This is a genomic window from Leisingera sp. ABM4_060 (genome assembly GCF_056158765.1).
The window spans coordinates 3,855,269-3,910,364 of the sequence record NZ_JBSWTX010000001.1 but is presented as its reverse complement, the minus strand read 5'-3'; the positions used below and the strand labels follow the sequence as shown (position 1 = coordinate 3,910,364).

The 55,096-nt window shown below is 63.3% G+C and carries 53 protein-coding genes, 1 tRNA gene and 1 pseudogene (2 of these 55 cut by a window edge); 34 read left to right on the top strand and 21 right to left on the bottom strand.

Going from position 1 to position 55,096, the window contains the following annotated elements:
- Positions 1-1,700: the 5' portion of an adenylate/guanylate cyclase domain-containing protein gene (locus ACXAEH_RS18865; RefSeq protein ID WP_475034945.1), read on the bottom strand. 118 nt of this gene lie to the left of the window's left edge; the window shows 1,700 of its 1,818 coding nt (coding positions 1-1,700); it begins with the start codon at positions 1,698-1,700; its stop codon lies off the left edge, out of view.
- 86 nt (positions 1,701-1,786) lie between these two features.
- Entirely contained in the window at positions 1,787-2,473 is a 687-nt protein-coding gene (locus tag ACXAEH_RS18860) for a M48 family metallopeptidase (RefSeq protein WP_475034943.1), read from the bottom strand.
- A gap of 101 nt (positions 2,474-2,574) precedes the next feature.
- On the opposite strand from ACXAEH_RS18860, the gene ACXAEH_RS18855 reads away from it, so the two are divergent.
- Positions 2,575-2,901 carry a TIGR02300 family protein gene (locus ACXAEH_RS18855; protein ID WP_475034941.1) on the top strand — a complete coding sequence of 109 codons (327 nt, stop codon included), beginning with the start codon at positions 2,575-2,577 and terminating at the stop codon, positions 2,899-2,901.
- 185 nt (positions 2,902-3,086) lie between these two features.
- Positions 3,087-3,162, top strand: a tRNA-Ala gene (locus ACXAEH_RS18850).
- Positions 3,163-3,335: 173 nt separating this feature from the next.
- Here ACXAEH_RS18850 and ACXAEH_RS18845 read toward each other — a convergent pair.
- From ACXAEH_RS18845 to ACXAEH_RS18825, 5 genes are all read right to left on the bottom strand, one after another.
- Positions 3,336-4,763, bottom strand: coding sequence for an amidase (locus tag ACXAEH_RS18845; protein ID WP_475034938.1), 1,428 nt, complete (start codon positions 4,761-4,763; stop codon positions 3,336-3,338).
- A 10-nt stretch (positions 4,764-4,773) separates the two neighbouring features.
- Positions 4,774-6,483, bottom strand: a complete 1,710-nt coding sequence (locus ACXAEH_RS18840; RefSeq protein ID WP_475034936.1) for a dipeptide ABC transporter ATP-binding protein — start codon at positions 6,481-6,483, stop codon at positions 4,774-4,776.
- 3 nt (positions 6,484-6,486) lie between these two features.
- On the bottom strand, positions 6,487-7,362 hold the full coding sequence (locus ACXAEH_RS18835) for an ABC transporter permease (protein ID WP_475034934.1): 876 nt from the start codon (positions 7,360-7,362) through the stop codon (positions 6,487-6,489).
- A complete protein-coding gene (locus ACXAEH_RS18830) occupies positions 7,359-8,306 on the bottom strand; it encodes an ABC transporter permease (protein ID WP_475034931.1) in 948 nt (315 codons plus the stop codon). Before ACXAEH_RS18830 ends, ACXAEH_RS18835 begins: the two co-directional genes overlap by 4 nt.
- Before the next feature lie 64 nt (positions 8,307-8,370).
- Positions 8,371-9,906, bottom strand: a complete 1,536-nt coding sequence (locus ACXAEH_RS18825) for an ABC transporter substrate-binding protein (RefSeq protein WP_475034930.1) — start codon at positions 9,904-9,906, stop codon at positions 8,371-8,373.
- 124 nt (positions 9,907-10,030) lie between these two features.
- Here ACXAEH_RS18825 and ACXAEH_RS18820 point away from each other — a divergent pair, with 124 nt between their 5' ends.
- Positions 10,031-10,849 (top strand): helix-turn-helix domain-containing protein, encoded by an 819-nt coding sequence (locus tag ACXAEH_RS18820; protein WP_475034929.1) that lies wholly within the window; start codon positions 10,031-10,033, stop codon positions 10,847-10,849.
- Between the two features lie 25 nt (positions 10,850-10,874).
- Here the strand turns inward: ACXAEH_RS18820 and ACXAEH_RS18815 are convergent, their stop codons facing one another.
- Positions 10,875-12,266, bottom strand: a complete 1,392-nt coding sequence (locus ACXAEH_RS18815; RefSeq protein ID WP_475034927.1) for an aminotransferase — start codon at positions 12,264-12,266, stop codon at positions 10,875-10,877.
- Between the two features lie 133 nt (positions 12,267-12,399).
- Here ACXAEH_RS18815 and ACXAEH_RS18810 point away from each other — a divergent pair, with 133 nt between their 5' ends.
- Together ACXAEH_RS18810 and ACXAEH_RS18805 are read left to right on the top strand one after the other, a co-directional pair.
- The gene (locus tag ACXAEH_RS18810) at positions 12,400-13,062 is read left to right on the top strand and encodes a TetR family transcriptional regulator C-terminal domain-containing protein (protein ID WP_475034925.1); all 663 of its coding nucleotides are present in this window, start codon (positions 12,400-12,402) and stop codon (positions 13,060-13,062) included.
- Between the two features lie 97 nt (positions 13,063-13,159).
- Positions 13,160-14,065, top strand: a complete 906-nt coding sequence (locus ACXAEH_RS18805) for a TauD/TfdA dioxygenase family protein (protein ID WP_475034924.1) — start codon at positions 13,160-13,162, stop codon at positions 14,063-14,065.
- 79 nt (positions 14,066-14,144) lie between these two features.
- Here the strand turns inward: ACXAEH_RS18805 and ACXAEH_RS18800 are convergent, their stop codons facing one another.
- Genes ACXAEH_RS18800 through ACXAEH_RS18785 form a run of 4 tightly spaced genes read right to left on the bottom strand, consistent with a single transcriptional unit; the run spans position 14,145 to position 15,499 of the window.
- Positions 14,145-14,570 (bottom strand): aromatic amino acid lyase, encoded by a 426-nt coding sequence (locus ACXAEH_RS18800; protein WP_475034922.1) that lies wholly within the window; start codon positions 14,568-14,570, stop codon positions 14,145-14,147.
- Between the two features lie 25 nt (positions 14,571-14,595).
- Positions 14,596-15,093 carry a hypothetical protein gene (locus tag ACXAEH_RS18795; RefSeq protein WP_475034920.1) on the bottom strand — a complete coding sequence of 166 codons (498 nt, stop codon included), beginning with the start codon at positions 15,091-15,093 and terminating at the stop codon, positions 14,596-14,598.
- On the bottom strand, positions 15,026-15,193 hold the full coding sequence (locus ACXAEH_RS18790; protein WP_475034918.1) for a hypothetical protein: 168 nt from the start codon (positions 15,191-15,193) through the stop codon (positions 15,026-15,028). The genes ACXAEH_RS18795 and ACXAEH_RS18790 overlap by 68 nt, the downstream gene beginning before the upstream one ends.
- A 51-nt stretch (positions 15,194-15,244) precedes the next feature.
- Positions 15,245-15,499 carry a hypothetical protein gene (locus ACXAEH_RS18785; protein ID WP_475034917.1) on the bottom strand — a complete coding sequence of 85 codons (255 nt, stop codon included), beginning with the start codon at positions 15,497-15,499 and terminating at the stop codon, positions 15,245-15,247.
- 170 nt (positions 15,500-15,669) lie between these two features.
- On the opposite strand from ACXAEH_RS18785, the pseudogene ACXAEH_RS18780 reads away from it, so the two are divergent.
- From ACXAEH_RS18780 to ACXAEH_RS18770, 3 genes and pseudogenes are all read left to right on the top strand, one after another.
- Positions 15,670-15,786 (top strand): annotated as a pseudogene (locus ACXAEH_RS18780) (LysR family transcriptional regulator); the annotation flags it as partial.
- Positions 15,787-15,828: 42 nt separating this feature from the next.
- Positions 15,829-16,533: a LysR substrate-binding domain-containing protein gene (locus ACXAEH_RS18775; RefSeq protein ID WP_475035629.1), complete on the top strand. Its 705-nt coding sequence runs from the start codon at positions 15,829-15,831 to the stop codon at positions 16,531-16,533.
- 362 nt (positions 16,534-16,895) lie between these two features.
- A complete protein-coding gene (locus tag ACXAEH_RS18770) occupies positions 16,896-17,936 on the top strand; it encodes a radical SAM protein (protein WP_475034916.1) in 1,041 nt (346 codons plus the stop codon).
- Between the two features lie 91 nt (positions 17,937-18,027).
- On the opposite strand, the gene ACXAEH_RS18765 is transcribed toward ACXAEH_RS18770, so the two are convergent.
- Positions 18,028-18,828 (bottom strand): phytanoyl-CoA dioxygenase family protein, encoded by an 801-nt coding sequence (locus ACXAEH_RS18765; RefSeq protein ID WP_475034914.1) that lies wholly within the window; start codon positions 18,826-18,828, stop codon positions 18,028-18,030.
- Between the two features lie 99 nt (positions 18,829-18,927).
- Between ACXAEH_RS18765 and ACXAEH_RS18760 the strand changes: the two genes are divergently transcribed.
- Positions 18,928-19,821 carry a LysR family transcriptional regulator gene (locus tag ACXAEH_RS18760; protein ID WP_475034913.1) on the top strand — a complete coding sequence of 298 codons (894 nt, stop codon included), beginning with the start codon at positions 18,928-18,930 and terminating at the stop codon, positions 19,819-19,821.
- Between the two features lie 3 nt (positions 19,822-19,824).
- Here the strand turns inward: ACXAEH_RS18760 and irrA are convergent, their stop codons facing one another.
- Entirely contained in the window at positions 19,825-20,241 is a 417-nt protein-coding gene (gene irrA, locus ACXAEH_RS18755) for an iron response transcriptional regulator IrrA (RefSeq protein WP_475034911.1), read from the bottom strand.
- A gap of 216 nt (positions 20,242-20,457) precedes the next feature.
- Here irrA and fabA point away from each other — a divergent pair, with 216 nt between their 5' ends.
- From fabA to ACXAEH_RS18735, 4 genes are all read left to right on the top strand, one after another.
- On the top strand, positions 20,458-20,967 hold the full coding sequence (gene fabA / locus ACXAEH_RS18750; protein ID WP_039127596.1) for a bifunctional 3-hydroxydecanoyl-ACP dehydratase/trans-2-decenoyl-ACP isomerase: 510 nt from the start codon (positions 20,458-20,460) through the stop codon (positions 20,965-20,967).
- Between the two features lie 83 nt (positions 20,968-21,050).
- Positions 21,051-21,572 (top strand): hypothetical protein, encoded by a 522-nt coding sequence (locus ACXAEH_RS18745; RefSeq protein ID WP_475034909.1) that lies wholly within the window; start codon positions 21,051-21,053, stop codon positions 21,570-21,572.
- 109 nt (positions 21,573-21,681) lie between these two features.
- Positions 21,682-22,911 carry a beta-ketoacyl-ACP synthase I gene (fabB, locus tag ACXAEH_RS18740; protein ID WP_475034907.1) on the top strand — a complete coding sequence of 410 codons (1,230 nt, stop codon included), beginning with the start codon at positions 21,682-21,684 and terminating at the stop codon, positions 22,909-22,911.
- Positions 22,912-22,917: 6 nt separating this feature from the next.
- The gene (locus ACXAEH_RS18735) at positions 22,918-23,709 is read left to right on the top strand and encodes an enoyl-ACP reductase FabI (RefSeq protein WP_475034906.1); all 792 of its coding nucleotides are present in this window, start codon (positions 22,918-22,920) and stop codon (positions 23,707-23,709) included.
- A gap of 102 nt (positions 23,710-23,811) precedes the next feature.
- Here ACXAEH_RS18735 and ACXAEH_RS18730 read toward each other — a convergent pair whose 3' ends face one another.
- On the bottom strand, positions 23,812-24,189 hold the full coding sequence (locus ACXAEH_RS18730; protein ID WP_475034905.1) for a VOC family protein: 378 nt from the start codon (positions 24,187-24,189) through the stop codon (positions 23,812-23,814).
- Positions 24,190-24,369: 180 nt separating this feature from the next.
- Here ACXAEH_RS18730 and ACXAEH_RS18725 point away from each other — a divergent pair, with 180 nt between their 5' ends.
- Positions 24,370-24,777 carry a winged helix-turn-helix transcriptional regulator gene (locus tag ACXAEH_RS18725; RefSeq protein WP_475034903.1) on the top strand — a complete coding sequence of 136 codons (408 nt, stop codon included), beginning with the start codon at positions 24,370-24,372 and terminating at the stop codon, positions 24,775-24,777.
- Between the two features lie 88 nt (positions 24,778-24,865).
- Here ACXAEH_RS18725 and ACXAEH_RS18720 read toward each other — a convergent pair whose 3' ends face one another.
- Positions 24,866-25,336, bottom strand: a complete 471-nt coding sequence (locus tag ACXAEH_RS18720) for an FKBP-type peptidyl-prolyl cis-trans isomerase (protein ID WP_475034901.1) — start codon at positions 25,334-25,336, stop codon at positions 24,866-24,868.
- A gap of 138 nt (positions 25,337-25,474) precedes the next feature.
- Between ACXAEH_RS18720 and ACXAEH_RS18715 the strand changes: the two genes are divergently transcribed.
- From ACXAEH_RS18715 to ACXAEH_RS18655, 13 genes are all read left to right on the top strand, one after another.
- Entirely contained in the window at positions 25,475-26,161 is a 687-nt protein-coding gene (locus tag ACXAEH_RS18715; RefSeq protein ID WP_475034899.1) for a haloacid dehalogenase type II, read from the top strand.
- Positions 26,162-26,169: 8 nt separating this feature from the next.
- Positions 26,170-27,000 carry an alpha/beta fold hydrolase gene (locus ACXAEH_RS18710; RefSeq protein WP_475034897.1) on the top strand — a complete coding sequence of 277 codons (831 nt, stop codon included), beginning with the start codon at positions 26,170-26,172 and terminating at the stop codon, positions 26,998-27,000.
- Positions 26,997-27,974, top strand: coding sequence for a threonine ammonia-lyase (locus ACXAEH_RS18705; protein WP_475034896.1), 978 nt, complete (start codon positions 26,997-26,999; stop codon positions 27,972-27,974). The genes ACXAEH_RS18710 and ACXAEH_RS18705 overlap by 4 nt, the downstream gene beginning before the upstream one ends.
- 45 nt (positions 27,975-28,019) lie before the next feature.
- Entirely contained in the window at positions 28,020-29,216 is a 1,197-nt protein-coding gene (locus tag ACXAEH_RS18700; RefSeq protein WP_475034895.1) for an endonuclease/exonuclease/phosphatase family protein, read from the top strand.
- A gap of 133 nt (positions 29,217-29,349) precedes the next feature.
- Complete coding sequence (pcaD, locus tag ACXAEH_RS18695; protein ID WP_475034893.1) at positions 29,350-30,141, top strand: 3-oxoadipate enol-lactonase; 792 nt, start codon at positions 29,350-29,352, stop codon at positions 30,139-30,141.
- On the top strand, positions 30,134-30,844 hold the full coding sequence (locus tag ACXAEH_RS18690; protein ID WP_475034892.1) for an alpha/beta fold hydrolase: 711 nt from the start codon (positions 30,134-30,136) through the stop codon (positions 30,842-30,844). The genes pcaD and ACXAEH_RS18690 overlap by 8 nt, the downstream gene beginning before the upstream one ends.
- Complete coding sequence (locus ACXAEH_RS18685; RefSeq protein ID WP_475034891.1) at positions 30,844-32,181, top strand: class-II fumarase/aspartase family protein; 1,338 nt, start codon at positions 30,844-30,846, stop codon at positions 32,179-32,181. The genes ACXAEH_RS18690 and ACXAEH_RS18685 overlap by 1 nt, the downstream gene beginning before the upstream one ends.
- Positions 32,182-32,289: 108 nt before the next feature.
- Positions 32,290-33,453, top strand: a complete 1,164-nt coding sequence (locus ACXAEH_RS18680) for a TCR/Tet family MFS transporter (protein WP_475035627.1) — start codon at positions 32,290-32,292, stop codon at positions 33,451-33,453.
- Positions 33,454-33,533: 80 nt separating this feature from the next.
- A complete protein-coding gene (locus ACXAEH_RS18675) occupies positions 33,534-34,622 on the top strand; it encodes a Zn-dependent alcohol dehydrogenase (protein ID WP_475034889.1) in 1,089 nt (362 codons plus the stop codon).
- A gap of 24 nt (positions 34,623-34,646) precedes the next feature.
- Complete coding sequence (locus ACXAEH_RS18670) at positions 34,647-35,015, top strand: hypothetical protein (RefSeq protein WP_475034888.1); 369 nt, start codon at positions 34,647-34,649, stop codon at positions 35,013-35,015.
- Positions 35,016-35,018: 3 nt separating this feature from the next.
- Positions 35,019-36,251, top strand: a complete 1,233-nt coding sequence (locus ACXAEH_RS18665; RefSeq protein WP_475034887.1) for a mandelate racemase/muconate lactonizing enzyme family protein — start codon at positions 35,019-35,021, stop codon at positions 36,249-36,251.
- A gap of 122 nt (positions 36,252-36,373) precedes the next feature.
- Entirely contained in the window at positions 36,374-36,655 is a 282-nt protein-coding gene (locus ACXAEH_RS18660) for an ArsR/SmtB family transcription factor (RefSeq protein WP_475035625.1), read from the top strand.
- A gap of 34 nt (positions 36,656-36,689) precedes the next feature.
- Positions 36,690-37,190 carry a GNAT family N-acetyltransferase gene (locus ACXAEH_RS18655; protein ID WP_475034886.1) on the top strand — a complete coding sequence of 167 codons (501 nt, stop codon included), beginning with the start codon at positions 36,690-36,692 and terminating at the stop codon, positions 37,188-37,190.
- Positions 37,191-37,279: 89 nt separating this feature from the next.
- On the opposite strand, the gene ACXAEH_RS18650 is transcribed toward ACXAEH_RS18655, so the two are convergent.
- Together ACXAEH_RS18650 and ACXAEH_RS18645 are read right to left on the bottom strand one after the other, a co-directional pair.
- Positions 37,280-38,128: a fumarylacetoacetate hydrolase family protein gene (locus tag ACXAEH_RS18650; protein ID WP_475034884.1), complete on the bottom strand. Its 849-nt coding sequence runs from the start codon at positions 38,126-38,128 to the stop codon at positions 37,280-37,282.
- 29 nt (positions 38,129-38,157) lie between these two features.
- Positions 38,158-41,154: an ABC transporter transmembrane domain-containing protein gene (locus ACXAEH_RS18645; protein ID WP_475034883.1), complete on the bottom strand. Its 2,997-nt coding sequence runs from the start codon at positions 41,152-41,154 to the stop codon at positions 38,158-38,160.
- Between the two features lie 216 nt (positions 41,155-41,370).
- Between ACXAEH_RS18645 and ACXAEH_RS18640 the strand changes: the two genes are divergently transcribed.
- Entirely contained in the window at positions 41,371-41,763 is a 393-nt protein-coding gene (locus ACXAEH_RS18640; protein WP_475034881.1) for a DUF3307 domain-containing protein, read from the top strand.
- 121 nt (positions 41,764-41,884) lie between these two features.
- Here the strand turns inward: ACXAEH_RS18640 and ACXAEH_RS18635 are convergent, their stop codons facing one another.
- On the bottom strand, positions 41,885-42,343 hold the full coding sequence (locus ACXAEH_RS18635) for an Lrp/AsnC family transcriptional regulator (protein ID WP_475034880.1): 459 nt from the start codon (positions 42,341-42,343) through the stop codon (positions 41,885-41,887).
- Positions 42,344-42,491: 148 nt separating this feature from the next.
- Here ACXAEH_RS18635 and ACXAEH_RS18630 point away from each other — a divergent pair, with 148 nt between their 5' ends.
- The gene (locus ACXAEH_RS18630) at positions 42,492-45,914 is read left to right on the top strand and encodes an indolepyruvate ferredoxin oxidoreductase family protein (protein WP_475034879.1); all 3,423 of its coding nucleotides are present in this window, start codon (positions 42,492-42,494) and stop codon (positions 45,912-45,914) included.
- Between the two features lie 2 nt (positions 45,915-45,916).
- Here ACXAEH_RS18630 and ACXAEH_RS18625 read toward each other — a convergent pair whose 3' ends face one another.
- Positions 45,917-46,582: a TetR/AcrR family transcriptional regulator gene (locus tag ACXAEH_RS18625; protein ID WP_475034877.1), complete on the bottom strand. Its 666-nt coding sequence runs from the start codon at positions 46,580-46,582 to the stop codon at positions 45,917-45,919.
- A gap of 450 nt (positions 46,583-47,032) precedes the next feature.
- Here ACXAEH_RS18625 and ACXAEH_RS18620 point away from each other — a divergent pair, with 450 nt between their 5' ends.
- The 5 genes from ACXAEH_RS18620 to ACXAEH_RS18600 are packed head-to-tail and all read left to right on the top strand — an operon-like array spanning position 47,033 to position 54,245.
- Entirely contained in the window at positions 47,033-48,814 is a 1,782-nt protein-coding gene (locus tag ACXAEH_RS18620; RefSeq protein WP_475034876.1) for an ABC transporter ATP-binding protein, read from the top strand.
- Positions 48,807-50,720, top strand: coding sequence for an ABC transporter substrate-binding protein (locus ACXAEH_RS18615; RefSeq protein ID WP_475034875.1), 1,914 nt, complete (start codon positions 48,807-48,809; stop codon positions 50,718-50,720). The genes ACXAEH_RS18620 and ACXAEH_RS18615 overlap by 8 nt, the downstream gene beginning before the upstream one ends.
- The gene (locus tag ACXAEH_RS18610) at positions 50,720-51,748 is read left to right on the top strand and encodes an ABC transporter permease (RefSeq protein WP_475034874.1); all 1,029 of its coding nucleotides are present in this window, start codon (positions 50,720-50,722) and stop codon (positions 51,746-51,748) included. Before ACXAEH_RS18615 ends, ACXAEH_RS18610 begins: the two co-directional genes overlap by 1 nt.
- On the top strand, positions 51,745-52,902 hold the full coding sequence (locus tag ACXAEH_RS18605; protein WP_475034872.1) for an ABC transporter permease: 1,158 nt from the start codon (positions 51,745-51,747) through the stop codon (positions 52,900-52,902). Before ACXAEH_RS18610 ends, ACXAEH_RS18605 begins: the two co-directional genes overlap by 4 nt.
- On the top strand, positions 52,899-54,245 hold the full coding sequence (locus ACXAEH_RS18600) for a CoA transferase (RefSeq protein WP_475034871.1): 1,347 nt from the start codon (positions 52,899-52,901) through the stop codon (positions 54,243-54,245). Before ACXAEH_RS18605 ends, ACXAEH_RS18600 begins: the two co-directional genes overlap by 4 nt.
- Before the next feature lie 241 nt (positions 54,246-54,486).
- Here ACXAEH_RS18600 and ACXAEH_RS18595 read toward each other — a convergent pair whose 3' ends face one another.
- A protein-coding gene (locus ACXAEH_RS18595; protein WP_475034870.1) for a mechanosensitive ion channel family protein crosses the window boundary here: on the bottom strand, positions 54,487-55,096 show its end. The gene runs 1,880 nt beyond the window's last position; the window shows 610 of its 2,490 coding nt (coding positions 1,881-2,490); the start codon falls outside the window, past its right edge; it ends in the stop codon at positions 54,487-54,489.

The following is a 55,096-nucleotide window of genomic DNA, read 5'->3' as shown; positions in this document are numbered from 1 at the left end:
AGCTGCGTGCAGGTGCTGCCGGCCTCATCAAAGCGGCCAAGGCCTGCAAGCCCCGCGCAGCGCACCGCCAAGGCGAGCTGCGCTTGCGGCTCGGCCTCCAGTGCCAGCGCCGCGGCCCCGGCAGCCGCTTCATCGTCGCCGGAGGCAAACAGCATCGCCGCCCGCAGGCTGAGGTAGCGTGCAGGCGGCACCGGGTTGAGCCGCAGAGCGGTGGCATAGGCCGCCTCGCCCGCCTGCTGCTGCCCGGCCAGATGCAGCAGCCAGGCACGCAGCAGGTGGCCGTCGGCGTCATTGGGGTATCTCGCCTGCAGCAGGCGGGCCTGATCCAGCGCCGCTTCCGGCCTGCCGCCGAACTGGGCTGCGAGGGCGCGCAGGCGTAAGCTGCCAGGCGTTTCCGGCAGGCCCTCCAGCTGCGCCGCCGCCCGGGCGGCACGCTGCGGCAGGCCGGCCAGCGGGCCGGTCAGAAAATCCAGTTCCAGTTCGGCCTGCAATGCTCTGGCCTCGGGCAGGTCCGGCGCCAGCAGCAGGGTTTGCTGCAAGGCCAGCCCGGCTTCTTCCGGGCGGCCGTCCGCCAGCTTGCTGCGCGCCACCAGCAATTGCAGCAGCGCCCGGTCCGGAGCCAGCCCCGCTTTGGCCGCTGCCGGCGGCTGGTTGAAATAGGTCAGGATATCCGCCGCTGCCGAAGCGGTCAGGGCAGGCAGATTCGGCTGCTGCCGCGCGGGCAGCCCGGCCTGGCCTGAGGCGCCATGGATGCGCAGCCGGATGCCCTGCAGCGGCGGGCCCGGCAAATGGCCGCTGACCAGGTACTGGGCACCCAAAAGCTCTGCCGCCCGCTCCGGCGGCAGGCCTGCTGCCGCCCGGCTGCTGTCCGCTGCTACCACCGCCAGCCCCGGCGCCGCAGCCAGGGCACGGATCACCTCGCCGGAGAGCGCCTGCGCCAGTTCCGGCGGCCCGGACGCCGCGGTGAAGGGCAGCACCGCAATCAGCGGCCGCAGCTGCGCGGGTTCCTGGACCGCGGGCTGCTCCTGCGGCAAGCCGGGCAGGCCCGCGCCCCACCAGCCGCCCGCAACCGCCGCCAGCGCAGCGCAGGCGGCGGCTGCCAGCACCGCCGGACGCCCTGCCCGGCTGCGCAGGGGCGCGGGTGCGGCGGCCTGCGCCGGCGCTGCGCCCCGGCTCAGGCTGGGCAGAGAGGTCAATTCCTCGCCCAGCGCATAGACCTGCACCGGCTGGGGAATATTGCGGACCTCATGCAGGCCCAGGTCTTCGAACTTGTAGGGAATGCGGCCCTGCAGCTGGCTGTGCGCCGCCGCCGACAGCGCCACCCCGCCCACCGGCGCCAGCGCCTCCAGCCGGGCCGCGATATTCACCTCGTCGCCAAAGACGTCTCCCTGGGCGATGATCACCTCGCCCAGGTTGATGCCGATCCTGAGTTTCAGATGGCGGCCGCGGGTGGCGCCGGCCTGGATTTCGGCAGCCGCTTCCACGGCGGAGATCACACTGGGAAAAACTGCCAGCACCCCGTCGCCCATCAGCTTGACGATGCGGCCCTGATGGGCGCGGATCGCCGGGGCGATCAGGCTTTGCTGCTGCGCCAGCACCTGGTTCAGCGTGCCCGCTTCGTCCTCGGCCATCATGCGGCTGAAACCGGAGACATCCAGCACGAAGATGGCGGCAAGGCGGCGTTGCGGTTTGTCTGGCACGGGCGGGCCTCTGGCAACCGGGGAAACTGATAACGGAAACTTGCAAAAAGCTTAGCCCGCCCAGGCCGCTCCGCAAAGCATTGGTTTCAATCGCCGAAGCGGTAGCGGTGCAGGCTGGCGCCGTTTTCGCGCAGCCAGGCGCGCTGGGTCTGACAGCGGCCATGAATCCGCTCCACCGTGTCCCAGAAGGCCTGGGAATGGTTCATCTCCTGCAGGTGCGCGACCTCATGGGCGGCCACATAGCGCAGCACCGCGGGCGGCGCCAGGATCAGCCGCCAGGAATACATCAGCCCGCCGTCCGCGGTGCAGGAGCCCCAGCGCGAGCGGGTGTCGCGCAGGGTGAGGCGGCTGTAGCCCTTGCCGAGCCGGGCGGCGTAGAAATCCGACGCCTCGGCCAGGCGGTTGCGCGCCAGCTCCTTGAGGTAGCGCTGCAAGGGGCGGCCCGGCATATCCCCCGGCACGGCAATGCGGCCTGCATCCAGCTGGATGCGGCGGCCCGGTGCGCGTTCGACCACCCGGTCCTGGCCGTCGACGGGCAGCACTGCGCCAAAGGCGGCCTCCACCGCCTCCGGGTGCTTCTCCAGATGCGCGCGGATCCAGTCCGCCTTCTCCTCGGCGAAGGCAAGCGCCGTGCGCTCCGGCAGGCCTTTGGGCAGGGTCAGCGTCACCCGCCCGTCCAGCGAGGAGATGCGCAGGCTGATCCGCCGCGCCCGCGCAGAGCGGCGCAGGGTCAGCGGCACCGGCGGCTCCCCGGGCAGGTGATGTTCGGCCATGCTGTCGCCCCTTTCCAGGCTTTGGCTTTGACAGTGCCCCCCTCATATGGCAAGGCACCGGAATCGTCGATACGACTCACCAGTAAATCAAGGGGATCCACATGCCCAAGGAAGAATGGGGTGTAAAGCGCGTCTGCCCCACCACAGGCAAGCGCTTTTATGACCTGAACAAGGACCCGATCGTCAGCCCCTACACCGGCGAAGTGGTCGAGCTGGACACCGGCAAGACCCGGATGATCGAAGCCGATGCCGAAGATGCGGCCACCCTGAAGGCCAAGGAGAACATGGACGGCGATGACGTGGTCCTGGAGGATGACGACAACGTCGACATGGATCTGGGCGATGACGTCCTGGATGATGACGATGATGACGACAACGTCTCGCTGGACGACATCGCCGACATGTCGTCGCCGGAAGACGATTCCTGAGACGGATCAAGCAGTTCGGGGCGGCGAACAGCCGCCCCAGGGCTGCCCTCCGGGTTGACCCGGAAAAAATTTGGACCCCGGCGCATTTTCCGCTTGCAGCCTGCGCCGCCGTCCCGTAAACGACGCTCACACCGCAAGACGGACCGCACCGGAGACGGAACGGACACACCGCAGCGGACAAGTTTGGGGCCTTAGCTCAGTTGGGAGAGCGCTTGCATGGCATGCAAGAGGTCAGGGGTTCGACTCCCCTAGGCTCCACCAAATCTCAAACACATGCTGAAACTGGATCCGCCCCTGAAAGCGCAGGTTTATGCCTGATCTTGCGCAGTGAGGTATTACAGCAGCATCAGATGGCCTGCCTGCGGCCGCCGATGCGGTCTCCGAAGTTTGCTGCGGACGGCAGCGGCTGAGACGTCCACCGTCCGGACAGGCTGTTACAGGTTTGGCCGCCGCGCTGCCTGGTCCAGCCATGGCATCTTCTGCTGCAGCACCGAGGCCACATGGAAGGCCCGCGGGTCGTCAAAGGCGCGGGCCACGATCTGCACGCCGACCGGCCGCCCGTTGGCACCGATCCCGGCAGGGACTGCCAGGGCGGGCAGGCGCGACAGCATGTTGAACACCGCCAGCGTGTTCAGATCATATTCGCTGTCGAAGTCGCGGCCGCCGATGGTGATGCGGTCCCAGGGCTTTTGCTGAGCCAGCATCTCGTAGCTGGCAAAGGCCGGGCAGATGAAGGCATAGCAGTCATTCTCCATCATCGGCCCGAACCGGCTGTAGATGTCTGCGGCGATGTCAAAAGCAGCGAGGAACTCCTCCGCCGTGGTCTTGGCGGCGCAGTCGGCAAAGTACCTGGTGTAATCGCAGACCTGATCCGGGTGCGCCTCAACCTCGCGCATCAGCGCGGCGCCCATCAGATGGTTGAGGTAGTTCTTGCACCCCTCCCGCACCTCATGGCCCCAGCCGAGCTTGACCTCTTCCACGATGGCTCCGGCATCCGACAGCGTGTCCAGCACCTTGAAAGTCTGGTTGGCAACGTCCTGCGTCACGACCTCGTTGCTGATATCCAGGCTGTAACCAATGCGTTTGCCCTGCAGGCTGCCGTATTCCATCGGGATGGTCATTTTCTGACGGACCGTGGCAATGTCCTGCGGGTGGTGGCCCGAGATCACGTTCTGCATCAGCGCGCAGTCCGCCACCGTGCGGGCCATGGCGCCGACGTGGCAATAAGGGTCCAGGTTAAAGGGTGCTGCATCCGGAACTCTCCCATAGGGCGGCTTGAAGCCGACAACCCCGCACATCGCCGCCGGGCCGCGGATCGAGCCGCCGATATCCGAGCCGGTAGCCAGTGTTGTTGTGCCTGCCGCCAATGCAGCCCCGGCGCCACCGGAGGAGCCCGAGGGGGTATAGTCCGGGTTCCAAGGGTTGCGGGTCACCCCGTGCAGGCGGGTCTCGGTCGTCCAGGCGCTGCAGAATTCCGGCGTGGCCGAGCGCGCATGGAAAATCGCGCCTGCATCGCGCAGCCGCTGGGCCACCGGGTGGGTTTCGTTAGCGACATAGTCCTTGTAAATCAGCGAGCCTTGGGTATTGCGCTGCCCCTCAACCGACATCTCATCCTTGATGGCCACCGTGACGCCTTCCAGCGGGCGGGCATCGCCGGGACGGTTCACATAGACCTCCTCGGCGGCGCGGGCGGCGTCCATGGCCTGCTCGTAATAGGTATCGGTAAAGGCGTTGACCACCGGCTCGACAGCCGCAGCGCGGGCAAACTGCGCCTTCACCATTTCGACAGGCGACAGCTCGCCGGACTTGAACAGCGCGATCTGCTCAGTTGCGGGCAGGTAGCACAGGTCGAGATCGGACATGGCAAGGGTCTCATTCAATGGCATGGAGTTTTCTCTCTTGGTTGGGTGTCTGTTGGTCCGGAAGGGCGTGGCAGGACGCCGCAATCAGTTTCCGGGTGTATGCATGCCTGGCCCCGGCAAAGAGCCCGGCGGCGGGGCCGGTCTCGACAAGTTCGCCTTTCAGCATGACAATCATGCGGTCGGCGGCATGGCGGACGACGCTCATGTTGTGGGTGATCAGCAGGATCGACAGACCCATCTGCTCCTGCAGTGCATTGAGCAGGTTCACCACTTCGCCCTGGACCGAAACGTCCAGCCCGGCGGTGGGCTCATCCGCGACGACCAGCGACGGCGAGAGCGCCAGCGCCCGGGCCACGCCGGCACGGCGCGCCTGGCCGCCCGACAGCTCATGCGGGAAGCGGTCGGCATAGGCTTCGCCAAGCCCGGCCTGGGTCAGCAGCTCAATCGCGCGGGCACGGGTTGCTTCCGAACGGCGGCCATGCACGATCAGCGGCTCAACCACCTGTTCAGCGATAGTTACCCGGGGCGACAGCGATCCGGCCGGGTCCTGGAACATCATCGCAACCTGCTCGCGCGCGCGGCTCCAGCCTGCGGCATCCGCTCCAGTCAGCTCGCTGCCATTCAAGGAGATCATGCCGCTGTCAGGGCGCACCAGCCCCATGATGGAGCGCGCCACCGTGGTCTTGCCCGAGCCGCTCTCGCCGATCAGCGCCAAGGTCTCGCCGCTGCGGATGTCAAAACTCACGTTGCGGACCGCCGGGATCTTCTCGCGCCAGCCGCCCAGGGCGGGCGGCAGCAGGCCGGAGCGTGTGAAAGTAACCGACAGATCCTCGACCCTCAGAACCGGCGCGGCCTCTGGCCCGATCCGCCCCGCCGGCCCCTGTACGATTTGAACCGGGCGCAACAGTGCCTCGCTCATCGTGGGCAGCCGCCGGGTCGGTGTTTCGATCTGGGCCGGGTCGCAACGCAGCAGCGCCTTGGTGTAATCATCCCGCGGCTCGGTGAAGACGTCCTGCACTGGCCCTGCCTCGCGGATCCTGCCGGACCTCATCACCAGCACTTCGTCGCAAAGCGAGGCAACCACCCCCAAATGATGAGTCACAAAGATGATGGCGCAGCCGGTCTCCTGCTGCAGGCGCTTCAGCAGCTCCAGAATCTCCACCTCCAGCGTCGGGTCCAGCGCAGTGGTGGGTTCATCCGCCAGCACCAGATCCGGCCCCAGCATCAGCGCCATGGCGATGGAGACACGCTGACGCTGGCCGCCGGACAGCTCATGCGGATACATGTTCATCCGTGCCGCCGGATCCGGCAGGCTGACCCAGTCCAGCACATCGATGGCGCGCTGCCATTTCTCGCGCTTGGACCAGGGCTCGCGGTACAGAAGATCGGTCATCTGCCGGCCGATAGTCAGCCCCGGCGCCAATGAGGTCATCGGGTCCTGCGAGATATAGGAAATCCGGCTGCCCCGCAGCGCCCGCATCCGGGCGGGCTGCAAGCGCAGCAGATCCTCGCCGTCAAACCAGACCTCGCCCGAATTCAGCGTCGCCGCATCCGGCAGCAGCCGGGTCAGCGCCCAAAGCAGCGTGGACTTGCCCGAGCCGCTCTCGCCGACAATGCCCAGAGTGCGGCCGCGCTCTAGCGAGAAAGAGGCCCATTTCACTGCTTGAACGGGACCAAAGCGCACCGCAAGTTCGCAAACTTCCAGAAGTGTCTCAGCCATGGCTCAGCCCTTTCCGCCAAGTTTCGGGTCAAAGGCATCGCGCAGCGCTTCGCCCAGGAAGGTGAAGCCAAGCGTTGCCAGCACCAGCGGAATGCCCCCCGCCACCACCAGCCACGGGGTGTGGCCAACGAAGTCGAAGCCGTCCTGCAGCATCAGCCCCCAGCTGGAGGCAGGCGGCTTGACCCCCACGCCCAGGAAGCTGAGGCCCGCTTCAGCCGCGATGAAGGTTGGAATGTCCATTGAAGCGACGATCAGCACCGGGCCGATCACATTGGGCAATATGTGGCGCGCCACGATGCGCACCCGGCTGGCGCCCATTGCCCGCAGCGCCTCGACATATTCGGCATTGGCCTGCGCCATCACCGAGGCGCGCATGATCCGCCCGTAGTAGGGCACCGAAGTTGCCACCAGCAGGCCGACCAGAACCACCATGCCGCCGCCGAAGATCGGGCCGATGGCCAGCGCCAGAATAATCACCGGATAGGCGCGCACGGTGTCGAATCCCAGCGTCAGCACATAATCCAGCCAGCGCGGGCCCATGGCCGCCGCCATGCCCAGGATGCCGCCCAGGATCACCGACAGTGCGGTCGAGACCAGTGCCACGGTCAGTGCAATCCGCCCGCCGTAAAGCGCACGCGACAGCACATCGCGGCCCAGCTGGTCGGTGCCCAGCCAATGGGCCGCACTTGGCCCCTGCAGTTTCGACGGGATGTCCATGGCATTGGGGCCATAGGGCGCGATCCACGGCGCCAGCACGGCCGACAGGATCAGCAGCACCGCCAGCGTCAGCCCGAATATACCCATCGGATCCTGCATCAGCCGGACAAAGCCGCTGGAACGCATCGGCCTGGCAACAGGTTGAGTATCAGCCGCAGTCATTGCTCCTGGCCCTCCTTGAAGCGGGGATCGATGATGGCGTTGAGGATGTCGGCCGCGGTGGTGGCTGCGATCAGCAGCGCACTGGAGGCCAGCACAGCGCCCAGCGTCACCGGGTAGTTGCGCAGGATCACCGCGTCATACATCAGCTTGCCGATACCGGGACGGGCAAAGACGATCTCGGCAAAGACCGCGCTGCCCAGCATATAGCCGACCCCGACGCCCAAAACGGTGATGGTCGGCGCCACCGCCACCCGCAGCGCATAAGCCCGGATGATGCGCGGCTCGGTCAGCCCGAAGGAGCGCGCATTGCGGATGTAATTCGCCGACAGCACCTCAATCATTGAGGCGCGCACCAGCCGCGCGAGGTAACCGACCCAGCCGATGCCAACCGCAACTGCGGGCATGATCAGGTGGTGCAACGCCGACCAGAACCCGCCCTCGCCCGCGCCGATCGCGGGCAACCAGCCCAACCGCGCCGAGAACAGCAGCATTCCGTATATCGCAATGATCACCGAGGGCACCGCAATGACGCTCACCGACAGCACTCCGATCAGCCGGTCAAACACACTGTTGCGGCGCACTGCCGCCAAGCAGCCGAGCGGAATGCCAAGCCCTGCGGCCAGCAGCATCGCCGCCGCCACCAGCTGCACCGTATGCGGCAAATGCGCCAGCAGAACATCCCTGACCGGCAGGCGGCTGCGCAGGTCGGTGCCCAGATCGCCGTGGGCAACCGCACCCAGATACCTGACGATCTGCACCGGCATCGGCCGGTCCAGCCCCAGCCGCCCGGCGAACTCGGCTTTGATCGCCGGGGTTGCGCGCGGGCCCAGCATGGCGCTGGCGGGATCGCCGGGAGCCAACTGCACCAGGACGTAGAGTGTCGAGACCGCAAGGACCAGAACGGTCACCCCAAGACAGGTGCGGCGGAAGATATAACCAAGCATGCTGGTGGTTCCTCTTTAGAAAGATCCGGGCGGGGCACGGGGCCGCCGCCCGGCAGGAGGGAGATCAGTCAGCGGCTTTCTTGAAGCCGGCAAAAACAGGGCGGCCGTCCGGCAGCGTGGCCGGCACGATCCTGTCGCTCCACAAAATGGTCAGCGGCTCATTGGTCAGGAACAGGAAGTTGCCTGAGGCCACCATCAGCTCCTGCATCTTGGCGTAGAGCCGGCCACGTTCTTCCTCATCAGTGCTGCGGCGCGCCTGCTCGACCAGGGCGTCGTATTCCGGGCTGCTCAGGCCTTCCCAGTTCCAGACGCCAATTTGATCAGAGGTGAAATACTGCATGGTGTAGATACCGTCGGGGTTGCCGGTCCAGGATTTTATATGCAGCTGCAGATCCGCGGCGCGGGTCTCATCGACGCTCCAGAACGTGCCCTCGTCCTGGCCGTTCAGCTCAACGATCAACCCGATCTCGGCCAGGTTGGCCTGAACGATCTGCGCGATGGTGGCGCGGTTGGCAGTGTTGACAAAGTCCAGCCGCAGCACGGTCCCTTCGGCACCGGCGTCGGCTATCTGCGCGCGGGCGCCTTCGACATCCCGCTGCATCGGCGCGGCATCACGGTAGCCCAGCAGCCCCGGCGCCACGATACCGGTGGCATGATCCGCACGCCCGTTCGAGATCGCTGCCAGAATTGCGGGCACATCCACCGCCTTCTGAATGGCCTGGCGCACGCGGATATCCGACAGCCCGTCGTACGTCTCGGAAATGCCCATCCACAGCGGGTCCAGCGAGGACCGCAGCTCGGCGTTGCCAGAACCCTTTGACCAAGTGTCATATTCCAGCGCAGAGGCAGCATAGGTGTAGTCGATCTCGCCCGCGTCGAAGGCGACCCGGGCGGCGTTGTCATCGGCAATGGCGATGATGGCGATCTCGTCAAACTCTGCCGCCGTGCCGTTCCAGTCCGGGTCCTTCTCCAGTATGAAGGGCTGGCCCGGATCATGCGACTTGAACCTGTAAGGACCCGCAGTTGCGACCGGAGTAGCCTCGAAATATCCCTCTGAAGCCTCGGCGGCCGCCTTGGAGATGATCGCACCCGACGTGTAGGAAAGTGTCGCGCTCCAGAACGCCGGAGACGGCGCGCTCAGATGGATGATGCCGGTGTATTTTCCCGTGACTTCAACATCTTCCAGCAGGGAAAACTCCGCGGAAACGCCGGACTCCAGATCCGGGTCCAGATGGCGTTCAAAGGAGAATTCCACATCCTCCGCAGTCAGCTCGCCAAAGCCGCCGGACCACATGATGCCGGGCTTCAGTTCAAACGCGATGTGCTGCGGATCCGAGAGATCAACCGTCTTGGCGGCATCCAGTTCGGCCTGCCAGCTGCCACCCGCCGCATATTTGGCCAGCCGCGGATAGAGGTTGTCGATCAGCAGCTGTTCGGAGCTGGACCCCCAATAGGCCGGGTCCAGGTATCCCGGGTCCGCAGCCACCGCGATGCGGAGGGTTTCAGCCTGGGCGGCACCCGTTGCAGCGGCCCAGAATACCGCGGCTGTGCTGGCATATGCGGATACGCGCTTGGCCCTGTCTTTGGCTGTGTGGGTCATTTTCCTCTCCGTCTGTTGGTATCTTTTCCTTCAGTCTAGAGGGCCGCCGCGCTGCAAATCACGCGCTGTCAGGCCCCAAAGATTAAGCTGGACGAAGCCAAAAAGCATAAACTAGCTTAAACTCATGTCTGAAACCCGTCTCTCCGCCAACCTCAGGCTGCTGTGCAGCTATGGGCGTTCCGTTTCGGATGTGTGCCGTCGAATTGGCATCAACCGGCAGCAATTCAACAAATACCTCACCGGCCATACCGCTCCTTCGCTGGCGACGCTGCGCCGGATCTGCGATTTCTTCGGAGTGGATGAGGCCGAGATCCTGCAGGACCATGCAGCCTTCGCCAAACTGGTGCGGCTGCGGCCGCCGGTTCTGAACCGCGCGGAAGATCCGCTGTCGGCGCATCTGGAGAAAGTCATCCGCCGCGGCCGCCGTAATGCCGCCCTACTGGAACGCCACGCGGGCTACTACCACATCTATATGAGCCCCGATCCGGCCAAGAACTACCTGCTGAAAAGCGTCGGGCACATCTTTGGCAGCGGCCAGGATTGGTTCTCCAAGGAAATTGAGCGCTATGAGGATGACGAGTTTGCCGTGCCCTCGACGCTGAAACACGCAGGCCTGGTGTTTGAGGCCCACAACAGGATCTTCATCACCAGCCGCGAGCAGGGACAGGGCAATGGCATGTGGACCACCGCCCTGATTGCATCAGATTATGATGAACCGTCGTTTCTGCCCGGGCTGCTGCAGGGGATCGAGCCCGAGGGCGGCCATATGCTTTATGGCACCCGGGTGGTCTGGGAGTACCTGGGCAAGACTCCGAAGCTGCGCAGCATGCTGCGGCGCTGCGGTGCCTACCAAAGCAGCCACCCGGAAGTTCCCGAGTTCGTCCGCAATTCCATTTTCCCAAGGGGCGGAAGTGACACGGCGACCTTGACAGCCGCTTTTTGACTGACGGGTCAGACCCGGGCCGCGCTCATGCCAGACTAAGCCCTTCGGAAATCAAGTCGTCCGTCGCCTGGCGGATACCCTTGTCCAGGATATCGAACATCTGGTTGATCTGGTCTTCCTGGATAATCAGCGGCGGAGAGAACACGCACATGTTGATGATCGGCCGCAGGATCAGGCCCATCTCCTGGCAGCGCGCGTCAATCTGCGCCCCGACCCGCTTGTCCAGTTCCAAAGTGTCTGCACTGCTGCCGTCGAAGATGCATTCGACGCAGCCGACCAGCCCCATCCCCCGTGTGTCGCCGACAATCGGCAGCGCGCCAAGCGCATGCAGCCGTTCCTGAAACAGCGGAGCAACTTTCCGGACATGTTCGAGAATGCTGTCCCGCTCCATGATTTCGATGGTCTTCAAGGCCGCTGCTGCGCTGACCGGATGTCCCGAATAGGTGTATCCGTTCGAGAACACCGCCCCTTGCGACCTGTCCCCGGCGATATCCGCGATCAGCCGGTCGGAAATGATACATGCCCCCATCGGGACATAGCCAGAAGTCATGCCCTTAGCGCAGGTGATGATGTCGGGCACGATCCCGAATACCTCCTCTGAGGCAAACATGTGGCCCAGGCGCCCGAAACCGGTCACGACCTCATCCGAGATATACAGCACATCATGGGACCGGCAGACATCCAGGCAGCGTTTGTGGTAGCCCTCAGGCGGCACGATCACACCGCCCGACGCCAGGATCGGCTCGGCAATGAATGCGGCAACCTTATCCGCGCCGATGGACAGGATGGCGTTTTCAAGATCTGCGACCTTTTCGTCCAGGAAGGCGTTCATGCTCATACCGTCCGGCCGGACCAATGGATTCACGTTCGGCAGGAAATGGGTGAGGCCAGGCGCCAGGTCCATCCAGCCCTTGTCGCGTTCCTTGCCACTGACGCTGGCCGCCAGGTAGGTCGAGCCGTGATAGGCCTTCTGCCTTGAAATGATGACCTTCTTTTCCGGCTTGCCGAGGATGTTGTTGCGGAAGTGAACAAACCGCAGCGCGCTGTCGACCGCGGTTGAGCCGCCGGTGGTGAAGAACACATGATTCAGGTCGCCGGGGGTGCGCTTGGCGATTTCATGGGCCAGCTTCGCGCTGACCGTGCTGGTATTGTTGAACGCCGAGAAATAGGCCATTTCACGGGCCTGACCGGCCATCGCATCGGCAATTTCGCGGTTGCCGTAGCCAAGTTGGACACACCACATGCCGCCGGGGCCGTCGATCAGCCGGCGCCCGTCCTCCGCCGTCAGGTAAATCCCCTCGCCGCCATCGGCAAACAGGCGCTCGTTGCTGCCGATGAACTCCATGCCTTCCCAGGGATGAAGGAAGTTCCGGTTGTCCCAGCCCTGAGAAACACGGCGGTCTGCATTCCAAAGCATAGCAATCTTCCAGATCTAGTGTTACAGTTTTTAACAAAATGACTGACCGTTCATTCAAAGTCAAGTATTGTTGAAAGTCGGCCTCCGATGGACTATCACCCTTTCCGCTGCAGCCTGGGTTTACGGCACGAACATGCATGAATTTGAGAAGCCTCCGGAGCGCCTGTCTGCCCGGGAAATCGGCAAGATGCGCCACCGCAGGCAGTTGCTGGACGCGGCTGCCGAAGTTGTTTCCATCAATGGGCTGGCCGGCACCACCACTGCGAAAATCCAGGAGGCATCCGGGCTTTCGAAAGGCATGATCAACCTGCATTTCCAGTCGAAAGACCGGCTTTTGCTGGCGGTCGCCGAAGATCTGAATGCCGAATACTACCGGAATTGGCGGCAGGCCATTGAGCCCGCGACGGCCGATCCGGCGGCGCGCTTGCGCTCCATTGTCGAGGCCGATTTCGCGCCCAATGTGCTCAACAAGCGGAACATGGCGATCTGGTTTGCGTTCCGGGCGGATGCCCGTTTCCAGACCGAATACCATTCTCTTGTGGACACCCGGTCGCGGGAAATCCGGAAGACGCTGGCAGGCGTCTTCAGGGACATCAGCCCGGATGAGCCGGATTGGACAACGCTCAAGCGCAAGGTCAATGCTTATACGGCCATGCTCGAAGGCATGTGGACTGACTTCCACCTCAACCCGGACAATTTCGACAGGGCCGAGGCAAAGGCAACGTGCCTCTATGTTGCCGAGTGCTTCTTTCCCGGACGCTTCACTTTGAACTCCGGCCAAGACGGGTTTGGTTGACAGGCGCCCTGACGCCCACCGCAGGGTTCGCAAGCATTTACTTGCTGCGCACCCGGGCTAAGGTGAAGCAGCCGTATCCAGCCGCAGGAGCACGCCCATGGCCGCCCCCTCCGACCCGTTCCGCACATCGCCGCTGACAGAGAGATTTGGCACGGTTGTGCATGATGCAGACCTGGCCGGAATCGCGCGCGGAGGCGGGTTCGGCCAGATCCGCGCCCTGTTTGAGGAGCATTCAGCGCTGCTGTTCCGGCAGCAATCCCTGGCGGACGAGGACCATCTGCGGCTGGCAGAGCTGTTCGGCCCGATCGAGGACCGGAAGGCGGACGAACGCAAACCTGGCGAAACGGCGGGGGTTTCGCCGGTCAGCAACCAGCGCGTTGACGGCAGCCTGACCGGCGAAATGGACCTGCACACACTGCATCTCAAGGCCAATCAGCTGTGGCATATCAATTCAACCTTCATGCCCACACCGTCGCTGTGCAACATCCTGGCGGCCAGGGTTGTGACCTCAACCGGCGGCGAGACCGAGCTTGCCTCGACCCGGGCAGCATGGGCGGAAATGCCGGAGGTTCTGAAATCCCGGATCCGCGGCAGGGTGCTGGGCCACAATTACACGCGCTCGCGGGCGCTGATCTCCAAGGAACTGGCGCAGCAGGCGATGTTCAACAAGTGGCCGCCGCAGCGCTGGCCTGCGGTCTGGCGCAATCCTGTCAACGGCAAAGAGGCGCTGTTTGTGGCCTCCCACGTCTATCAGGTCGAGGGGCTGGAACCGGAGGAGGGAGAGGCGCTGATTGATGAGTTGATTTCCTACTGCACCCAGCCGCAATTCACCTACTCCCATAAGTGGGAGGCCGGCGACGTGCTGATCTGGGATCAGCGCGCGATGATGCACCGGGGGCGGCCCTGGCCGTATGGCGAGCCGCGCACCCTGGCCAGTGTTTGCTGCTCCATGCGCGACGAGGACGGGCTGGCAGCCGCGCGCGCAGCCGTGGCCTGCGCCTAGGGAGCGGCAAAACGGTTCTGTGCCACGGCCGCCGCCAGCCGCTCGATGTCGCCGCCCAGGGGCCGGTTCAGCGTCTCTACTACGCTGGTGATCTCGGCCGTGAAATAGGCACCGCAAGACGTAATCTGCCCGCTGTCCGCAAAGGCAACCGGGTTGTCGCTGGAGCTGTTGATTTCGACCTCCAGGCAGTCCACCGCACGATCAGCCCCGCACGGACAAGCTCCGGCGCCTCCCCGGCACCAATTGCATGGGCGCGGCCGCGCAGGGTCTGAAGTGAAAACTCCGCCAGCGCCGCCGTGCTGAGCACCTCGGCCGCACGGGCGCCAAGCCCGGTGGCGCCCCCATAGACCGGCACCTTTTCGCGGATCATCTTACCGACCAGCTCATGGGACCGGGCCATGGCTTCCAGCCCGTCGGGATCCAGTTCAACCGGCATAGTCTGCGTGGCGCCCCGGTTCAGCGCCGCCACCGTCAGCGAGGATCCATCCAGCCGCAGGACATCCATGTCAGGCATCCCGGTACAGCAGGTTCTAGGTGATGCCCATCTCCCGGGCCTTGTCCAGAATGCGGGCGCCCAGAGTGATGTCGCCGGTCGACATGCCGCGATGCCAGAACAGGAAGGTCTCATCATCGGATTCCCGGCCCGGCTTCAGCCCGGCGGCATTCTCGCCGATCTCGGCGCAGGAGCTTTCCTCGCTGATCAGCCCGGCATCGATATGCGGCCTGAGCGCGATCATGGTGCCGTATGGCACGACATAGGCGCCCTTCTTCACCCAGGAACGGTCGAACATCGGCGCCGGCTGATTGAGACGGGGCGCCTCGATCAGGATGTCGGCGCCCTCCAGGCAGCTTTGCCAGTCCTCGGTTACGACGACCTTCTTGCCAAGATCCCGGCTGAGGCGTTCGCCAAAGGCATCCCGGCTTTCCGGTCGCCGCGAGTGCACCCGGATCTCCTCGAAATCAAACAGGTAATCCAGCAGCCGCACGTTCCAGCAGGAGGTGCCGCGCGCGCCCACATGGCCCAGCACCCTGGGGTTCTTGGAACCCAGCCACTTGGCCCCCCGGCGCGGTCAGCGCCCCTGTACGCATGTCGGTGATGCCCGCCGCGTCGATCACCGCCCGCGGCATGCCAGTGCGCGGGCAGAACAGGTTCAGCAGCGCCAGCTCCGACGGCAGCCCTTACTTGTAGTTTTCGACGAAGTCGCCCACCACCTTTACACCGGCATAACCCAGCGGCTCAACACAGCCGCGCAGCACGTTGAAGTGGCCGTTAAAAGCCGGGTCCGGGGTCAGATGCATCCGCGGCTCGATCACGGTCTTGCCCTGGCCTGCCGCGATCAGCCCCTGCTCAATGGCGTCCAGAACGTCATCATTGGTGAGGCCCACCCGGTCGATCTCGGGCTGCCCCAGGTATTCAATCTCAACCTTAGCCATGCGCGCCTTCCCTGTTTTTTGCCATCATGGGCCTTGGGCGCTGGCGTCACAGTCTGGAAAATGTAAGCCCTGCACACGTTTTTCTGATGCAAAAAGAACCACTCTCATGCGTCTTCCCCGCTCAACTCTCTCAAGGCCTTTGAGGCCGCCGTGCGCCTGGGGGCTTCACCCCGGCAGCCGCCGAGCTTGGCGTTTCTCCTGCCGCCGTCAGCATGCAGGTCAAGAAAGCCGAAGAATTCCTGGGCAAAACGCTGTTCCGCCGCACCCACAACAGCCTGCTGCTGACCGATGCCGGGCGCTCATACTACCCCGCGATCGCAGAGGCACTGATGGGAATACCGGCGGTTTCTGATCAGCTGCTGGAAAACGAAGCCCGTTCACGCGTTGCCATCAGCACAATCCAGTCTTTGGCAGAAAAAAGGGTGGCGCCCGCCATATCCCGGTTCCGCCGGCTGTACCCCGGGACCGGTATCGAGCTGCGGATTGAGGCGGATCCGGTGGATCTGCTGCGCACCTCCACCGATATCCGGATCTCCTATGAAAGCCACCTCTATCCGCAGCATACGCAGGTGCCGCTGTTCAAGGACGTGGCCTATCCGTTGTGCTTCCGGGCGTTTCACGAGCAGCACGTCAAGACCGGTGGCATGGCCGCGGTGCCGGACCATCTGCTGATCCATACCGACTGGGGCGAGCAATATGCCTCGCACCCGACCTCGGCGGGCTGGTTCCGGGCCGCGGGCGCGGCCAACAACCCCGACGTGCGCAAGGGCCTGCGCGTGGGCGGCGCGGCCGTGGCCTTTGCGCTTGCCGCGCAGGGGGCCGGCATGGCCCTGGTGCCCAGGATGCTGACCAGCGCAGCACCGGAGAATCCGGATTTTGCTGTCCCGGATCCGCTGGGCCTGCCGCTGCCCTATTCCTATTTCGCCATCCTGCCAAAATCTGCCGCCCTGCAAAAAAGGGCCACGCCGAAAACAGCGCAAGTCAAGGCGCTGCTGGCCGAGCTGGCCCGCGCAAAAGAAGGGCCCGCTGCATAGGCATGGGCACCGGCAAGTTCCGCTTCCAGCCATGAGACCGGCCCTTGCCCCCGGAGACCACCCCGTCTCTGCGGATGCGGGCCGCGGAAAAGCGCAGCGCCCTTGACAAGACCGTTGCGGAAATTGCGCCCGTGCTGCCCACGCTTTTGGCAGGCCGGCGCCGCAAATCTTTGGCAGCGGCCAAGGGACCCGCCCCGGCTGCAAGGAATTTCACCACAGAACCGCACGGACAACACCTTGCGCAGCTTGAATATTCTTTCAGGCACCTCACGTAATGCTCACACCCCGTGACGGCACCCGCCCTTGCCTGCCGCCACATGACCTTTAAGGTATTTCCCAAGAGCACCTTTCGGAGACCCTGAATGAAAGATCTCGCCCCCGCGCCGGACCTAAGTCCGGAAACCGCGCAGCCAGACCTGCCCGACAACCCGCCCGGCCTGCACGAGCGCGCGCTGCATTTTCTGGCTCGCTTCCTGCCGCTGGCCTACTTCAAGCGCCCGCCCAAGATCATCATCATCGACGCCACCAACAGCTGCAACCTGCGCTGTCCGGTGTGCCCGGTGACCTTTGCGATGCAGCGCAAACGCGGCATGATGAAGCCCAATGTGTTCCGCAAGATCATCGACGATTTCAAGGACCAGCGGGAAAAGCCTGCGATCTATTTCAGCTTCTCGGGCGAGCCGACCCTGCACAAGGACCTGCCGGATTTCATCACCTATGCGCATGAAAACGGCCACGACACTTATCTGTCGACCAATGCCACCCGGCTGACGCCTGAGATGAGCGAGCGGCTGATCCGCTCGGGGCTTGCCCGGGTGAACCTCTGCATGGACGGCTTCTCGAAAGAAGCGCAGGAGACCTACCGGGTCAATTCGGACTTCGACAAGGTGAAGGCCAGCATCGAAGAGTTCCTGACCATCAAGAAGGAGATCGGCTCCAAATCGCCGGTCACGGTGCTGCAAACGCTGCTGACCAGCTATTCGGAACCGCAAATGGACGAGATGGAGGCCTGGGCCAAGGAGGCCGGTTTCGACCGGGTGCGGTTCAAAACCTTCTCGATCGGCTCCTACACCTCCGCCGACCAAAAGCGTGAATTTGCCCATTTCCTGCCGCGCCAGAAGGAACTGCGCCGCCACCCGCGCCACACCAGCCACGCCATGTGCACGGTGCCGCTGTTCCAGTCGGTGGTGTTCTGGAACGGCGACCTGGGCCTGTGCTGCATCGATTACGATCAGGTGATCCAGCTGCCCAATGTGGAACAGGACGGCTTCCTTGCCGCCTACCGCTCCGACGAGGCCGCCCGCGCCCGCAAGCGCGGCTTCCTCAAACAGTTCGGCATTTGCAAGACCTGCTCCTTCTCCAACGCCGAAAACATGGGCATCCGCCGCGACCTGAAAAAGTAGCCGGCCGCGGCGCCTGCATTTTCATCTTTCCAAAAATACTCTGGGGGTGAAGGCCGCAAGGCCTGAGGGGGCAGCGCTCCCTCCCCTCCTCTTACCGCTGCAGCAGCACAGGGAACCAATCTTCACGCAGGCGCTGGCCTGGCTGCATGTCGTGACCCGGGAAAGGCGGCGAGGTGCGGCCCGGGCGCTCCACATAGCGCGCATCATCCCCGACCAGGCGCAAGGAGAACGCCCGGCGGCGCGCGGCCGAGGTATTGCCGCGGGCGCCATGCAGGATCTTGTAGTTGAAGGCCACCGCGTCGCCCGGCTGCATTTCATATTCCAGCACTGTCATACCGTCCTCGGCATCCGGATCTGGCACCGCCATGTACTGGCCTTCATCCGGGAAGAAATCCTCCTCCGACACCCAGCGGGTCGGCAGCACTTCCTTTTCCCATTTGTGCGAGCCCGCCACGCAGCGCAGCGCAGCTTCCTTCACCTCATCCAGCGGCGACCAGAAGCTGATGGTCTGCTGGCCTTCGACAAAGTAGTACGGCCCGTCCTGGTGCCACGGCGTCGCCATCGAGGTGCCCGGTTCCTTGACCAGCACGTGATCGTGGAACATCTGCACCGACGAAGACTTCATCAGATCGGCCGCAACTTCGGCAACCGGCGACTGCTCGATGGCCTGCTGAAACTCGGGGATCCGGGTCCAGTTGCAGTAATCGTCAAAGAAGCGGCCGGTTTGGCCTTCCTTCTTGTTTTCCGAGGCGTAAGGCCCCGGATTCTCCATATTGGCCGCGACGCCGGCCCGCAGAAGCTCGACCTGATCGGCGAACAGCCCGCGGATCAGCACAACGCCATCGCGCTGGAACTGCTCGACATGTTCCCGGGTGATAAGGGGGTGGACCATTTCTGCCTCCGCTGCTGAATGATGCATTTCTGATGCGTCCTTCCTGCCGCGGCAAAGGCATAGTTTCAAATCATATCTTTCTAATATACCCTTCGCCTTATGTTATATCTGACACTGCGCCACTACGAGTATATCTGCGCCGTCGCACGGCATGGCAGCTTATCGGCCGCGGCCGAGGCCGTGCACGTGAGTCAGCCCGCCCTGTCGGCAGCGCTCAGCCGGATCGAGGAGCGCCTGGGCCACCCGCTGTTCCTGCGCCGCCGCGGGGCCGCTTTGGCACTCACGCCGCAAGGGCGGCTGTTTGCAGATAAGGCGCAAATGCTGCTGGATCAGGCCGCCCAGCTGGAAGACCCCAAGGGCGCCGGCGCCGGGCAGCAGCGGCTGGTGCTGGCCTGTTTCTCGGATCTGGCGCCATTCCTGCTGGCGCCGGCACTGAAAGCCCTGCGCGAGGCGATGCCGGATGTTGAAATCAGCCACCGCGCCTGCGGGTTTGAGCCGCTGATCACCGCCCTCACCGAAGGCGGGGCGGATCTGGCGATCACCTATGACCTGGGGCTGGATGCTGCCTTCAGCCGGACCAGGCTGGACCGCTACGCCCCGCACGCGCTGGTGCCGCCGGAGCATCCGCTGGCCGGGCGCAGCAGTGTTACCCTGGAGGAGCTTACCCGGTATGCACTGGTGCTCTCGCAAGAGGGAATGTCAGTGCAGCACATGCTGGGGCTGTTCAAGACGCACGGGCTGGTGCCGCGGATTGCGCACCGGGCGGATTCGCTGGAGTTGCTGCGTAGCTTGGCCGCTAATGGCGAGGGGGTCGGAATCAGCTACAGCCTGCCGCCGGGAGGCATGAGTTATGACGGCAAACCCCTGCATGCTTTGCGGGTGAGCGATCCTGCCGCCGAAGAGCCGGTGATTCTTGCCGCGCACGCGCAGGTTCCAGAGGGCTCTGCAGCTTACCGGGCCCATGACATCCTGCAGAAGGCACTGAGCGGCTGAAAATCAAACCTTGCGCAGGCGGATCACCACGTCGACTGAAGCGATTTCCATGCCTTCAGGCGCTTCCGGCAGCTTGTGAATCACCAGGTCCTGCGCCGGCGCGTCGCTGACACGGCCCTCGTCTTCCCAGAAGAAATGCGGGTGGTCGTGGGTGTTGGTGTCGAAATAGCTTTTGGAGCCGTCCAGCGGGATCTCCTGCAGCACGCCTGCATCACAGAAGGCCCGCAGCGTGTTGTAGACCGTAGCCAGCGACACCGCGGCGCCGTTTTTCTTGGCGGATTCGAACAGGCTTTCGGCGGTGATATGGCGGTGTTTGCCGTCGCCGACCAGCAATTCGGCAAGCGCCACCCGCTGCCGGGTGGGTCTCAGCCCGGCCTCTGTCAGCCAGCGTGTGGCCACGTGTTCGCTGTTTGGCGTCATGAGCAGGTCCTGCATCGCGTTGCTGACCGTATATATAGGAGCAACCCTACCGGTTTTTCAAATGAAATTCATTCGCAGCTAACGCAGTAATTTCTTCCGCGCCTGTGGCACATTCAGCGCAGGAAGTGACGCAGGGTACCCTTGCGGGACCCTTTGGCCCGGTGCTACAGGGTTCCAGATACCTACACACGAACCTCACGCAGGAGATGCGACCGGATGGCCGATTACCCCAGCAGCTTTGACAAGGACGATTTGCTGAAATGCGCGCGGGGCGAGCTGTTCGGACCGGGCAACGCCCAGCTGCCGGCGCCGCCGATGCTGATGATGGACCGGATCACCGAGATCTCCGGCGACGGCGGCGAGCACGGCAAGGGCCATGTGATTGCCGAATTCGACATCACCCCGGACCTTTGGTTCTTTGACTGCCACTTCCCCGGCAACCCGATCATGCCCGGCTGCCTGGGGTTGGACGGCCTGTGGCAGCTGACCGGCTTCAACCTGGGCTGGCGCGGCTGGCAGGGCCGCGGTTATGCGCTGGGTGTGGGCGAAGTGAAACTGACCGGCATGGTGCGCCCGGACCGCAAGATGCTGACCTACCGCATCAACTTCACCAAGGCCATCCAGACCCGCCGCCTGACCATGGGCGTTGCCGATGGCATCGTCGAAGCGGATGGTGAGGTGATCTATCAGGTCAAGGACATGAAGGTGGCACTCAGCGAAAGCTGATCCTCGCAATTTCCCGCAACAGAAAAGAGGCCCGAGGGCCTCTTTTTTGCGGATTGTTCCGCTTGGAACAAGTCTTGCACCTCATGCTGTTCAGCATTAGCCGTGTGGCTATGGACGACACTTCACCCGGCTTGCACCCGAGTTTGCACATCGCAGCGCTTGGTGGCTTCTTGGAAGGCGTTAGCTTCTTGAACAGAGACCCACGCTCCAATTTCGCCGCAGCCATTGCCATCGAGGCTCAGGATGACGCCGGAGTTCTTGCAGAGCTGCAATCCGGCTTTGCGCAGCTACCCGGTCTGGAGTTGCGTTTTGACGAGGCCTTTCAAGGCGGTCTCGGTCAGCTGGAACGGGACATCGAGGCGTTTCTGCTTAATGACCCTCATGTAGCCGAAGCTGCCCAGGCACAGGATATGCGGTCATATTTGTCCTTCAAGATCATGGACCGGCTGGATGACATCGCCAGGCAAGAGATGTTCGCAGAACCTAAACGCATTGTCGGAACTTACGATGACAAGAAGTATGAATTGGCGTTCTACTTGCTGCGCAATACTCAGGTCTGTTTCGTGATTTACGTCTGCAATTCCATACTCTGCCGTGAAACCTAAACTCCAGACGGCCACGGTTCACTCTGCCCTGTTTTGACAAACACCAACCCATCTTGCACCTGCCCCCCTCAAAGCCTAGTAAGGCTTAAGCAAACAAGGGAGTGCACGTATGCGCCGTGTCGTCGTCACCGGTCTGGGGATCGTCTCCTCCATCGGGAACAATGCCGAAGAGGTCACCGCTTCGCTGAAAGCCGGCAAATCCGGCATCGTTGCCAGCCCGGAGATGACCGAGCATGGCTTCCGCAGTCAGGTGGCCGGCACGCTGAAGATTGACACCGCCGAACATGTGGACAAGCGTACCCTGCGGTTTATGGGCCCTGGCGCGGCCTATGCCCATATCGCGATGAGCCAGGCGATTGCCGATGCGGGCCTGAGCGAAGATCAGGTGGTGAACGAGCGCACCGGCCTGGTTGCGGGCTCCGGCGGCCCGTCGACCTCGGCCATGCTGGCGGCGCATCAAGTGGTAGCCAAGACCGGCGCCACCAAGCGGATCGGGCCGTTTGCAGTTCCCAAATGCATGTCCTCGACAATTTCCGCCAACCTGGCGACTGCGTTCAAGATCAAGGGCATCAACTATTCGATCACCTCGGCCTGCTCGACCTCGCTGCATTGCATCGGCAATGCGGCGGAGCAGATCATGATGGGCAAGCAAGACGTGATGTTTGCCGGCGGCGGCGAAGAGCTGGACTGGACTCTCTCCTGCCTCTTTGACGCGATGGGCGCGATGTCCTCCAAGAAGAACGATGATCCGGAGAAGGCCTCGCGCGCCTTTGACCAGGACCGCGATGGTTTTGTGATCTCCGGCGGCGGCGGCATCGTGGTGCTGGAGGACCTGGACCACGCGCTGGCGCGCGGCGCGAAAATCTACGCAGAGGTGACCGGTTTTGCCGCCACCTCCGACGGTCACGACATGGTGGCCCCGTCCGGCGAAGGCGGCGAGCGGGCGATGCGCCTGGCGCTGTCGACCCTGCCCGAGGGCCGCAAGGTGGACTACATCAACGCGCACGGCACTTCGACGCCGGTCGGCGACGTGGGCGAAGTTGAAGCGGCCCGCCGTGTCTTTGGCGAGGGCAAGGTGCCGCCGATCTCCTCGACCAAGTCGATGACCGGTCACGCCCAGGGTGCCGCCGGCGCGCTTGAGGCGATTTTCTGCCTGCTGATGCTGGACAATGATTTCATTACCCCGTCGATCAATGTAGAGACCCTCGCCGAAGGCATCCTGCCGGGCGAGATCGCTACGGACCTGGTGGAAAATGCCGGTCTGGATTCGGTGATGACCAACAGCTTCGGCTTTGGCGGCACCAATGGCTCGATGGTACTGAGCAAATACAAGGGATAAGTGACGATGGCGGGACTGCTGACAGGCAAACGCGGCCTGATTATGGGCGTTGCCAATGACCGCTCCATCGCGTGGGGCATTGCCAAGGCAATGGCGGAGGCCGGGGCCGAGCTGGCCTTTACCTACCAGGGCGAGGCCTTTGGCAAGCGGCTGGAGCCGCTGGCACAGAGCGTCGGCTCGGACTTCATGGTCGATGTGGATGTGACCGATGACGCCTCGCTGGATGCGGCTTTTGAACAGCTGGCAGGCCGCTGGCCGTCAATTGATTTCGTGGTGCACGCAATTGCCTATTCGGACAAGTCCGAGCTGACCGGGCGCTTCCTGGATACCACGCGTGCGAACTTCAAAAACTCGCTGGATATTTCGGCCTATTCCTTCATCGAAGTGGCGCGCCGCGCCCATCCGCTGATGAAAGAGAACGGCGGCACCCTGCTGACCCTGACTTATCAAGGCTCAAACCAGGTGGTTCCGAACTACAACGTGATGGGCGTGGCCAAGGCGGCGCTGGAATCGGCAACCCGCTACCTGGCCAATGATCTGGGCCCGGAAGGCATCCGCGTGAACGCCATTTCGCCCGGCCCGATGAAGACCCTGGCCGGCGCGGCCATTGGCGGGGCCCGCAAGACCTTCAAGCACACCGACCAGAACGCGCCGCTGCGCTCCAATGCAACGCTGGAAGCGGTTGGCGGCACTGCGGTCTATCTGGCGTCAGACGCCGGCGCCTGCACCACCGGCGAGATCATCCGGGTGGACGGCGGCTTCCACGTGCTGGGCATGCCGCAGCCGGATCACCTGTGATTTCCGGCATATGCTGAACAGCAAAGGGCACCCTGGCGGGTGCCCTTTTTCGTTTCCGCAGCAGTGGCTTGCGTAAAGCAGACCGGCCGCAGCTGCCACAGATCATGCGGCTCCCGTCAGGTCCTCTGCCAGCATGAATGCGTTGCCGTCCGGGTCATAGAAGGTCGCTGTCTTGACCATGCCCTCGATGACTTCTGTCTCACCGTCAAAGGCGACCTGCGCCTGTTCCAGTTTGCGGCGGGCGTCATCAATATCTGCGATGCCGAAAACCGGCACGCAGTTTCCCGGGGACGGCTGCACCTGTTCACCCAACCCAAGGGTCACACCCGCGGTCCGGGTCTGAACCTCTGACCAGCCTGCCTCATCCGCATGATAAAGGAGCGGGAAGCCAAGCAGGTCCTCAAACCACTTGGCACTGGCGTGCCGGTCCTTGACCGAAAGAGCGATCGTGATGGTGTCTTCAAGCGAAATGAGTGCCATAGTCTTTCACCTTGTCTGAAAATATACTAACTATATTTTATGGACATAAATATGCTTGTCAACATCACCTCCAGAGCCTGGGCACTGCCCATTCTTGCAAATCTGCATGAGGGGGTTCCGGGACGGCAGGCAGCTTTGCTGACCGCCACAGGTGCAGGCAGGACAGCCTTTGCCCACAGCATGGAGCATCTGATTGAGATCGGCTTGATGGAACGGAACCCCGGACATGGGCATCCGCTGCGGCCGGAATTCCGGTTGACCCGGCTGGGCATCAAAGCCGCGGCCCTCGCCAGCAAAGTGCAGGGCGCGGCAGGTGCCGAAGGTCACGGTCTGCTGCGCCGCTCCTGGACCGTGCCGGTGCTGGCGTCGCTGCAATCCCCAAGCCATTTCAACGAGATCAAGCGGCGCTTGCTGACGATCTCGGACCGTGCCCTGTCGCAATCCCTGAAGTCCATGGAAGAGCGGCATTGGGTGCATCGCGGTGTGAGCGAAGCCTCGCGCCCGCCGCGGTCTATCTACAGTGCCATCAGTACAGGCAGCACCATCAGCGGCATTGCCGGGGCCGTAATAAGCGCCTCTCAAACGTGACCGAAGGTGCCGGGCCCATCCGCCGGGACGGCTTGCGGTGATTGTGCGGGGACGGAATCAGCGCCCCCACAGCCTTGTTCAGCGGTGATCAGCAGCAGCCGCAGCTGCCCTCTTCCTTGTCTGCAGCTGGTGCGTTGACCGAGACCAGCTCGATATCAAAAACCAGATCCTTGCCTGCGAGGAAATGATTGGCGTCCAGGGTTACGGTCTCGTCGCTGACTTCAACCACGGTAACCGGAAGCACATGGCCATCAGGGCTCTGCATCTGCAGCTGGGTGCCCAGCTCCAGCGGAATGTCGGCGGGAATGCCTTCGCGCGGGATTTCCTGGCGCGCGGCGGGATTGATCGGGCCATAAGCCTCGGCACAGGGGATTTCGAGAACCTTCTTCTCGCCCACGGCCATGCCGTCAATGCCTGCGTCCATGCCAGCGATCACTTGCCCGGCGCCCACGGTGAATTCCAAAGGGTCGCGCCCCTCAGAACTGTCAAAAACGGTGCCGTCCGTCAGCTTGCCGGTGTAATGGATGCGCACGGTGTCGCCGCTCTTGACCTCGGTCATGGGATCTCCTGTCCAGATGAGGGTTATCAAAGCCGCGCAGCCTAAGGCGTGACGCTGCGATGTAAACCCGTCAGGGGTACAATTATCCGCTTTGCCTGCCCTGCCCTTCGTGCAACTCTCCCGCCAGGGGAGGACACCATGCCGATCACCACTTGCATTTTTGACGCCTACGGAACCCTGTTCGATGTTGCGGCAGCGGCGCGCCAGGCCGCAAGTGAACCGGAATTTCCGCATTTGCAGGACAATTGGGCAGAGCTTGCCAGCCATTGGCGGCTGAAACAGCTGCAATACACCTGGCTGCGCGCAATCACCCTGGCCCACGCGGATTTCTGGGATGTGACTCAGGACGGGCTCGACTGGGCAATGGAAGCCACGGGACTGGCCGGCGACGCCGCCCTGCGCCAGCGGCTGCTGGATCTTTACTGGGAGCTGCAGGCCTACCCGGAAGTGCCTGCGATGCTGAAAGCGCTGAAAGATGCAGGGCTGAACACCGCCATCCTGTCCAATGGCTCGCCCGCGATGCTGGATGGTGCGGTTCAGTCTGCCGGGCTGGTCAATGTGCTGGACGATGTGCTGTCGGTGGAAAGTGTCGGTATTTTCAAGCCCGATGCCCGCGTCTATGATCTGGTTGGCAAGCGGTTTGGCTGCGCCAATGAAGAGGTTCTGTTTGTCTCCTCCAACGGCTGGGATGCGGCAGGGGCTGCGGGTTACGGCTTTGTTACCGCCTGGGTAAACCGCTCAGGTGAGCCGGTGGACCGGCTGCCCTGGAAACCGGCGCATATTCTGCCGGATCTGATCACCATTCCCGATCTCGCCAAGGGCTGAGCACGCCAATGCCATTCTTTCAAACCTCTGACGGGTTGAACCTGTTCTATGCGGACCGCGGCGAGGGTCTGCCGCTGTTGTGCCTGGCCGGCCTCACGCGGGACAGCCGGGATTTCCGCTACTTTGCCCCGCATGCCGCACGGTACCGGATGATCACACTGGATGCCCGGGGGCGCGGTCAGTCGGACCATGACCCTGGGTTCATGAACTACAATGTGATGCGCGAGGCGCAGGATGTGCTGGAGCTGCTGGACCATCTGGGCCTGGATCAAGCCGCCATCCTCGGCACATCCCGCGGCGGGCTGGTGGCGATGACGCTGGCCGCCACGTCCAAGCACCGGCTGTCCGCAGTGATCCTGAACGACATCGGTCCGGAAATCGCTGCAGGCGGCATCACTCGCATCATGGAGTATGTGGGCCGCCGGCAGGCTGCGAAAACCTATGCACAGGCCGCGGAGACTTTGAATGCTGTGATGTCCCCGGCCTTCCCGGATGTACCGATGGCGCGCTGGCTGGAAGAGGTTCAGACGTTTTACAGTCAGGAGGCAGAGGGCCTGTCCCTGAACTATGATCCGCACTTGCGTGACGCACTTCTGGCCCAGGCCGAGGCGGGCCCGGCGCCGGACCTGTGGCCGCTGTTTCTGGCCTTGAGCGGCCTGCCCTGCGGCGTGATCCGCGGTGCAAACTCGGATCTTCTGAGCCAGGAAACCTTCCTGGACATGCAGCGCCGCTTGCCCGGAGCTCAGACCGCGGAGATTGCCGACCGCGGACATGTGCCGTTTCTGGACGAGCCAGAGGCACTTGCCCTCATCCATTCCGTACTGGAGCAGATCCAATGACCTCGATTGCCATGATCGAAGCGGCCGCAGAGCGGCTCAAGGGCCATGCACGGATAACGCCGCTGCTGTCCTCGCCGTTTCTGGACGAGATTGCCGGACGCCGCCTGTTCGTGAAGGCGGAATGCCTGCAGCATACCGGGTCTTTCAAGTTCCGCGGCGGCTGGTCGGCGGTCTCTGCGTTGCAGGAAGACCACCGCCAGCGCGGTGTCATCGCCTATTCCAGCGGCAACCATGCCCAGGGTGTGGCTGCGGCAGCCAAGGCGCATGGTGCGCCTGCGGTAATCGTGATGCCAGCCGACGCGCCGCAATTGAAGATCCAGAACACCCGCGACTTGGGCGCCGAAGTGGTGCTTTATGACCGCGCCGGCGGGGAAAGCCGTGAAGCGGTTGGCGCTCAGTATGCGGAGGAACGCGGGCTGACTCTGATAAAACCCTATGATGAGCCCCTGGTCATCGCCGGCCAGGGCACCTGCGGGTTGGAGATCGCGGAACAGGCCGGCGCCGCGGGCGCCACACAGGCAGATGTGCTGGTGAACTGCGGTGGCGGCGGGCTGTCCTCGGGCATTGCACTGGCGCTGGAGGCCCGCGCGCCGGGCTTGCGGGTGCGCCCGGTGGAGCCGCAGGGGTTCGATGATGTGACCCGGTCGCTGGAAACTGGAGAGGTGCAGCAGAACTCCAGCCAGTCCGGCTCCATCTGCGACGCCATCCTGACGCCGCAGCCGGGCGAGATCACCTTTCCCATCCTCAAGCGCCTGTGCGGGCAGGGCATCGTGATTACCGAGGATGAGGCGTTGCAGGCTATGGGGCTGGCCTTCCTGCGGCTCAAGATTGTGCTGGAACCCGGCGGCGCGGCCTCGCTGGCAGCGGCGCTGTTCCATGCGGACCAGATCAAGGGCGATGCGGTGATTGCGGTCGCCACTGGCGGCAATGTGGATGCAGAGCTGTTCCGGGAGGCACTCTCGCGCTATGCTTGAACCCTGAGCGCACGATTTGCCGTGCGCCACTCAGGGGGACACGTCATGACACGTTTCACCATCGCCTCGTTCAACGTGAAGAATCTGATCGGGCCGGAGCGGGAGTATTACCGGTTCCAAAGCTACACGCCCGAGGAATACGCTTGGAAGGCCGATTGGATGGCCGACCAGCTGCTGACGCTGAACGCGGATATCGTCGGCTTTCAGGAAATCTTCGAGGAGGCGCCGCTGCGCCAGGTGATCGCCGAGGCCGACCGGCGCGGGGCGGAGGCCAATGAGGCCAGCATCCCGGACCCTTCCAAACGCTATCACCGCAAGGCGATTTTCCAGAAACTCGCCTATGGATCCTATGCCGAGGCCGAGATGGCCTTTGCCCCGAACCTCAACGACACCGGCGAGCCGGGCAAGCGGCGGCCCGGGCTGGCAGTGCTCTCGCGGTTCGGGTTTGAAGGCGAGCCGGAGGTGATCCAGGATCTGGAACAGCCCTTGGACATCCCGATGGCGTGCCTGGGAGAGGAAGAGGATGCCGGCTTTTATACCCTGCGGCGCCTGTCGCGCCCGGTCCTCAAGGTGCGGGTGCCGGTTGGGGATCAGGTAATTACCATCTTCAACTGCCATCTGAAGTCCAAACTGGGCGAGTTCATCAAGCCGCAGGGCGCATCTTACCCGCCTGAAACCGTGATGACCGCCTATGACGCAGCGGGCCGGGCAATGGGGGCCTTGCGGGCTGCGCTCAGGCGGATGGGCGAAGCCTGGGTGCTGCGGCGCGCGGTGCTCGACGAGCTGGAGCAGGGCCGCCCGGTGATGGTGATGGGCGATTTCAATGACGGCGAACATGCGGTCAGCAGCGAAATCATCTCGGGCGAAACACCGTTCAAGAACTACGCCTGGATGCTGCGCCATGATGCCCAGCACCCGGGCGACCGCTACAGCGAGGCGGAAGACACGCAGATCCGCGAGGCGATCGACCGGGTGCGGCTGCGCTCGGCCGAAAAGATGTTCCTGAAGAAGTCCCTGCGCGATGTGGTCTACACCACCGCCTTTGGCGGCGTGCATGAAAGCATCGACCAGATTTACATGTCGCGCCATTTCGACCCGGCCTGGGAAGGCGCGGTTGGGGAGATGCTGTACTACAGCGTCTTCAACGATCACCTGACTGACGGCAGCCATCCTGAGGCGCCCTACAACAAGCTGGCTTCCGATCACGGACAGATCATGGCCCATATGGCGCTGCGCGGCTGAGGCGCGCCGGAAAAATGCAATTTTTCCGGCCAATTTTCTTTCTCAAGAAAATTCCTCCGCCTGCGGCTGGCGGCTGGTTTACCTCTCTGCCCTGGCGCAGGTAGACTGCGGCGGAACAATCACGGGGCTTTCCATGCAGACCGCAGACCTGGGCGATGTCCAGCTTCACTACCGCATCGACGGGGATCCGGACGGCGCGCCGCTTGTTTTTGCAAACTCTTTGGGCACCGATTTGAGCGTCTGGGACGCAGTGGTGGAACGGCTGCCGGCAGGCCTGCGCATCATTCGCTATGACAAGCGCGGGCACGGGCTGTCCTCCTGCCCGCCTGCCCCCTATTCCATGGGGGCGCTGGTGCGGGACGCTGAGCGGCTGCTGGACCTGCTTGATGTGCGCGACAGCGTCTTCGTGGGGCTGTCAATCGGCGGCATGATTGCGCAGGGGCTGGCGGTGAAGCGGCTGGATCAGATCCGGGCGCTGGTACTGTCGAACACCGCGGCCAAGATCGGCACAGCGCAGATGTGGCAAGAGCGGGTCCAGACAGTGCAGGACTGCGGCATCGAAACGCTGGCGGATGCGGTGATGGAGCGCTGGTTCCCCAAGCGGTTCCGTGCCACGCCGGAGCTGCAGCACTGGCGGGAGATGCTGGTGCAACAGTCCCGCGACGGCTATGCCGGCTGCTGTGCAGCGATTGCCGGCACCGATTTTTACACGCCGACAAGCGGTTTGCGGCTGCCCTGCCTGGGTATTGCCGGCAGCGAAGACGGCTCCACTCCGCCCGACCTGGTGCGCGAGACGGTGGAGCTGATCCCCGGCAGCCGGTTCCAGCTGATACGACGCGCAGGCCATATTCCCTGCGTCGAACAGCCGGATGAATTTGCGCAGCATCTGACTGCCTTCTTGCGGGAGACCGGGCACATTGGCTGAGATCCTTCTGGTCCACGGCTCCTGCCACGGGGCCTGGTGCTGGCGCGACGTGCTTCCCGCGCTGGAGGCACATGGCCATGCCGCCCGCACCGCCACATTGCCAGGGCACAACGATGGGCGCGACCCTGCAAGCGTGACGCTGGAAGAGACTGCCGCAGCAGTTCTGGTGGCCTCCACTCCCGAAACCATTGTCCTGGGGCACTCCTGGGGCGGCTTCCCGATCTCGGCAGCGGCCGAAGCTGATCCCGGCAGAATGCGCGGGCTGATCTACCTGTGCGCCTATCTGCCGGTTAACGGCATGTCCTTGATTGATATGCGCAAGGCCGGGCCGCGGCAGACATTGGCTGGCGCCACCCGGAAAAATGCGGCAAGCACCGGCTACCGCCTGCTGCCGGAGACCGCGCCGGAACTGTTTTACCATGACTGCCCGGCAGAGGCCGTGCGCTTTGCCATGAAAAACCTCTGCGAGCAGCCAATTCCGCCGCAGGACACGCCGATCCGCCTGTCGGAACGGTTCGCCAGCGTTCCCAAAGCTTATATCCGCTGCACCGATGACCGGGTGATCCCGCCGGAATACCAGGCACAGATGGCAGCCTCCCTTCCGCCGCGGCGGGTGCACAGCATGAACACATCCCATTCGCCCTTCTTTGCCGGACCCGAAGGTCTTGCAGAGCTGATCGGGCACATTGAAAAGGACTTCTGATGGCGGGTTCCGTCTTTGACAGCCAGGTGTATGGCGATCTTTTCAACAGCGGCGAGGCCAGCCGTCTGTTTTCCGACAGCGCCGAGGTGCGTGCCATGCTGCTGGTGGAAGGCGCCTTGGCCAAGGCACAGGGCGAGGCGGGGATAATTCCGCAGGAGAGCGCGGTCGCCATTGGCCGTGCGGTGGTGGAAATCGCTGTCGACCCGGGCGTGCTGAAGCGGCCTGCGGCGCAAAACGGCGTGCCAGTGCCAGGATTAGTCGCGGCGTTCTGCGAGGAGATGAAGGCGCCGGAACATGCACAGTTTGTGCATTGGGGCGCCACTTCGCAGGACATCATGGACAGCGCGCTGATGCTGCGGCTGCGGCAGGCGCTGGCGCTGGTGGAGGCGGATGTGAAAGCAGCGGTGCAGGCGCTTGGCAAACTGGCCAAGACACATGCAGAACTGCCGATGCCCGCCCGCACCTATGGCCAGCATGCCACTCCCACCAGCTTTGGCGCGGTGATGGCGGGCTGGGGCACACCGTTGCTGAACCTGCTGGAAGAGCTGCCTGCCTTGCGGCAATCCTGCCTCATGGTTTCGCTGTCTGGTGCAGCAGGCACGTCCTCCGCATTGGGGGCCAAGGCTGCAGAAGTCCGCGCTGCCATGGCCAAGGGCCTGGCACTGCAGGATCCAGGGTGCAGCTGGCACACGGACCGCACGCCCGTCTTGCGGCTTGCGGACTGGCTGATGCGGGTGACGCTGGCCTTTGGCAAGATCGGCGAAGACTGCACCGCTCTGGTTCAGACCGGCATTCAGGAAATTTCGCTGGGCGGAGCGGGAGCCTCCTCCACCATGCCGCAGAAACGGAACCCGGTTTCACCCTCTGTGCTGGCGGCGCTGGCGCGGCAGGGCAGTGGCTTGTTTGCTGTGCTGCAAAGTGCCGCGATCCAACAGCACCAGCGCGACGGTGCCGCCTGGTTCACTGAGTGGATGTGCCTGCCGCAAATCGTTCTGGGTGCGGCAAGTTCGGCCCGAACGGGCAAGGCGCTTTGCTTTGGGCTTGAGCCGGACGCGGAAACCATGGCGGCGGCACTATCCTGCGGGCTCGGCATGATCCATGCTGAGGCGTTGAGCTTTGCCCTCGCCGCACAGATGCCGCGGCCGGATGCGCAGGCGGCGGTGAAAGCTCTGTGCCGGGAGGCCGGGGCTGCGCGAACTCCCCTCCAGGAGCTTGTGAACCGGGACTACCCGGAACTGGACACGGCAGCTCTGTTTGACCCGGCGCAGCAGATGGGGCGTGCCCCGTGGGAAGCCTTGCAGTTTGCAAGAAAGACAGAAGAACTCGGGCGCGAATAAGAACCGCTGAAGGGAAACGGCTTGCCCGGGGCATCCGCAAACCAGAGAGGAAGTTCCGGGGCCGGCCGCTTTAACCGGCTGTCGCTGATCTTTGTGCTGGCGACTGTGATGATTGATGCCATGGGCATTGGCCTCATCATGCCGGTAATGCCAGGCCTGATAACCGAGGTGCAGGGCGGCTCACTGGCCCAGGCAGCAGTCTGGGGCGGCATTCTCAGCACTGTGTTTGCGGTGATGCAGTTTTTGTTCAGCCCGGTCCTGGGCAGCCTGTCCGACGCGGTGGGACGCAGGCCGGTTTTGCTAGTGTCACTTTTTGTGATGGCGCTGGATTATCTGATCATGGCGGTGGCGGGCACCATGTGGCTGCTGCTTCTGGGCCGCGTGCTAGGCGGCATCACCGCCGCCACCCATTCCACCGCCGGCGCCTATATCGCCGACATCTCGCCGCCGGAGAAGAAAGCCGCAAACTTCGGCCTCTTGGGTGCGGCCTTTGGCGCGGGCTTTGTTCTGGGGCCGCTGATGGGCGGGCTGCTGGGAGAGCTGGGCACGCGGGCACCCTTTTATGCCGCGGCGGTGCTTGTGCTGCTGAATTTTGCCCTTGGCTGGTTTGTGATGGGCGAAACCGTTCGCGAGAAGAACCGGCGTCCGTTCGAGTGGCGCCGTGCCAACCCTTTTGGGGCCTTCCGCGCGGTCGGCCGCATTCCGGGTATCAAGGCGCTGTTGTGGGTCTATTTCCTCTATTCTGTGGCGATCTATGTTTACCCGGCTGTCTGGTCATATTTCACGCTGGAACGCTTCGACTGGCAGCCGCAGGTGATCGGCCTTTCACTGGCGATCTACGGCATCTCCATGGCTTTGGTGCAGGGCTGGCTGCTGCGCTACACGGTGGTCTGGTTTGGCGAACGGCGCACGGTGGTCTGGGGTCAGGTCTTCGACTTCATCGCCTTTGGCATTCTGGCCTTCATCTCTAGCGGAGTGCTGGCGATGATGCTGATCCCGGTCTCGGCATTGGGAGCCGTGGTGCAGCCTGCGCTGCAGGGAATGATGGCGCAGGCAGTGGAGGACAATCAGCAGGGGGAGCTGCAAGGGGTGCTGACCGCCGTCAACGCGCTGGCGATGATTCTGTCGCCGCTGATGATGACGGCGGTGTTTGCCCGGTTCACCGCAGAGGGCGCGCCTGTCTACCTGCCCGGCGCGCCGTTCCTGCTGGCACTGCTGCTGATGGCCATAGGCTGTGCGGTGTTTCTGCGCAGCAAATCTCCCGTAGCGTAAAACCGCCCTGCCGCTGCCGCATACCGGCTTGATACGGTCCTGCCTCCACGCCACGCTGCTGGAAAACGGGGAGAGAGATCATGCAAACCATCAAAGCCGCCGTCTGCCACGAATTCGGCACTCCGCTGGTGATCGAGGAGGTGCAGCTGGCCGCGCCCGGCATGGGTGAGGTTGAGGTGACTTTGGACGCGGTTGCCATCTGCCACAGCGACATCTCCTATGCCGAAGGCGCCTGGGGCGGCCATCTGCCAGCGGTCTACGGGCATGAGGCGGCCGGGGTAATTACCGGCATTGGCGACGGTGTTCTGGGCTTTGCCGAGGGCAATTCCGTCGTGGTCACCCTGATCCGCAGTTGCGGCACCTGCCCCTCCTGCGCGGGCGGCAAGCCCACCATCTGCGAAACACCTCATGACACTGTGAACGGGCCGTTGATGACCGTTGACGGCCAGCCATTGGACCAGGCCATGGCCTGCGGTGCCTTTGCCGAAAAGGTCGTGGTGGACCAGCGCCAGATCGTGAAGATCCCTTCGGACATGGCCAAGGACGCGGCTGCATTGGTCTCCTGCGGGGTGATCACCGGCGTCGGCGCGGTGGTGAACGCGGCGCAATTGCGCGCGGGCCAGGACGTGGTGGTTATCGGAGCTGGAGGGGTTGGCCTCAACGCCATCCAGGGCGCCCGCATCGCCGGCGCCCGCCGCATTGTCGCGGTGGACATAAGCCCGGAAAAACTGGAGATCGCCAAGGAGTTCGGCGCCACCCATGGTGTGCTCGCCACCGAGGAAAAGCCCTGGAAGGCGGCCTATAAGGCGCTTGGCGGACGCGGCGCGGATGCAGTGCTGGTCACCGTCGGTGCCATCCCCGCCTACGACCAGGCCCCCCGCTACCTGGCCCGCGGCGGCAAAGCGGTGCTGATCGGCATGCCGCATTCCGGCGCCAAGGCGAGCTATGAACCGGTAGTACTGGCGGCTGTCGGCCAGGGGCTCATTGGCTCCAAGATGGGCGATGTGGTGATCCAGCGCGATATCCCGTGGATGGTGGATCTCTACCGCCAGGGCCGCTTGAAGCTGGATGAGCTGATCTCGGGCCGCTGGCCGCTGGAGCAGATCAACGAGGCGATTGCCGACACCAAGACTGGCAGTGCCAAACGCAATGTGATTGTGTTCCGCTGACTCTATCCTAGCGGAGCGCAGGACATGCTGAAATTCCTGACCGACCTGTTCAAACCCGAAGCGCCCAAGGCGCAGCCGATCACCTCGGAAACCTCGATGAGTTTTGCCAGCATCGAGGTCGGCCCTTTCCTGACGCGGCTGGCCAATAATCCGCGTTTCGGCCTGCCCGCCAATTTTGCGGCCTCCATTGCCGATGAGGTGCCCGGCATGGCCCGGGACGCCAGCCGCCGCTGGAAGATCGACGGCGGATTTGGCGGGGCACCCGCCGCGCTGGAGATCGCAGTCTTCATGAACGGAGACGCAGAGCCCGACCTCACTTTCTTCAGCAGCCAGGCCGCCATCGAAGAGATCGAGCGCGAACTGACCGCCTTTGCCGAGGCGATGGAGGGGTAAGCCATGAAGCTGCAAGACCTTGACGTCATCGTCACCGCGCCCCCGCCCCCCGGCTGGGGCGGGCGTTACTGGATCCTGGTGAAAGTGACCACCAACACCGGCATCACCGGCTGGGGCGAATGCTATGCCTCCTCGGTCGGTCCAGAGGCGATGACCCATGTGATCCGCGATGTGTTTGAGCGGCACATGGCGGGCGAAAACCCGGAGAACATCGAACTGATGTTCCGCCGCGCCTATTCCTCGGGCTTTACCCAGCGCCCCGACTTGACGGTGATGGGCGCGTTTTCCGGGCTCGAGATTGCCTGCTGGGACATCCTCGGCAAGGACCGCGGCCGTCCGGTGCATGCACTGATTGGTGGCCGGATGAATGATCGCATCCGCGCCTACACTTACCTCTACCCGCTGCCGCATCAGGACATCATGGATTTCTGGACTTCGCCCGAAATGGCGGCCGAGGCGGCGCAAAAACGAGTCGAGGAAGGCTACACAGCGCTGAAATTCGACCCGGCCGGTCCCTATACGCTGCGCGGCGGCCACATGCCCGCCATGTCCGATATTTCCCTGTCCGTGGCTTTTTGCAAAGCAATCCGCGAGGCGGTGGGCGGCAAGGCCGACCTGCTGTTCGGCACCCACGGCCAGTTCAGCACAGCCGGAGCCATCCGCCTGGGCCAGGCCCTGGAGCCCTATGCACCGCTCTGGTTCGAGGAACCCACGCCGCCCGACAATATCGAAGACATGGCCCGCGTCGCCCGCAACGTGCGCATCCCCGTGGCCACCGGCGAGCGGATGACCACTAAATCCGAATTCGCCGCCGTACTGCGTGCGGGCTCTGCCGAGATCCTGCAGCCCGCCTTGGGACGTGCCGGGGGCATCTGGGAGATGAAAAAGGTCGCCGCCATCGCAGAGGTCTTCAACGCGCAGATGGCACCGCATCTTTACGCCGGGCCGGTGGAATGGGCTGCAAACATTCATCTGGCGGCTTCGATTCCCAACATTCTGCTGCTGGAGACCATCGAGACCCCGTTTCATGACCAGCTGATCAAAGGCACGATCCGGGTCGAAAACGGTTTTGTCACCCCGCCCGGGACACCCGGTCTCGGCATCGACGTGGACGAGGATCTCGCACGTGCCCATCCGTTCACGGGCAGCGACCTGCACCTCAACATGCAAGAGGCCCCCTGCAACTATGCGGGCGGGAATGCTTTTGCCGGTGGCTCGCCGCCCATCGTGGAGTGATGCTGCAACTCCGGGGTGACTTGACGCAGCGAAAGCTGCAATATGCGGCAGAAGACAAGCCAGGACGCCGCAAATTGCCCTCACAAACCCGCGCCCCCATCCCGCCGGAGACGCCCCAGGACATGCAGGAACGCGCCGCTGCGGCCGCCGCCTTCCTGAAAACACTCGCACATGAAGGGCGGCTGATGATCCTTTGCCACCTCTGTGCCGGGGAACGGTCGGTGGGGGAGCTGGAGGCGCTCTTGAACATGCGCCAGGCGGCGGTGAGCCAGATGCTGGCGCGGCTGCGGGAGGACGGGCTGGTCGCCACCAGGCGGGAAGGGAAGACGATCTACTACTCGCTTAAGGACCGCAATACCGAAGAGATCATCGCGCTGCTTTACAAGCAATTCTGCGGCAGCTGAGCCTGGATCCGAAAGCACCAGCAGGAAAGCCCGCATGCGCTCACCGCCCACGATCGAGACCAAACGGCTGCTGCTGCGTCCGCAAGCAGCGGCGGATTGGGAACAGTACCGGGACATGATGCAGTCGGAGCGGTCGCGTTACATGGGCGGCCCTTTTTCCTTGCCCGGGGCCTGGGGCCTGTTCTGCCATGACTTGGCCCAATGGCAGCTGTTTGGCCACGGCGAGCTGATGCTGGAATGCCGCCGGACCGGGCGGTGCCTGGGCCAGGTCGGCATCAACGCAGGCCCGCTGTTTCCCGAGCGGGAGCTGGGCTGGCTGGTCTATCCTGAAGCCGAAGGCCAAGGCTACGCCCAGGAGGCGGCCCTTGCGCTGCGCGACTGGGCATTCGGCACGGCAGGTTTCGCAACCCTGGTCAGCTATATCACCCTGGGGAACACCCGGTCGCAGCGGCTGGCGGAACGGCTGGGCGCCGTGCCCGACCCTCAAGCCGCCCGCCAGGATCCCGGCGATCTGGTCTACCGCCATTTGCCGTGACGTCCCGCGCTGCGCGGAAGCGCAGCGCCACACCCAACTGGGCCGGTGCATTCTGTGAATGCGCCGGAACGGGCGGGAGCCCCCGCCGTCTAACTGTCTGCCCGCACAGTCTGTGTCTGCACACCCAAGCCTTCGATCTCCAGCCGCATTTCATCGCCCGGCCTCAGGTAGACCGGCTCCGGCTTGACCCCCATGCCGACGCCCGGCGGGGTGCCGGTGGCAATCACGTCGCCCGGATGCAGCGTCATCAGCTGGCTCAGATGCGAGATGATCTGCGCCACTGTGAACACCATGGTGCCAGTGCGGCCGCTTTGCCGCCGCTCGCCGTTCACATCGCAGGTGAGCCACAGGTCTTGCGGGTCCGCCACCTCGTCGCGGGTCACCAGCCAGGGGCCGATGGGACCGAAGGTGTCGCAGCTTTTGCCCTTGGTCCATTGCCCGGCAAGCTTGGTTTGGTAATCACGCTCGGAGATATCGTTGATCACGCAATAGCCCGCCACATGGCTCAGCGCCTCCGCCTCGCTGACGTATTTCGCAGCCGTGCCGATCACCACCCCCAGCTCCACTTCCCAATCGGCGGCAACAGAGCCGCGCGGCAGGATCACGTCGTCATTGGCACCGCTCATCGAAGAGGTGGCCTTCAGGAACAGAATCGGATGTTCTGGCAGGGCAAGACCCATCTCTTCGGCGTGGTCAGTGTAGTTGAGACCGATGCCGAGGAACTTTCCTGCCTGTCCCACACAGGGCGCCAGATCGGCAGGCCCGTCCACCAGCGGCAGCGCCCCGGCATCCAGTTCCGCCAGCCGCGCCAGCGTTCCGTCATCCAGCACCGCGCCGGTGATATCCGGCACATGCACCGACAAGTCCCGGATCCGGCCGCCCGCGTCCAGCAAGCCCGGCCGCACCTCTCCTTCCGCGCGGTATCGCAGCAGTTTCATGTCTCATTTTCCTGTTCTTGATTATCCACTCAGTTGGAAACGTAGCCCGCCACCACCTGCAGCAGTTTGAAGGCAGTCGAGGCGTCATTTTCGACCACCGCAAGGAACTCCTCCTCGCCAATACGCAGGCAATTCAGATCCGTGGCCGCAATCATGCTCAGCGCCCGCGGCTCATGGCGGATCAGCCCCAGCTCGCCCACCAGCCGTCCGGGCCCCACCGTGGCAATCAGCCGGTCCTCGGCACCGTCCTGCGGCAGATACAGGCCAGCCTCGCCCTCCAGGATCATATAGGCACCGTCAGTGGCCTCATCGTCCTTGAGGAACACCACCTCGCCCGCCTTGGCGTCATACCAGCGCGCACCAAAGGCCAGGAGACGCAGCTGGCGGCGATTGAGGCCAGAGAATAGTTCGGTCTGTTCAAGCGCCCGCAGCTTGCGCGCCAGATCCTGGCTGGCCGCCCCGTCCCCTGCCGCCGCGGCCTGAGCCTCGTCGCTGACCAGCCGTCCCTGGCGCAGTTCAAAATAGGCGTCAAACACATCCGGGCTTTGGAAAGCAGGCGCCAGATAGACAAGCGTGGTCTCCGGCAGCAGCTTGCGCAGGTTCTTATGCACCGCCACCCGCGTTTCCAGATCATAGCTTGCCATCGCGGAATCGAGGACCAGAACATCCGGCCGCTTGATAGTTGCGCGGCAGAATGCCAGCGGTTCGGCAAAACTGGCCGCCAGCCCCTGACCGCCAACTGCAATCGGCATGTCAAAAATCAGCTCCACCACCTGATCGCGCAGGCCTGCCTGCACCATCAGCTCGGACACCAGCTTGCGCACCTCGTCGCCCTTGGCGCCTGAGGCATCCGAGATCTTGCCGAACAAGGCGTTTTCCAGAACCGTCAGGCTGGGCGCGAAACGATCACCGGAGAAAGGCACAAATCCTGCGCCCAGCGCCTTGCGCAAGCTCTGCCCGTGGCTGCGGCGGAAGCCAAGGATGCGCTCCTTCATGCCGTCTTCAAAGGCCGGGCCGATCTGCTCGGCGGAAATGGTGAAGGGCACGATCAGCAGCCGTGCCAGCTCTTCGCGGCTCAAGGCTGCCGGATCGGTTTCACCCGGTTTATCGACAAGTGCAAGCGCCGCTTCATAGGCTTCGATGTCCAAGCCAAGCTTGCGGAACAGCGGATGGCCGGTGCCATCCATGCCAAAGATCTGACGCAGCATCTCGACCACGTCGCGGGTCAGGGCCACCAGGCCTTCATCCAGTCCCAGCTGCTTGAGCTGGTCGAGGAAGTCGGCATGGCCGTGCAGCACCTCGCCCGTCATGGCCTCTTGCGAGGCCGCGAACAGCAGGTTTTCCGCCACCGGCAGCGCCGGGTTATAGCTTTCGGCCTCCAGGAAATGCACATGGGCGTCCAGTCCGGCATCCTGCAGCGCCTGCCGCACCGCCGGACGCAGCTCAACAAGCTGCTGCGCCAGTTCCGCATGGGCCGGAGCATCAAAAACCTGCTCAATGCCGCGGCGGAACAGGGCCGTATCCGAGCCGATCCCCTCGACCAGTTTCAGCCACCAGCCCCGCAGTTCCGCCTCGCTGGTGAACCCTGCAAGTTGCGGGTCAAGCCAAGGCACATCGAAGGGGTCCGGGCTGTTGCCTGCTTTCTTGGCAATCTCCAGCTTCTGCCTGTCCTGCGGTTCGCCAATCGGGCGCAGCCGCATCGGCATCATCACATTGTCGCCAAAGGAACCCTGAAACAGCACCGGCCGCGACGTGGCATAGCCGATCCGCGCTGCAACTGTGGCCTGATGCAGTCCGCTGAGGTTCTGCTCTGCCACCGTCACCGTGCCTGCCGCCGGCAGGATTTCCCGGGTCAGCAGCTCCGCCAGGGCCCGCCTGTCTTCCTCCGACGGCGCCGCGATGCCGATCACCTGACCGGCAGGGAAGGTTGCGCTGAGGTCTTCCAGCACCAGGTTGCCGTCGGTATCGCGCACATTGACCGAATTCAGCACCACGTCGCCCTTGAGCCGTCCCAGCTCCGCGGGCGCACCCCGCATCAGAGATTCGTCCACCATGCCCTGCGGCGCAAACCGTTCCAGGATCACCTCCCAGCGCAGGGACATGTCCTGGGTCTGGTTGTAATAGGCCAGCAATTCCTTCCAGGGCGACGCCAGGTCCTTGTAGGCCGCCAATGCCGCCACCAGCGCCCCCAGAGAGACCTTGCCCTGCAGCACCAGGAAGCCGCCGACTGCATAGAAGAAGAACGGTGTCAGCTGGGTGATGAAGTTGTTGAGAAACTTCATGAAGAACTTTTTCTGATAGATCTCGAAGCGGATGTCATAGAGCCGCCCCAGCCGGTCGGTGATCACCGCCATCCGGTAGCGCCAGCCGCCATTGATCCTGAGCGTCGAGGCCCCCGCCGCGCTTTCGCCGATCTCGGTTGCCAGCGCCCGCACCTGTTTGATGCGCTTCTTGTTCAAGAGGTTGATCTGGCGCTGCAGCTTGGGAATCAGCCAGCCTTGCAGCGGGATCAGGGCAATTGCTGCAAGCCCGAACCAGACGCTTTGCAGAAACAGGAAGAACAGGATTGTCAGCATTTGCCCCGCCTGTAGCACCGGCTGGCTGACCGCATCCCCCATCAGCCCGCCCATCGGTTCCGACTCGGAGGTGACCATCGACACCAGTTCACCCTGGCTGACGCGCTCGAAATAGGGCTGCGGAAAGCGCAGCACCCGGGCAATCAGCTGATAGCGGAACCGGCGCAGCATGCGCTCGGCCAGCACGCCCTTCATGGTATTGATGCGCATCTTCAGCAGGCCGTGGCACAGCACCGACAACAGGAAACCGCCGCAGAGAATCCACAGGAAGGTCAGCTGATCGAAACTCTGCCCCAGCACCGCGATGGTGGAGGTCTCCGAGCCAATCGCATCATTGATGATCCGCTTGGGCAGCTCCAGCGTCAGATAGAGCAGCGGGAAAAGGCAGGCCGTGACCAGCAGCAGCACCAACTGGTCGCGTTTTGAGTATTTCCAGATGAAACGGAACAAAGAGCGTTCGATGGGAAGGCTCCATAAATAGCTGCTTCGGATATGGGCTGCCTCATGGGTAGCGCGGTTTGCCCTGGACAGGCAATGGGCAGAAACCTGCCCTGCCCCGCCCGGTCCCTCCCAGTCCCGTTGCGGCACCCTGCCGGCACGGCATTTGCCAGGCGGCGAAAAATCCGTAAGGTTCCAGCGAAGTACACTTGCTGGAGGTCATACGGTTTGCCTGAATATGTCGGTTCCGTCCTGCTGCTGCTCTGCGCCCTGCAGATCAAGCATCTGTTTGCCGACTTCTTTCTGCAAACGCCGAAAATGCTGTCCGGCCGCTGCGCTTATGTGCATATGGGACGCGCCCAGCATGCCGGCGTGCATGTTATCGGCTCGGCCATCGTGTTTGCCTTGTTCGGTGCGCCGGTGATGTTCATCCTGGTGCTGGCGGTGCTGGAATGGATCGTCCATTTCCACATCGACTTCGGCAAGGCGCGCTATTCCGAAGTGAAACAGCTGAACCCGCAGCAAGCCCGGTTCTGGCAGGCGATGGGCTCCGACCAGGCGCTGCACCAGCTCACCTATCTCGCCATGGCCTGGGCCTGGGTCAAATACGCCGCTATGTGAGGCGGCGGCTGGGGGCCGGCCCCAGAGCCCCGGAGTATTTTCAGCAAAGAAGAAGCACAGAGGTTCCGCTCCCTTCTTCTTTGACCATAAACTCCCCGCCGCAACCCGGCAGACGCAGCGTTTAGGGAACAACGGGCCTGTCCCGTTTGATCGTGCGCAGCACCACATTGGTCTGAGCACTGGCCACGGCCGGCAGACGGAACAGGAAATCCTCCAGGAACCGGTTATAGGCTTCCAGGTCAGGTGCCAGCACCCGCAGGTGGTAATCGGCCTGGCCAGTGGTTGCGTAGCATTCCTGCACCAGAGGGCTGGTCTCCACCGCGCGGATGAACTCCACCAGCTTGTCCGGGTCGTGGCGGGTCAGATGCACATGCACCAATGCCTGGAACCCCAGCCCCATCGCAGGCGCATTCACCACCGCCCCGTAACGTTCGATGATACCCGCCTCCTCCAGCGCCCGCACCCGGCGCCATAGAGCAGAGGCGGACATGCCCACAGCCTCGGCCAGATCGGCATTCGAGATACGGGAATCCTCCTGCAGCAGGGTCAGTATGCGGCGGTCGCGGTCGTCGATCTTCATGACTTCGGTCCAGGCTTTCAGAATTCGGTGTCATTGCGGTCAACCTAACCATAAATCTCCGCAAAACCAGCAACAGTGGCAAATCTTTTCAGGCTTTGAGGATTATTCTTCCGGCAAACATGGATTTGCGCGCAAGGACTCCCCCGCGATGACCAAGCTGAGCCACGACTTTCGCAGCTACAAGCTCGACGACCGCTACGACATGACCAAGGGCCGGGTGTTCCTGACCGGCACCCAGGCCTTGGCCCGGATCATGCTGGACCAGGCCCGGCGCGACCGGGAGGGCGGGCTGAATACCGCAGGCTTTGTCTCCGGCTACCGCGGCTCGCCGCTGGGGGGCGTCGATCTGGAATTCTGGCGCGCCAAGGATCGGATGCAGGCGAACCGGGTCAAATTCATGCCCGCCGTCAACGAAGACCTTGGCGCCACCGCGGTCTTGGGCGCTCAGCAGGCGGTGCTGGATCCGCATTGCGAAGTCGAGGGCGTGTTTTCCATGTGGTACGGCAAGGGGCCCGGAGTGGACCGTTCCGGCGACGCGCTGAAGCATGGCAACGCCTATGGGTCTTCGGAAAAGGGCGGCGTGCTGGTGGTGGCGGGCGATGACCACGGCTGCGTCAGCTCTTCGATGCCGCATCAGTCCGACGCAGCATTCCTGGCCTGGTTCATGCCGGTGCTGAATCCGGCGGATGTGTCGGAGTACCTGACCTTCGGCGAATACGGCTTTGCCCTGTCACGCTTCTCAGGCACCTGGGTGGGGTTCAAGGCGGTGTCGGAGACCGTGGAAAGCGCGCGCTCGGTTGAGCTGCGCCCGGACCGCAAATTCATCTACCCGGAGCTGCCGGACTATCCCGGCGGGCTGCATATCCGCCGGGCCGATCTGCCCTCGCCCGAAATCGAGACCCGCATCCATGCCAAGCTGGACGCGGTGCGCGCCTTTGCCGAGGCCAATCCGATAGACCGCCGGATCTATGACATTAAGGAGGCGCGCTTTGGCTTTGTCTCTACCGGCAAGGGCCATCTGGACCTGATGGAGGCGCTGCGGCTGCTGGGGCTGGATGAGGCCGCCTGCCGCCGCTTGGGGATCGACATCTACAAGGTCGGCATGGTCTGGCCACTGGACCGGACAGATGCGCTGAAATTCGTGAAGGGCAAGCAGGAGGTGCTGGTTGTCGAGGAGAAGCGCGGCATCATCGAAAGTCAATTCAAGGAGAACTTCTATGACTGGCCCGGCAGCAAGCCGGAAAAGATGGTTGGAAAATACGACAGCCAGGGCAAGCCGCTGATCCCCTGGACCGGAGAGCTGAGCCCGCTGCTGCTGGCCCCCATCGTGGCGGCGCGGCTGGACAAGTTCTTCCCGGAGGAAAATCTGCCCGCCAAGGCCGCCGCCCTATCCGCCGAACCGCCGAAGGTGCTGAACGTGCCCGGCGCCACCCGAACCCCCTATTTCTGCTCCGGCTGCCCGCATAATTCCTCGACCAAGCTGCCAGAGGGGTCTAAGGCGTTCTCCGGCATCGGCTGCCATGTGATGGCCAGCTGGATGGACCGCGAAACCGCAGGCTATGCGCAGATGGGCGGCGAAGGAGTGCCCTGGACGGTGGCCTCGCAGTTCAACGGAAACAAGCATGTGTTCCAGAACCTCGGCGAAGGCACCTGGTACCACTCGGGCTCCTTGGCGATCCGCCAGGCGGTCGCGGCCGGCACCAACATAACCTACAAGATCCTCTATAACGATGCCGTTGCGATGACCGGCGGGCAGCCGGTGGACGGGCCGGTTTCGGTGCATGGAATCGCCCAGACCTGCCGCGCCGAGGGGGTGGAGCGGATCGCCCTGGTCTCGGACGACATCGGCAAGTTCATTTATGGCGATTTTCCGCGCGGAACGACTTTCCACAACCGCGCCGAACTGGACACCGTGCAGCGGGAGTTGCGTGAAATCCCCGGTGTTACCGTGCTGATCTACGAGCAGACCTGCGCCACCGAAAAACGCCGCCGCCGCAAGCGCGGCAAGATAGAAGACCCCAAGCGCTTTGCCTTCATCAATGATCTGGTCTGCGAAGGCTGCGGCGACTGCTCAGTGGAAAGCAACTGCCTGAGCGTCGAGCCGAAAGAAACACCCTTTGGCCGCAAGCGTAAGATCAACCTGTCCAGCTGCAACAAGGACTTCTCCTGCCTGAACGGCTTTTGTCCCAGCTTTGTCACTGTCGAAGGCGCAACCCGGCGCAAGAAACAACCCGCCGGGGTGGATGCTGCCCAGCTGACCGCCAAGCTGCCTGCCCCCGAACTGCCATCTCTCACTGAGCCGTTCGACCTGCTGGTCACCGGGGTCGGCGGCACCGGCGTGGTCACCGTTGGGGCGCTGATCACCATGGCCGCACATCTGGAGGGCAAGGGCGCCAGCGTGCTGGACTTCACTGGCTTCGCCCAGAAATTCGGCACAGTGCTGAGCTATATCCGCCTGTCCAAGGATCCGGACACCCTGAACCAGGTGCGCATCGGTCAGGGCGGCGCCGATGCTGTCATCGGCTGCGATGTCGTGGTGAGCTCGGCACCCAAAGCCTCGGTGCACTACCGCCACGGCACCAAAGTGGTGCTGAACCGGGCCGAAATGCCTACCGGCGACCTGGTACTGCGCCGCGATGCCGATTTGATGGCAGGCGTACGGGAGCAAACAATTGCCCAGGCTGTAGGGCCGCAAAACCTTGCGGGGTTCAATGCCAATGAAGCCGCTGAAAAGATGCTGGGCGACGCGGTGCTGGCCAATGTGATGATGCTGGGCTTTGCCTGGCAAAAGGGGCTGGTGCCGGTCAGCGCTGGCGCATTGGACCAGGCGATCGAGCTAAACGGGGTCGCGGTAGAAAAGAACCGCCTCGCCTTTGCTATAGGCAGGGCGATGGCCGCGGATCCGCATCTGGTTGCGGGCCACTACGAGGAGAAGTCGGAAAGAGAAGAAACTCTGGACGCCCTGATCGAACGGCGCGCCACTTTCCTCACCGGCTATCAAAACATGGCCTATGCCGGCCGCTATACCTCCGCTCTAAAGCGCTTCCGGGAAACGCTGCCGGATGTTGCCCGGGAAGAGCTGACCCGGGCTGCCGCGAAGTCACTGTTCAAACTGATGGCCTATAAGGACGAGTTCGAGGTCGCGCGCTTGCTGACCAGCGAAGCTTTCCGGCACCAGCTGCAGGATGAGTTCGAGGGGGACTTCAGCGTCAAATACCACCTCGCACCGCCGCTTTTGAACTGGAAAAAAGATGCGCGGGGGCGTCCCGCCAAACGGGCCTTTGGCGCCTGGTTGCGGCCTGCGATGAACCTGCTGGCAAAAGGAAAGGGCCTGCGCGGCTCTGCCTTCAACCCCTTTGGCTACCACGAAGAAGCCCGGCTGCACCGGAGTTTGCTGGCGTGGTTTGAGACGACATTGGACACCGTGGCAGACCAGTACAGCGCGAAAATCCACAACGCCTGCCTGAAGATCTTGCAGACGCCGATGGAGATCCGCGGCTACGGTCCGGTGCGAATGGAGGCAGCGCGGGAAGTGCGGGCCAATACTGAGGAACTGCTCGCCAGTCTCTAGGCTCAGACGTCCCAGTGCAGTTTGGTGAATTCGGTAAAGGCGTCCATCTCTTCGGGCAGCGGTTCACGCCCGGTGAAGACCTTGAGGTATTCCGGCGTTACTTCCAGACGGTGGGCATGGCTCTCATTCGGGTCGGCCATGTCATAGCCCAGCTGCATATAATAAAGCACCTTGGCCCGGGTCATCGCCTCACGCTCCGGGTAGCCGTAGCGCCGGAACATACCTTTCAGCGCCTCGACCCGGCGGCTGTCGGAGCGGTCCAGCAGGCTGCGCACCTTGCCGGAACGGCGCGACCAGTCCCGCACCGCAAAGTCCAACGCGGTGTTAAACAAGTTGGGGTTGGTGATGCAGTGAAACACGTTCAGAACCGCGCCGGTGATGGTCTTGGCCGGCGCCTCGGCCTGACGCACCATGCCGGCGGTGTTGGTCTGCTCCCAGGTCTTCAAAAGCGCATCGAGCAGGTCCTGGCGGGATTTGAAGTACCAGTAGAAAGAAGAGCGCGACACCTGCATCCGCTCAGCCAGCGCCAGAACCTTCACCTGCTCCACCCCGTCCGAGATCAGCACGTCCATCGCCACATTCAGCCAGTCATTGCGGGTCACCTTGATGTTTCCAACCAGCGGCTCGGCCTCCGGATCGTCCCGGTGCAATACAGGTTTTTGCGCCATTTGCCGCCCTTCAATTCCATCGCTTCCCGCCGCCATCCTAGGAGCGGCGGCGCCCGGCGCCAACATGGCAATCCCGTCAGCCCGCAGGTCAAGTGGCGGCAAGGCCACAGCGGAGCCACCTATGCCTTGCCGGGCAGGGCCACCCCTTCGCGCAACTGCGCGCTGCAGGAAATGGAATGAAACCTATAACCGGAACGCGGATGTTATCCATTGTGAACTTGCCTTATGCCCAGAGCCGGAAACCGTTACAAAACCGGTATGCAGGCTGGCTATCAGGCCTGTGCACCCGCCTTGATGCGGACCTGCAAGCCGTTCACATTTCCCTTGTGCCACGGGCAGCTGGCCAAATGGGGTTTGACTAAACAGCGCCGGTCGCGCGAAGGTGATGCAAAAAACAGGGGAAAACACGATCTCATGAACGCCTTGAACCAGCCGGGCGGGCAAAACTGAATGCGTCCGCTGCTGTCTGTCGAAAACCTCAGCATCGGATTTGGCAAGGGCGAGCCGGTCGTGAAGGACGTGAGCTTTGCCGTGCAGCCGGGCGAGACCCTGGCCCTGGTCGGGGAAAGCGGATCGGGCAAGACGATCTCCTGCCGTGCCGCATTGCGCATTTTGCCCAAGGCTGCGCAGCTTCGCACCGGACGCATCCTGCTTGAAACCCGCGGTACATCCCTGGACCTGGCAACGCTGGATGAACGCAGGATGCGCGATGTGCGCGGCAATATCGTTTCGATGATCTTTCAGGAACCGATGCGTTCGCTGTCGCCGCTGCACCGGATCGGCAACCAGGTCTCCGAAGTCTTGTGGCTGCATGGCCGCACCCCTGAGCGTGCGGCGCGCAAGGTTGTTCTGGACTGTTTCGAACGCGTCGGCTTCCCGGACCCCGAGCGTACTTACCGATCCTACCCGTTTGAATTGTCGGGCGGCATGCGCCAGCGGGCGATGATCGCCATGGCGATGGTAGCCAAGCCCGATCTGCTGATTGCCGACGAGCCCACAACCGCGCTGGATGTGACCACACAGGCGCAGGTGCTGGGCTTGATGAAAGAACTGCAGCGCGAAACCGGCATGGCGATGATCCTGGTGACCCATGATCTGGGCGTGGTCGCCAATATGGCCGAGCAAGTGGTGGTGATGCACAAGGGCCGGGTAATGGAAGCCGGCCGCGCCGAGCCGATGCTGCGTGCCCCTGCGCACCCCTATACCCGGGCACTGTTTGACGCCGCGCCCGAAATCCCGGACGAAGCCGTCGTCGCCATACCGCCGTCCCGCGACGATCTGATCATGGAGATGAAATCGGTCTCAAAGACCTACACGTTGCGTACCAGCAAAGGCTGGCAGGAGCCAACCCTGGTGCATGCCTGCCGCGAAATCGATTTGCGGGTGACCCGCGGCGAAACGCTGGCAATCGTCGGTGAAAGCGGTTCGGGCAAGACGACCGCAGCCCGGATTGCTCTGGGGGCGGAACTGCCGGACCCGGGCGGCAAGGTGCTGTTCCGCCCCGCTCCGGACCAGCCGCCGATTGCAGTGCACGATATGGACAGGGCAACCCGGATTGCCTTTCAGCGCCGGGCTCAGATGGTGTTTCAGGACCCCTACTCTTCGCTGTCGCCCAGAATGCGCATTCAGGACACGCTGGTGGAACCGCTGGAGATCCATGGCATCGGCAGCCGCTCGGAACGCCGTGACAAGGCTGCCGAAATGCTGCGGCTTGTCGGCCTGTCTCCCAACATGCTAAAACGCTATCCGCATGCGTTCTCGGGCGGTCAGCGGCAGCGGCTGTCAATCGCCCGGGCTCTGATGCTGGATCCTGCGCTGATTGTCTGTGACGAGCCGACCTCAGCCTTGGATGTTTCCGTGCAGGAGCAGATCCTGAACCTGCTGGAAGAGATCCGCGACCAGCAGAACCTGTCCTATCTGTTTATCAGCCACAACTTGGCGGTCGTGGCCCGGATCGCCGACGAAGTCGCGGTGATGCGGCGCGGGCTGATCGTCGAACAGGCGCCGCCTGAGACGCTGTTCTACAATCCCCAGCACCCCTACACCAAAGCGCTGATTGCGGCCCAGCCGGAACCCGATATCGACCGGCCCATTGACCTGGAACTGGTGGCTCAAGGTGCTGGTGCGCCAGAGTGCTGGCCCGAAGAATTCCGCTTCAACGGCATTCAGGCACCGCCGCTGGTGAACCTGAGCCACCTGGAAGCCGGCCACAAGGTACGCTGCCATGCTTGACGTTTTGAAGCCCCTGCTGACCGCAGCACTCTTCCTTGCGCCCCTCCCGTCTGTGGCCGGTCCGGTGGCACAGGAAAGCAATTTTTGGCGTTCTGAAGTCAAGGCCGGGTATTTGCCGCCTGTTGCCGAACGCTTGCCACAGGTGCCGCTGGTGGTGGATCTGGCCGCCAAGGGCCGCGAATTCGGCATTCAGGGCGGCACGCTGAACACCATGGTGACCCGTTCCAAGGATATCCGCCAGATGGTGGTCTATGGCTACGCGCGGCTGGCGGGCTATGATCAGAATTACCGGCTGCAGCCGGATATCCTGCTGGGGTTCGAGAACGAGGGCAACCGCCGCTACACCCTGAGGCTGCGCCCCGGCCACCGCTGGTCCAGCGGCGATCCCTTCACTTCGGATGATTTCCGCTACTGGTGGGAGGATGTCGCCAACCACCCGGAGCTGAGCCCGGCCGGCCCGCCGGATTTCCTGCGGGTGATGGGACAGCTGCCGCGGGTGAGCTTTCCGGACAGAACCACCGTAATCATTGAATGGGATGAGCCCAACCCCGGCTTCCTGCATGTGCTTGCACAGGCCCGGCCGCCGTTCATCTACCGGCCTGCTAAATACCTGAAGCAGTTCCATGCAGACTATGCCGATCCGGATATGCTGGAGGAAAACGTCGAACATGCCCGCGTCAAAAGCTGGGCGGCGCTGCACAACAAGTTCGACAACATGTACAAGTTCGACAATCACGAACTGCCCACCCTGCAGCCTTGGATCAATGCATCAGCCGGTAAAAAGATCCGCCACCAGTTTGTGCGAAACCCCTATTACCACCGGATCGACAGCCGGGGCGTGCAGCTGCCCTACATAGACACGGTCGAGATGGAGATCGTCAGCCCTGGCCTGGTTGCCGCCAAGTCCAACGCCGGCGAGGCTGATCTGCAGGCCCGCGGCATCGGGTTCCGCGACATCCCGATCCTGCGAAAGGGCGAGAAAGACGGCTCGAAGTACAAGACATTCCTTTGGGGCAACGGCACCGCCTCGCAGATCGCGATCTACCCGAACCTCAATGTGAACGATCCCGTCTGGCAGGAGGTGCTGCGCGACGTGCGGGTGCGCCGGGCACTGTCGCTGGCAATCAACCGCCGCGCCATCAACCGGGCGCTTTACTTCAACCTTGCGAAACCAGGTGCCATGACGGTGCTTGAGCAGAGCGAGTTCTTTGACCCGGAGCTGCGGGCGGCCTGGGCAGATTTCAACCCGGATCAGGCCAACCGGCTGCTGGACGAGGCCGGGCTGTCAAAAAGGGACGGTTATGGCATCCGCTACCTGCCCGACGGGCGGCTGATGGAGCTGGTGGTGGAAACCGCCGGCGAACGCCAGGAAGTCGAGAACGCTATGCAGATCATAACCGATGACTGGCGTGACGTGGGGGTCAAGCTGGTGATGCGGCCGCTGGACCGGGATATTCTGCGCAACCGGGTGTTTTCCGGCGGTGCCATGGCCTCAGTCTGGTTCGGCTGGGACAATGGCCTGCCGCAAGCCTATACGTCTCCCGCCTATCTGGCGCCAACGGATCAAGTTTTCCTGTCATGGCCGAAGTGGGGGCAGTTCTTCCAAACCGGAGGCGAAGCAGGTGAGCCGCCCGACATGCCCGCTGCCCAGCGATTGCTGGAACTGTTGCACAATTGGGATACGGCCGGCACCGACGCCCAACGCGCCGCCGCTTGGCGCGAGATGCTGAACATCCATGCAGATCAGGTCTATGCCATTGGCGTAGTCGCGGGGGCGCCGCAGCCCGTGGTGGTCAGCAACCGGCTGCACAACGTGCCGAAACAGGCGGTTTGGGCCTGGGACCCCGGGGCGCATTTCGGCCTCTACCGCCCGGATGAATTTTTCTTTGAGGACGGCAAAGGCTGATGGAAATCCTGAAATACGCCATTTACCGTTTTGGCACCATGCTGCTGACCCTGCTGGTGGTGTCGGTGCTGGTCTTTGCCATCATCAACCTGCCGCCTGGCGACTACCTGTCCAACCAGATTGCCGAGCTGCAAGCCACCGGCCAGTCCGCCGGCGTCGCCAAGGCGGAGTTTCTGCGCCAGGAATACGCGCTCGATAAGCCCCTGTGGCAGCAATATATGATCTGGATGGGTTTCATGCCCGGCCCCCACGGGTTTTCGGGCATGATCCAAGGCAACTTCGGCTGGTCCTTTGAGTTCGACAGCCCGGTGGCGGAAATCGTCGGCGACACCCTGTGGCTGACCGTGCTGGTAAATCTGGCCGCGGTGCTGTTCGTTTATGCCGTGGCGCTGCCCCTGGGCGTGCTGGCCGCAGCCCGGGCCCGAAGCTGGGTCGACTATACCTCTGCCTTTATCGGTTATCTGGGGCTGGCTACCCCGAACTTCCTGCTGGCCCTGATCCTCTTCTACTACGGCCACCGCTGGTTCGATCTGCCGATCGGCGGGCTGATGGATCCGATGTTCGAGGGCATGCCGATGACCTGGGAGAAGGTGAAGTCCATCCTGATCCACCTGATCGTGCCCACCTTTGTGATCGGCACGGCCGGCGCCTCCGCCATGATGCAGCGGCTGCGCGCCAATATGCTGGACGAACTGGGCAAGCCCTATGTGGAGACCGCGATAGCCAAGGGCATGAAATCCTCGCGGATGCTGGCAAAGTACCCACTGCGGGTCGCCTTCAATCCCTTTGTCGCCGACATCGGCAACCTGCTGCCCTCGATGATCTCCGGCTCGGTTCTCGTGTCCGTCGTGCTGGGTCTGCAGACAATCGGCCCGACCCTGCTGACAGCGCTCAAGACCCAGGACATGTTCCTTTCCGGTTTCGTGCTGATGTTTGTGGCCCTGCTCACGCTGATCGGCACCATGATCTCGGATGTGCTGCTGGTGCTGCTTGACCCGAGGATCCGGTATGAGGGGCGCGGCGCATGACCCAGCTACCCGATGGACGCTATGTCGACGACGCCCCCTTCGATCCGCAGGCCTCGCTTTCGGAGGTTGAGCGCAAGGATCTGGACGCCCCCAATTGGCTCCTGGTCTGGCGGAAGTTCCGCACCCATAAGCTGGGCCTCATTTCCGGTGCATTCCTGCTGATCTGCTACCTGCTGCTGCCGGTGGCCGGCTTCATCGCGCCGTACGGGCCGAACCAGCGCCACAGCGAACATCTTTACTCGCCGCCGCAATCCATCAATTTCTTCCACCAGGGCGAATTCATCGGACCTTATGTCTACCCCCTGACCTCGCATGCCGATCTGGAAACCTTCCAATGGGTGTTCACACCGGACCTTGAGAACCCGCAGAAGCTGGAATTTTTCTGCGAGGGGCGCGCGTATAACATCGCCGGGCTGATCCCCTCCACCACCCATCTGTTCTGCTCCCCGGACAAGAACAGCCCGGTGTTCCTGTGGGGTTCCGACCGGCTGGGCCGCGATATCTTCTCGCGCATTCTCTACGGTGCCCAGCTGTCGCTCACGGTTGGCCTGATCGGGATATCAGTCTCCTTTGTGCTGGGGATCTTCTTTGGCTCGCTGGCGGGATACTTCGGCGGCAAGACCGACTGGCTGATCAACCGGGTGATCGAAGTCCTGCGCTCCCTGCCCGAACTGCCGCTGTGGCTGGCGCTCTCGGCTGCGGTGCCCTCGAATTGGTCGCCAGTGGCCGTGTTCTTCGTTATCTCAATCATTCTCGGCATCCTTGACTGGCCAGGGCTGGCGCGATCGGTACGGGCCAAGTTCCTGAGCTTGCGCGAAGAGGAATATGTCCGCGCGGCAGAGATGATGGGCGCCTCCTCCGGCCGGGTGATCCGCAAGCATCTGCTGCCGAACTTCATGTCGCACCTGATCGCCTCCGCCACCTTGTCGATCCCGGCGATGATCCTGGGTGAGACTGCGCTCTCCTTCCTGGGCCTTGGCCTGCGCGCACCGGCGGTCAGCTGGGGGGTGATGCTGAACGACGCGCAGAACCTTGCCTCCATCGAGATCTACCCGTGGACAGCGATCCCGATGCTGCCCATCGTTGTGGTCGTGCTCGCCTTCAACTTTCTCGGTGATGGGTTGCGGGACAGCCTGGATCCCTATCAGCAATGACCCTGCTTTCCGCCCTGCCTGCCCCTGACAGCTACCGCACGACCGGCAGCGGTCAGTGGCACAGCGCCTTTGCGGTCACTGAACTCGCCAACGCATCGGTGGCAGCGGCGGGGCTGGAACTGGCCCGGCTGATCAAGGCCCTGAACCTCACGCCAGCCCCCCCGGAAGTCACCGTGGATCAGCGCCTGGCCTCGCTCTGGTTCAGCTACAGCTTCCGCCCCCGGGGCTGGGAACTGCCCAGTCTCTGGGACTCGATTGCCGGCGTTTACGAAACCGCAGACGGCTGGATCCGCCTGCACACCAATCTGCCGCACCATCGCCGCGCAGCGTTGCAAGTGCTTGACTGCAAAGGCGAGCGGGAAGCTGTAGCGGATGCCGTCAAACACTGGCAGGCAGACAGCCTGGAAAGCGGGGTTGTTGCGGGCGGCGGCGTGGCTGCCGCCATGCGCAGCCGCGCAGAGTGGCTGGGCCATCCGCAGGGCCGGGCCGTCGCTGCCGAGCCGCTGATCCATTGGACTTCACCCCGCCCCATGCAGCTGCGCGACCGGCCGCAAGCCACTGCAGAGCGGCCTTTGGCCGGCCTGCGGGTGCTGGATCTCACCCGGGTTCTGGCAGGACCGGTCTCCACCCGCACCCTGGCCGGCTTCGGCGCCGACGTACTGCGAATTGACCCGCCCGGCTGGGATGAGCCAGGGGTGATCACCGACATTTCCCTGGGCAAACGCATGGCGGTGCTTGATCTGACCAAAGGCGAAGACCGGCAGGTGTTCGAAACCCTGCTGTCCCAGGCCGACGTGCTGGTGCACGGCTACCGCCCCGGCGCGCTGGACGGTTTAGGTTACGGCGAAGAGGCCCGCCGCCGGCTTTCACCCAACCTGATAGAGGCAACGCTGGATGCCTATGGCTGGACCGGCCCCTGGGCCCGCCGCCGCGGTTTCGACAGCCTGGTGCAGATGAGCGCAGGCATTGCGGACACCGGCCGGGATTGGGCGGCCTCCGGCAAACCGCACCCCCTGCCGGTCCAGGCACTGGATCACGCCACCGGTTACCTGATGGCAGCTGCGGTTCTATCTGCGCTGGCATCCGCAGTTCAATGGGGCGCAGCGCCAGCAGCCCGTCTTTCCCTCGCCCGCACCGCCGAACTGCTGGCCGGAACCGGCAAATCCTGCGAAGGTCCCAGGATCATGGGAGCCGAGGCAGGCGATTTCAACCAGGATACCGAGACCAGCGGCTGGGGGCCGGGCCTCCGCCTGGCACCTCCCCTCAGCCTCACTGGAACGCAAATGCATTGGGATCTGCCCGCCAGCCGCTGCAACACTGCCCTGGCTTGCTGGCCCGGTTAGCCAGGCAAAAGGGGCGCTGCCCCTCTTGGCCTCACGGCCAATTCACCCCGGAGTATTTCGAACCAGAAAGAAGCCCATCCGGAATAAACCCGCTTCTTTCTGGTCCTAAATACTCCTGTCCCGCTGTCCTCCTGGCCGCTGAGAGGGAAGGCCGCGCCGCGCGCAAGCGCGGCGCCGGGCCCAACCCCAAGCGGAGCGCGCCAGCGGTCCGGCGCGGGGGCGGGAGAGCCCCCCTGCAGGCTCAGCGGTCGTCGCCGCCGGGACCGCCCATTTCTTCCAGCAGGTCTTCGTCTATAGCCGCCTGAACCGCGCCCGCTGCCGCCTCGCGCTGCTTCGGCGTTACTTCGCCTTCCTGATCCGGGGCAAGCCGCACGGTAACCTCGCGGTGGGCAAATTTGATGCCTTCGCGGGCAAACAGTTCGCGGATCTCCTGATAGACCTTCTTGCGCACCAGCCATTGGTCGCCCGGCTTGGTCATGAACTTGACCCGGATGATCATCGCCGAATCCTGCATCTCGATCACCCCCTGCGACTTCAGCGGCTGGATGAAATTGTCGCCGATCACCGGATCATCCAGCAGGCTCTGGCCCAGCTTCTTGATCAGCTTGCGGACCTTTTCCACATCGGTGTCATAGGTGACCCTGAGCGGCAGCTTCATCATCACCCAGTCACGGGAATAATTGGTCAGCACCTTGATCTCGCCAAAGGGAATGGTGTGCAGCGCGCCCAGATGGTGGCGCAGCTGAAAGGACCGCACCGAGATCTTCTCCACAGTGCCCTTCACATCGCCAATGTCGATGTATTCGCCCTTGCGGAAGGCATCATCGATCAGGAAGAAGGCGCCCGAGAAG

Coding starts and splice junctions, on each gene's coding strand:
- ACXAEH_RS18685 (WP_475034891.1), top strand. CDS start 30,844: ATGGCGGGTTCCGTCTTTGACAGCCAGGTGTATGGCGATCTTTTCAAC.
- ACXAEH_RS18805 (WP_475034924.1), top strand. CDS start 13,160: ATGGCCGCCCCCTCCGACCCGTTCCGCACATCGCCGCTGACAGAGAGA.
- ACXAEH_RS18835 (WP_475034934.1), bottom strand. CDS start 7,362: ATGACTGCGGCTGATACTCAACCTGTTGCCAGGCCGATGCGTTCCAGC.
- ACXAEH_RS18840 (WP_475034936.1), bottom strand. CDS start 6,483: ATGGCTGAGACACTTCTGGAAGTTTGCGAACTTGCGGTGCGCTTTGGT.
- ACXAEH_RS18625 (WP_475034877.1), bottom strand. CDS start 46,582: ATGGCGCAAAAACCTGTATTGCACCGGGACGATCCGGAGGCCGAGCCG.
- fabA (WP_039127596.1), top strand. CDS start 20,458: ATGGCCGATTACCCCAGCAGCTTTGACAAGGACGATTTGCTGAAATGC.
- ACXAEH_RS18680 (WP_475035627.1), top strand. CDS start 32,290: ATGATTGATGCCATGGGCATTGGCCTCATCATGCCGGTAATGCCAGGC.
- ACXAEH_RS18845 (WP_475034938.1), bottom strand. CDS start 4,763: ATGTCCGATCTCGACCTGTGCTACCTGCCCGCAACTGAGCAGATCGCG.
- ACXAEH_RS18610 (WP_475034874.1), top strand. CDS start 50,720: ATGGAAATCCTGAAATACGCCATTTACCGTTTTGGCACCATGCTGCTG.
- ACXAEH_RS18820 (WP_475034929.1), top strand. CDS start 10,031: ATGTCTGAAACCCGTCTCTCCGCCAACCTCAGGCTGCTGTGCAGCTAT.
- ACXAEH_RS18790 (WP_475034918.1), bottom strand. CDS start 15,193: ATGCCGCGGGCGGTGATCGACGCGGCGGGCATCACCGACATGCGTACA.
- ACXAEH_RS18720 (WP_475034901.1), bottom strand. CDS start 25,336: ATGACCGAGGTCAAGAGCGGCGACACCGTGCGCATCCATTACACCGGC.
- ACXAEH_RS18630 (WP_475034879.1), top strand. CDS start 42,492: ATGACCAAGCTGAGCCACGACTTTCGCAGCTACAAGCTCGACGACCGC.
- ACXAEH_RS18810 (WP_475034925.1), top strand. CDS start 12,400: ATGCATGAATTTGAGAAGCCTCCGGAGCGCCTGTCTGCCCGGGAAATC.
- ACXAEH_RS18765 (WP_475034914.1), bottom strand. CDS start 18,828: ATGGTCCACCCCCTTATCACCCGGGAACATGTCGAGCAGTTCCAGCGC.
- ACXAEH_RS18800 (WP_475034922.1), bottom strand. CDS start 14,570: ATGGATGTCCTGCGGCTGGATGGATCCTCGCTGACGGTGGCGGCGCTG.
- ACXAEH_RS18770 (WP_475034916.1), top strand. CDS start 16,896: ATGAAAGATCTCGCCCCCGCGCCGGACCTAAGTCCGGAAACCGCGCAG.
- ACXAEH_RS18650 (WP_475034884.1), bottom strand. CDS start 38,128: ATGAAACTGCTGCGATACCGCGCGGAAGGAGAGGTGCGGCCGGGCTTG.
- pcaD (WP_475034893.1), top strand. CDS start 29,350: ATGCAGACCGCAGACCTGGGCGATGTCCAGCTTCACTACCGCATCGAC.
- ACXAEH_RS18675 (WP_475034889.1), top strand. CDS start 33,534: ATGCAAACCATCAAAGCCGCCGTCTGCCACGAATTCGGCACTCCGCTG.
- ACXAEH_RS18655 (WP_475034886.1), top strand. CDS start 36,690: ATGCGCTCACCGCCCACGATCGAGACCAAACGGCTGCTGCTGCGTCCG.
- ACXAEH_RS18745 (WP_475034909.1), top strand. CDS start 21,051: ATGCTGTTCAGCATTAGCCGTGTGGCTATGGACGACACTTCACCCGGC.
- ACXAEH_RS18600 (WP_475034871.1), top strand. CDS start 52,899: ATGACCCTGCTTTCCGCCCTGCCTGCCCCTGACAGCTACCGCACGACC.
- ACXAEH_RS18670 (WP_475034888.1), top strand. CDS start 34,647: ATGCTGAAATTCCTGACCGACCTGTTCAAACCCGAAGCGCCCAAGGCG.
- ACXAEH_RS18760 (WP_475034913.1), top strand. CDS start 18,928: ATGTTATATCTGACACTGCGCCACTACGAGTATATCTGCGCCGTCGCA.
- ACXAEH_RS18725 (WP_475034903.1), top strand. CDS start 24,370: ATGGAGCATCTGATTGAGATCGGCTTGATGGAACGGAACCCCGGACAT.
- ACXAEH_RS18705 (WP_475034896.1), top strand. CDS start 26,997: ATGACCTCGATTGCCATGATCGAAGCGGCCGCAGAGCGGCTCAAGGGC.
- ACXAEH_RS18715 (WP_475034899.1), top strand. CDS start 25,475: ATGCCGATCACCACTTGCATTTTTGACGCCTACGGAACCCTGTTCGAT.
- ACXAEH_RS18635 (WP_475034880.1), bottom strand. CDS start 42,343: ATGAAGATCGACGACCGCGACCGCCGCATACTGACCCTGCTGCAGGAG.
- ACXAEH_RS18620 (WP_475034876.1), top strand. CDS start 47,033: ATGCGTCCGCTGCTGTCTGTCGAAAACCTCAGCATCGGATTTGGCAAG.
- ACXAEH_RS18825 (WP_475034930.1), bottom strand. CDS start 9,906: ATGACCCACACAGCCAAAGACAGGGCCAAGCGCGTATCCGCATATGCC.
- ACXAEH_RS18615 (WP_475034875.1), top strand. CDS start 48,807: ATGCTTGACGTTTTGAAGCCCCTGCTGACCGCAGCACTCTTCCTTGCG.
- ACXAEH_RS18775 (WP_475035629.1), top strand. CDS start 15,829: ATGGGAATACCGGCGGTTTCTGATCAGCTGCTGGAAAACGAAGCCCGT.
- irrA (WP_475034911.1), bottom strand. CDS start 20,241: ATGACGCCAAACAGCGAACACGTGGCCACACGCTGGCTGACAGAGGCC.
- ACXAEH_RS18605 (WP_475034872.1), top strand. CDS start 51,745: ATGACCCAGCTACCCGATGGACGCTATGTCGACGACGCCCCCTTCGAT.
- ACXAEH_RS18710 (WP_475034897.1), top strand. CDS start 26,170: ATGCCATTCTTTCAAACCTCTGACGGGTTGAACCTGTTCTATGCGGAC.
- ACXAEH_RS18735 (WP_475034906.1), top strand. CDS start 22,918: ATGGCGGGACTGCTGACAGGCAAACGCGGCCTGATTATGGGCGTTGCC.
- fabB (WP_475034907.1), top strand. CDS start 21,682: ATGCGCCGTGTCGTCGTCACCGGTCTGGGGATCGTCTCCTCCATCGGG.
- ACXAEH_RS18700 (WP_475034895.1), top strand. CDS start 28,020: ATGACACGTTTCACCATCGCCTCGTTCAACGTGAAGAATCTGATCGGG.
- ACXAEH_RS18785 (WP_475034917.1), bottom strand. CDS start 15,499: ATGGCTAAGGTTGAGATTGAATACCTGGGGCAGCCCGAGATCGACCGG.
- ACXAEH_RS18830 (WP_475034931.1), bottom strand. CDS start 8,306: ATGCTTGGTTATATCTTCCGCCGCACCTGTCTTGGGGTGACCGTTCTG.
- ACXAEH_RS18815 (WP_475034927.1), bottom strand. CDS start 12,266: ATGCTTTGGAATGCAGACCGCCGTGTTTCTCAGGGCTGGGACAACCGG.
- ACXAEH_RS18665 (WP_475034887.1), top strand. CDS start 35,019: ATGAAGCTGCAAGACCTTGACGTCATCGTCACCGCGCCCCCGCCCCCC.
- ACXAEH_RS18860 (WP_475034943.1), bottom strand. CDS start 2,473: ATGGCCGAACATCACCTGCCCGGGGAGCCGCCGGTGCCGCTGACCCTG.
- ACXAEH_RS18855 (WP_475034941.1), top strand. CDS start 2,575: ATGCCCAAGGAAGAATGGGGTGTAAAGCGCGTCTGCCCCACCACAGGC.
- ACXAEH_RS18730 (WP_475034905.1), bottom strand. CDS start 24,189: ATGGCACTCATTTCGCTTGAAGACACCATCACGATCGCTCTTTCGGTC.
- ACXAEH_RS18660 (WP_475035625.1), top strand. CDS start 36,374: ATGCAGGAACGCGCCGCTGCGGCCGCCGCCTTCCTGAAAACACTCGCA.